Genomic DNA, 57,671 nt, shown 5'->3' on the forward strand with positions numbered 1-57,671 from the left:
GTCGGCGGCCGCGGGGGGCTACGGGGTTGGCCGCCGTGATAGTGACACGACCGTGGGCCCCCGAGACTCCGGGGGCCGCGAACACGCCGCGCCCGCGCGGCAGAGTAAGACAGCTAGGGTAATGGGCAAACCGTGTGACATGGGCGGACGGGCTTTCCCCGGCGTCGTACTGCCATGGCAAACCAGCATGACGGAGGGCCTTCGATGGGGTTGTTCACGAAGCGCAAGCGGCGCCCGAGCCGCAGGGCCGAGGCGAAAGCTCTCAAGCACAAGGCCGGTTTGGAAGCCAAGCTGGTCGCGAAGAACGACCGTAAGGCGCGTCGCGCGGAGGGCCGTACCCAGCGCAAGGTGGCCAAGGCGCAGATCTCGGCCTTGCAGGCGGAGGAGAAGGCCTCGCTCAAGCTAGCCGCCAAGGCCGAGCGTGAGCTGTTCAGCGCGAGTCAGATGAAGAAGTACCTCGGTGTCGCGCGGGTGCTCATCCCGGTGCTCGCGCCGCTGGCTTATCGCGCCGCGACGTTCCTGCGCGCGCAGCTGGATACCCGCAAGGCCCAGCAGCTCGGCATCGGCATCGAGCAGCTCGGCGATTTCGGCGGCCACGGCGCCAAGCTGCAGGCCAGGATCGCGAATACCGAAGCGGCCCTTGGCAAGGTCGGCGCGCAGGGCAAGGACAAGGGCGACACGCAGAAGTTCGTCGCCGCCACCCAGGCCCGCCTGGACAGCCTCGCCGCCGCGGTGCAGACCGCCGAGCAGATGCCCGCGCCGCGCCGCCGCGCCGTGCACACGTCGATCGCGGCGGAGCTGTCCGGGGTCGAGGCCGACGTGCTCGCCCAGCTCGGCGTGCGCTGACCTTCCCCGCGATGCCCCCCGCTCCGAGTACCGGCCACCTGCGTGGTGGTCTGGTCGGCGTGTTGGTGGGGGCGCTCGCCGTCGCCGCGCACGGTTCGGCGGGCGGCGGTTTTCCTGGTTCGGCGGAGCTGACGCTGGTGCTGCTGGTCGCCGCGCTGGCCGGCTGCGCGGCGAATGCGCTTGCCCGCGGCCGTGGTTCGGTGCCCGGCTTGCTCCTGGCTGGGCAGCTGGCGAGCCATGTCGCGCTGTCCGGTCTGCTCGGCCATGAACACCCCGCCGCCGCGGCGAGCCCGCTGCGCAGCGGTTGGATGATCGTCGCGCATGCCGTCGCCGCGCTGGCCTGCGCCGCGGTCATCTCGATCACCGAGCGGCTTTACGCCGTGGCCTCCGGCGCCGTCCGCGCGGTGCTCGCCAAGCCACCGCTACCCCGGATCGTTGGGCCGGCGCACTGGTCCAATCCTGGTCTGCCGCATTACCGCTTTCATCCGAACGGCGCGATCGGCCCGCGCGCGCCGCCGGTGCCTGCCTGACCCGCCGCACCATTCCCCTTCGGACAGAAAGCCTTTCCCCTCATGCACCGTTCGATTTCGCGCGTCACCGGCACGGCCGTTGCCGCCACCGCCCTCGCGTTCCTGGCCTGCGGCACCGCCGCCGCGCACGTCACCGTCGACGCGCCGGGCGCCCAGCAGGGTAAGTACGGGGTGATCACGCTGCGCGTCCCCACCGAATCCGACACGGCGAGCACCACCGCGCTCACCGTCACGCTGCCGAACCTGAAAAGCGCTCGTACCGAACCGATCCCGGGCTGGTCGGCCAAGGCCGAGAAGAACGAGAAGTCGGAGATCACCGCGATCACCTGGACCGCCGAGCCGGGCAACCCCGGCGTCGGCCCCGGCCAGTTCCAGCGCTTCGCGATCGCGGTCGGCCCGCTGCCTGCGCAGGAGACGGTCAGTTTCCCGGCCAAGCAGACCTACAGCGACGGCAAGGTGGTCAGCTGGGATCAGCCCGAGGGCAAGGACGGCGCGGAGCCCGAGCATCCGGCCCCCTCGCTCGAGCTGGCCAAGGGTAAAGCCGCCGATGAGCACGGCGTCGACACCGCGGCCGCGAGCGGCTCCACCGACGACAACGACAACACCGCCCGCTGGCTCGGCGGCATCGGTCTTGCCCTCGGCCTGCTCGGCGTCGCGCTCGGCCTCGGCAATGTGATCCGGGCCCGGCAGTCGTGACCCGGCGGCTACTCACCGCCCTGGTCGCGGGGCTGTTCCTCCTCGGCTTCGGCGTGGCCGCGACGGGCACCGCCGCCGCGCATTCCGCGCCGACGGCCAGCGTGCCGGACGACGGGGCGACGATCGACGCGGGCCCGGCACGGGCGAGCATCACCTTCAACGAGGCGCTGCAGCCGAGCTTCCCCGCGCTCACCGTGGTGGGCCCGGACGGCTATCTGTGGTCGAAGGGCGCGCCGACGGTCGACGGCAACACGGTGAGCGTCGAGGTGGGCGAGCTCGGTCCGGTCGGCGCGTACACCCTCGCCTACCGGGTGACCTCCGCCGACGGCCATCCGGTCAGCGGCAAACGGCATTTCACGCTCAGCAAGGCCGGCAACGGTATGCATGGCGACAAACCGAACGCGAACGGCGGTAGCGGCGATTCGGACAGCTCCGGCGGAATTCCGTTGTGGGTCTTCATCGTCGGCGCGGTGGTGCTCTTCGGCGGCGGGTTGGCGTTCGCGTTGTTCGGCGGCAGAAGCCGGAAACCGAAGCAGCAGTGACCGGTAGGACGATCGGCGGCCGGGGCGGCACCGCGCGCGCACCGTGGTCGGTGCTGCTGATCGTCCCCGCCGGGCTGCTCGGCGTCGTCCTCGCCTGGGCGCTGACGCTGCCCGCGGGTTTCGCCGCCGAGGCGACGGTCCGGGTGCTCGCGGACGGTGTCGGCGCGACGGTGCTCGGGCTGGCCGCGCTGCCCAGGGTGCACGAACGACTGGTGCCGCCGTGGCGGTTGCTCGCGGTGCTCGCCGGATTCTGGTGTGGCACCGAGTTCGCGGTGCTGGTGTTCGAGGCGGCCGAGGTGGTCGGTGTGCCGGTCGGCAGGCTGGCGGCCGGGCAGTTCGGCAGCTATCTGGTGGATGTCAGCGCTGGGCAGGTCGGCATCGCCATCCTGGTGGGTGTCGGTGTGGTCGCGGGCTATTCGGCGGTGGCCTTCCGGCGGGCGGATATCGCGTCCGCCGATCTGGTGCTGGTGTTCGCGGCCGTCGCGCTGGCGCTGCGGCCGATCACCGGGCACATGTCCCAGCAGACGTTCGGGTCGGTGCTCGCCGCGGTGCACGCGTTGGCGGCGGCGGCCTGGTTCGGGCTGCTCGTCGCGCTCGCGCTGGTGGTGCGCACCCGTGGCGAGTGGGCCGCGGTGCTGCCGAGGTATTCGGCGATGGCGTTGCCGCTGGTCGCGGCGGTGGCGGTGACCGGGCTGCTCAACGGGCTGGTGCGGGTCGGCGGGGTCACACCGTTCGTCAGCACCGGCTACGGCCGCATCCTGCTCGCGAAAACCGTTGTGCTGGTTGGCCTGCTGGCGCTGGGCTGGTGGTGGCGACGCAGCTGGGTGCGGCGGGCCGCGGCGCACCGGATGCCCGCCGAGGCCTCGCTGCGCCGGGCCACCATCGAGGTGGTGCTGATGGCGCTGGCGTTCGGGCTGGCCGCCACCCTCGCGGTGACGGCGTGACCAGGCGACCTAGATCGAAACCAGTTACTGTTTTGGCATGACCGAAGTGAAGATCGTCGAGGATTGTGCCGCGTCGGCGGAGTCCGCGTTCGCCTACGTGAACGACTATCAGAACCTGCCGCGCTTCCTGTACGGCATCCAGTCCTTCACCCCGGTCGGCGCGCAGACGGTCGGCGTCGGCGCCGCCTTCGACGGGCACATCAAGCTCGGGCCCGCCTCGCTGAAGTCCCGCATCGAGGTCATTCGGTGGGAAGAGAACGCCGTCATCGCGGTGAAGTCGATCAAGGGCTTCGAGGTGGAGTCGACCTTCCTGTTCCACCCCAAGGGTGACGGGCAGTGCACCGTCGATGCGATCGTCGACTTCCGGGTGGGCGGCGGCCTGGCCGGGCGCGCGCTGGGCAAGACTATCGAGCCGTTCGTGAAGATCGCGGTGCAGCACACCACGCACAACCTGATCACGCAGATCACCGCCTTCCACCGGAACCGCGCGACCGAATCGGACGGGTCCGTCCACTGATCGGTACATAAGGGATGCTTGACCGATGAGCGCTACACCGTCCTTGTTCCAGCGCCTCGGTTATCTGGCCGGTCGCACCCTGCCCGCGTCGATGACCGACTGGGTGCGCGAGGACCTGGTCGGCCCGGGTGCGACGCGACGTTATCTGCTGCGCGTTCTGGTGCCGTTGATTCCGGTGCTCATGCTGTTTTTGCTGCTGCCCGGCCCGCTGTGGATGGGCCTGGCGATGATGGCGCTGCTATATCTGCCGTTGATCTATTTCACGGTGGCGTTGATGTACGTGTATCGGCGGCATCGGCTGATCAAGCATGGCCTCGATCCCGCGCTGGCGGACGCGGATGCCCGTCGCCGGGCCGAGCCGGAACGGCTCGCCTACGAGCGCAGGCACGGCCGAGGTTAAAGGTCCAGCAACCTAGCGGTGACCAGTACCACAGGCATAGCCTTTAGGTATGAAAACCCCCACAATTCGGCAGCGGATCGCCTACGATCTGGGCCGCGAGCTCCCCGAGGAGCTGCACGAGTGGGTCATCCGCGACCTCGTCGGACACGGGGCCATGGAGCGATATCTCGTCCGATTCCTCGGACCAGTCATTCCGTTCTTCGCCCTGGTACTGCTGTTTCCCGGGCCGATGCCGCTGAAGATCGGCTTGATCGTGATGATGATCGTCCCGATGATCATCTTCACCGTGGCGCTCGCCTACGTGTGGCGCCGCTTCCGTCTGGTCCAGCACGGGTTGAACCCGGATCTGGTGGACCGCAACAAGTTCTCCGAACACGATCGGGAGATGTACGAACTGCACTACGGGCACCGTTAGGTAGCGTCCGAACGAGACCCGCATACCCAAAGCAACCCCCACGCGCGAGTTTTGCGAGCGCCGTTCGCGGCCCGTCTCGCGTCCGAGTGGACGAAGCGCATGCGCCGTAGGCGCGAGTCTCGTCCGCTCGGACGCGTGACTAAGGGGGCCGCGAACACGCCGGGCCGCAGGCACGGCAAAATCAGCACAGTGACCGAATCGCAGAATGATGTCGTGGCTACTGCCGACCTGGCCGACGAGATCGGCCCCGAGATCCGCAGCTGCGACACGCAGTTCATCCAGTTCGGTGGCCGTGCGGCCTTTTCCGGCCGGATCACCACCATCCGCTGCTTCCAGGACAATCTGCTGGTCAAGCAGACGCTCGGCGAACCGGGCAACGGCAAGGTGCTGGTCGTCGACGGCGACGCGAGCGTGCACACCGCACTGGTCGGCGACGTCATCGCCGGCCGCGGCGTGGACAACGGCTGGGCGGGCGTGATCATCAACGGCGCGGTGCGCGACTCGGCGATCCTGCGCACCCTCGACATCGGCATCAAGGCGCTGGGCACCAACCCGCGCAAGAGCACCCAGACCGGCTCCGGCGACCGGGACGTCCCGGTCGAATTCGGCGGCGTCACTTTCGTTCCCGGCGACACGCTCTACAGCGACCACGACGGCGTCGTGGTCCGCGCCGAGGACTGAATCAGACCGACACCCTCGCCTGATGGCCGGCCAGGGTGACGACGTCGCCGATCTGCAACTGCCGCCCACGGCGCAGTTCCACCTCGTCGTTCACCCGCACCAAACCGGAGGCGATCACCGTCTTCGCCTCCGAGCCGGATTCGATCAGATTGGCCAATTTCAGGAACTGACCGAGCCGAATGCCTTCGTCATCGATCGGTACGTCGACTGGTTCTGCCATGAGATACATCCTTACCTTGCACCCGAAATCGGTTGACGCCAGCCCCCGCGCACGGCGCCGCGGGGGGCGCGTTGCGCCCGGAGGAGGCAGCTTGCGTAACCACGGAGGGCGCCGCGAACACCGCCGATGAAACACTGACACGCGTGTGCGACGCGCCGAGAACCGACATGCCCGGGAGGTCTTCGAGCACCACGACGGCGGCACCGTACACACTGGTTCAGTGACCACCACGCAAGCCCGGCAACACCTGATCGAACCGCCCGCGGACAGACCAACCCCGCCGGTCCCCCATCGGGGGCATGGCCGACTGGCCGAGGTCCCGCATATCGCGGGTCTGGTGCTCGGGGTTTTCGCGGTGGTGTGTTTGCTCTGGAGCCTGTCGCCCGGCCTGCGCTTCCTGACCCAGGTACCGCGTCGCTACATCGACAACTACTACTTCGACGCACCCGACACCAACCTGATGTGGGCGCTGATCATCGGCCTGCTCGCGGGTGCGCTGGCCAGTCGCAAGCGCATCGCCTGGTGGCTGCTGCTCGGTTATGTGTCGCTGTACGCGCTGGCCGACGGCCTGGATTTCGCGGACACCGGCAATATCGACGCGCTGGTGGCGATGATCGTGCACCTCGGCGTGATGGGCGTGCTGGTCGCGGCCTGGCGCGAGTTCTATACGAAGGTGCGCCGCGGGGCGGGTTGGAAGGCGCTGGGCGTGCTCATCGGCGGCCTGACGGTCGGCTGCCTGCTCGGCTGGAGTCTGGTCGAGTTGTTCCCCGGATCGCTGCCGCGCGGCGCGCAGCGGCCCGGCTGGGCTATCTATCGGGTAACCGCAGCGGTGCTGGTGGACAACGAACACTTCGACGGCCACCCGCGGCCGTTCGTCAACTTCCTGCTCGGCTTGTTCGGCGCCATCGCGCTGCTCGCCGCGGTGATCATCCTGCTGCGCTCGCAGCGGGCGGCGAACGCGATGACCGGCACCGACGAATCCGCGATCCGCGGCCTGCTGGAGCGGTCGGATCTGGAGGACTCGCTCGGCTACTTCGCGACCCGGCGGGACAAGGCGGTGGTGTTCGCGCCGAGCGGCAAGGCGGCGGTCACCTATCGCGTGGAACTAGGCGTCTGCCTGGCCAGCGGCGACCCGATCGGCATTCGCGAGGCGTGGCCGCAGGCCATCGACGAGTGGTTGCGGCTGGCCGACCAATTCGGCTGGGCCCCGGCGGTGATGGGTGCCAGCGAAATCGGCGCGACGTCCTACCGCCGCGCCGGCCTGTCCGCGATCCGGCTCGGCGATGAGGCCATCCTGGACACCAGGACGTTCTCCCTGGCCGGCCCCGAGATGAAGCCGGTCCGCCAGGCCGCGAACCGGCTGCGCAAGCACGGCATCACCGTCCGGATCCGGCGGCATCGCGACATCCCGGCCGACGAGTTCAAGCAGGTGATCGCCCGCGCGGACGCCTGGCGCGACACCGAGACCGAACGCGGCTTCTCGATGGCGCTCGGCAGGCTCGGCGATCCGCTGGACGCGGACTGCCTGCTGGTCGAGGCGGTAAACGGACAGGACCGAGTGCTCGGCATGCTCTCGCTGGTGCCGTGGGGCCGCACCGGCGTCTCGCTGGAATTGATGCGCCGCGACCCGCACGGCCCGAATGGCGTGATGGAGCTGATGATTTCGCAGCTCGCGCTCAACTCCGAGCAGCAGGGCATCACCAAGGTCTCGCTGAACTTCGCGGTGTTCCGCTCGGTGTTCGAGGAGGGCGGCCGGATCGGCGCCGGTCCGGTGCTGCGGCTGTGGCGCGGTGTGCTGCTGTTCTTTTCGCGCTGGTGGCAGCTGGAGGCGCTGTACCGCTCCAATGTGAAGTACCAACCGTATTGGGTGCCAAGGTTTTTCCTGTTCGAGGAGCGCAGGCAGCTGCCACGGGTCGCGGTGGCGAGCGCGCTCGCCGAGGGCTTCCTGCCCCGGTTCGGCAAGGAGCCGGAAACCATCACGCACACCGGCATGCACAGCGCGGTGCCCGCGAACATGACCGGGCTGCACGCCGACGGCAGCCCGCCCGACCTCGGCCCGGTCGAGGGCAAGCAACAGCTGCCGCGACGTCCCGAGCAGGTTCGGGTGCGGATGGACAAGCTGGATCGGCTCACCGAGTCCGGCGTCGAGGCGTATCCGGTGGCTTACCCGCCGACGCACACCGTCGCGAAGGCCAGGCAGTCGCCGCGCGGCACCACGGTCCGGGTCTGCGGCAGGCTGCTGCGCATCCGCGACTACGGCGGCGTGATCTTCGCGGTGGTGCGCGACTGGACCGACGACATTCAGCTGGTCATCGACCGCGATCGGGTCGGCGCCGACCGCAGCGGCGAATTCACCGAATTCTTCGACCTCGGCGACCTGATCGAGGTCAGCGGTCAGATCGGCAGCAGCAGGCGCGGCGAACTCTCGCTGCTCGCGGCGGACTGGCGGATGCTCGGCAAGTGCCTGCATCCGTTGCCGGACAAGTGGAAAGGCCTGTCCGACCCCGAGGCGAAGGTGCGGCAGCGCTACGTCGATATGGCGATCAATCCCGAGACCAGGGAGGTGCTCGCCAAACGCAGCGCGGTGGTCCGCTCACTGCGCGACTCGTTGAACGCCTGGGGCTATCTGGAGGTGGAGACGCCGATCCTGCAGCAGGTGCACGGCGGCGCCAACGCCACCCCGTTCCTCACCCACATCAACGCCTACGACCTGGACCTGTACCTGCGGATCGCGCCCGAGCTGTACCTGAAGCGGCTCTGCGTCGGCGGCATGGAGAAGGTGTTCGAGATCGGCCGGACCTTCCGCAACGAGGGCGTCGACTTCAGCCACAACCCCGAGTTCACCATTCTCGAGGCGTACGAGGCGCACAGCGACTACGAGCGGATGATGCACGTCTGCCGTCAGCTCATCCAGGACGCCGCGCTCGCGGCCAACGGTGCGATGGTGGCGTTGCGGCCGCAGCCCGACGGCTCCTACGAGCAGGTGGACATCTCCGGCGAGTGGGCGGTGAAGACGGTGCACGGCGCGGTGTCCGAGGCGCTCGGCGTCGAGGTCACCCCGGAGACCGACCTGGACCAGCTGCGCGAGCTGTGCGACAAGGCCGAGGTGCCCTATCAGCACGGCTGGGACGCGGGCCAGGTGGTGCTGGAGATGTACGAGCACCTGGTCGAATCCCGCACGGAGGAACCGACTTTCTACATCAACTTCCCGACCTCGGTGTCCCCCCTCACCCGCGCGCACCGCACCATTGCCGGTGTCACCGAGCGCTGGGACTTGGTCGCGTGGGGTGTCGAACTCGGCACCGCCTACAGCGAACTCACCGATCCGGTCGAACAGCGGCGCAGGCTCACCGAACAATCGATGCTCGCGGCCAACGGCGACCCCGAGGCGATGGAGCTCGACGAGGACTTCCTGCAGGCGCTCGAGCACGCGATGCCGCCCACCGGCGGGCTCGGCATGGGCGTCGACCGGGTGGTCATGCTGATCACCGGGCGCAGCATCCGGGAGACATTGCCGTTCCCGTTGGTGAAACCTCGCTGAACGAGGCGTTGCCAACGAAGGGTTCACAGGGGACGAATCGGACAGCTACCCTGGGAAATTCGGGCCGGGGCGGCCGGGAGCATTCGGCCCCGGGAGGAGTCCGATACACGAGATGGGGTTCGGAAATGTACCTTGACCTGCTGACCAATATGAGCCTGGTGGACCACAGCGTCTGGGCGAGTCCAGACACCTGGAACTCGGCAATGGAACTAGCGGCCAAGAAGAAACGGCGCAGCAGCGGCGGCCTGATCATCGGCGGCCTCTGCTGCCTGTTGGTCGTTGCGGCCATCATCGGCGGCATCTACCTGCTGATGCGGCGCAGGAAGCAGTAACAGGACAGCGGAAAATGGTCCGGCTCGCGTGACGTGAGCCGGACCATTTGCGTTGAGCTAGAGCCGGTCTGCCTCGGTAAGATCGATATCCATCTCGAATGGCACGGTCAATTTCAAGCGATCATGATGAATTCCGGTGAGCGCGTAGGTCTTTGTCGCAGGATCGAGCTCGTAGACGTAGACGACCGGGCGGCCATCGACGTTCTCGACCCGCCAGAAGTGCGCGATGCCCGCCTGCGCGTAGAGCTGAGGCTTGCGCTCCCGGTCCCGGGTTCGTGACTCGGTGGACACCACTTCCACGGCCAGCACGACATCGTCGGCCTGATAGGACGTCAATTCCGGGCCGCCGTCGCGATCGGCGTGAATCACCAGCACGTCCGGCTCAGGTCGCTGATTGCTCGCCAACGTCACGGTCATTTCCCGCCGAACCCGGAGATTCTGCGGCGCGAAGCGCCGGAGCACGTTATCCAGCAGCGTGATGACCAGGACGTGAAACTTCGCCTGCGGGCTCACGAAAACGAGACTCCCGTCGATCAGCTCGGTGTGCGGAGGAAGGTCGGGCAGGCGGTCTAGATCGTCGGCGACGAAGCCCCCCGGCGGTGGGCGCAGCCACTGCGGAAACGGCTCGACAGTCATGGCTTCGAGTATGTCACTTACTCCCGCCCCCGCACATCGACTGCGACCGGGTCCGTCCAACGTGCCGCATGCAGGACCGATACGGCAGAGTGGGGCGGATGCAGTTGATCCTTGTTCGCCATGCCCAACCGGTCCGGATCGTGAACTCGGCCGGGCCCGCCGATCCCGAGCTCGCGCCTGTCGGCCTCGAACAGGCCGAGCGGGTGCCTGCCGCGTTGAGTCAGCATCGGATCAGCCGGGTGGTGAGTAGTTCGCAGCGCCGGGCCCGCGATACCGCGGCACCGACCGCCGCGAAGCTCGGTCTCGGCGTGGACATCATCGACGACCTGGCCGAATACGATCGCGACCTGCCCGCCTACATTCCGATCGAGGACGCCAAGGTCGAGTTCCGTGCGGTGTACGAGCAGATCAAGGCGGGACACTTCCCGGACCAGATCGACGGCGGGGCGTTCAAGTCCCGGGTGCTCGACACGGTCACCGAGATCGCCGCGGGCACCGATCCGGCCGACACGGTGGTCGCGTTCACGCACGGCGGCGTGGTGAACGTGCTGCTGCAGGAAATACTCGGGCTGGAACGGCCGCTGACCTTCCCGATCGACTACTGCTCGATCACCCGAATCCTGTTCTCCCGCACCGGGCGGCGGACCGCCGCGACGGTCAACGAGAACGGACACGTCTGGGACCTGTTGCCGCGCAATATCAAATCCTGACGAGCGGCAGCGAGCCGAAGACCCTGACGAGCGGCAGCGAGCCGAAGACACAGCGCCGCTTGGCGTACGACGGAGCCGAGCGCTAGCGAGGCGGAGTCGTGCGCCATTCACAGACGATTGGCAGGGACGTCGCACCACCGTCCCAGCGACGGAACCTTCTATGGGAGCTGGCCGGTTCAAGCGGCCCAGCTCGAGAGAAAGGAATTCCGTGTTGCTCTCAGGAACATCGATGCGACGTCGCATTGTCGGAATCGCCGCGGCAGGGGCGCTCGTCGCCGTTCCGCTAGGCGCGTTCGCGGCCACCGCCGCCGCCGAGGCCCCGGCGCCCGACCCCACGATCCAGGTCCAGGCGGCCAACGGTGACGTGGACCAGCAGGGCGCCGACATCAACCGGCCGCACCACAAGCACCGTCCCGGCGGACCGCACCGCGGCCACCACCCACATCCGGGTGGCGCGCCGGAGCAGTTCCAGCAGTTCCAGCAGATGCTCCCGCCGACCGGCTCCGGATAATCCCCGCTCGGACAAAGCGAAGGCCCACCTCCTGTTGTGGTCGGGGGGTGGGCCTTCGCTGGTGCCAGGGTCGGATCAGGCCATGCCGGCGATCCAGTTGTGCATCCAGGAGACGGCGGTCTGGCCGCCGCCGACCGAGTAGCTGCCGTACAGCGTGTGCGCCTGCGACTTGTAGAACCGTTCCAGGTCCTTGGCCCGCTGCTCGTTCGCCGAGTCGGTCAGCTGCGCCTGCAGTGTCGGCACGCCACCATGCGCGAACAGGTCGTTCATGATGTTGCCTGCTTCGATCTGGTAGCGCCACATGTTGGCCGGGTTCGCATCCGAGGCCTGCGCCATGAAGCCGGCGAACCGGGTGACGAAGTCGTCGGGCGCGGTCGCGCAGTACAGGTCATCCACCGCGCAGATGCTGCGGGTGCGGTCGGCGATCCAGCCGAAACCGCCGACCCGGGGGCCACCGGCTCCCGCGCCGGGAGCAGGCTCGCCGATCTGAACGTCGGTCGGCGAGCGACGCGGGTCGGAGATCAGGCCGACGCCGGCCATCCGCTCCGGCGCGACAACGCTGAGCCCGGTGCCGATCTCGGCCGCGAGATCACCGGCGGCGTCGGCGCCCTGGCTGTACCCGATGAGCGCGATCTTCGTCGCGCCGCACGAGTGCACCATGTCCGAGATCAGGCCGCGCGCATGGTCGACGGCTTCTTTCTTCGAGTTGCCGTAGACCTCGCCCTCCCAGGGGAAAGCGGTCGCGGCATAAGTCACATAGTCGACATCCGTCGACCGGGGCAGGTTATTCGTGACACCCGCCAGCATGCCGGGTTGCGGCTTCTTGTCTTTGCCGGTCTCCCAGGTACCAGGGATCGCCACTACGTAGAGGCTCGGGCAGCCAGTATCCGCGCTCGCGGAACCGGCACCGAACACCATGCCGGACAACACCGTCGCGGATGCACCAAGAGCCGCGACAACCTTTTTCAACTGCATACCGCTCCAGTCCAAACCGATACCCCTCGTGGGCATCCCCGACAAGTTGCGCACCAACTCTGAACCCGACGAGTGACCTTCCAGTGCACACTGGGTTAACACCGGTCACCCACCACCATGACGGCTGCGACCCCAAACCCGCATCCCAAGATCAGCAGCACGACGGGATCACAATAGAGGGCCGAGCCCCCGCGCGCCATCCGAAACCCCGGGTCATGTCCGTTTTCCGTCGAATGCCCAAACCCCAACCACCCCACCACAACCCACCGCCCTACCCCACCCGGCCGACCCCACGCCACCGCCCACCGCTCCGCAACCGCACAGCAAATTGCGCCTCGCATCGAAGACAACCCACACCAGCGCCCATAACAAGCTCCGGCGCCGCACCAGATCAGCGAGCGAAACCGGATCGCGGCAAACACTGCGACCCGCGCAATGGAGGCCCCACACACCGCCGCCTGGAATCCATTGACAGCCAAAATCAACCCCGGGAGTGTCGGCATACAAAAGCGCCTGTGGACGTCGATGTCCACAGGCGCTTTTTCCGCTCCGGTAAGAGAGGGGTTCGATCAGCGTTGGGCGACCATGGTGGGGGTGATGGGGGCCGGGAGGGCCGTTTCACCTTCCAGGAAGCGGTCGACCGAGGAGGCCGCGGCACGACCTTCGGCGATGGCCCAGACGATGAGGGATTGGCCGCGGCCCATATCGCCCGCGACGAAGACGCCGGGGATGTTGGTCGCCCAGTTCTTGTCGCGCTGGACGTTGCCGCGCTGGTCGTAGCCGACGCCGAGATCTTCGAGCAGGCCCGGCTTTTCGGGACCGGTGAAGCCCATGGCGAGCAACACCAGGTCGGCCTCGAGGGTGAAGTCGGTGCCGTCGACCTTCTCGAAGCGGCCGTTGGCCATCTTGACCTCGTGCGCCTGCAGGCCGGTGACCTTGCCGTCGGTGCCGACGAAACGCTCGGTGTTCACGGAGAACACCCGCTCGCCGCCTTCTTCGTGGGCCGAGGACACCCGGAACATGAGCGGGTAGGTCGGCCACGGCGTCGAGGTGGCCCGCTCCTCGGGCGGTCGCGGCATGATCTCGAACTGGTGGATGCTCGCCGCACCCTGCCGGTGTGAGGTGCCGAGGCAGTCGGCGCCGGTGTCGCCGCCGCCGATGATGATGACCTTCTTGCCCTTCGCGTGGATGGGCGGCAGGCCGTCGGCATCGGTGACGTCGTCGCCGAGCTGCACCTTGTTGGCCCACGGCAGGAACTCCATGGCCTGGTGGATGCCGTCGAGTTCGCGACCGGGGATCGGCAGGTCACGCGCGATGGTGGCGCCGCCGGTCAGCACGACCGCGTCGTACTGTTCGCGCAGCTGCTCGGCGGTGATGTCGACACCGACGTTCACCCGGGTCTTGAAGATGGTGCCCTCGGCCTCCATCTGCGCCATCCGGCGGTCGATGAAGCGCTTCTCCATCTTGAATTCCGGGATGCCGTAGCGCAGCAGCCCGCCGATGCGGTCGGCCCGCTCGAACACGGTCACGGTGTGACCGGCGCGGGTGAGCTGCTGTGCGGCGGCGAGTCCGGCCGGACCGGAGCCGACGACGGCGACCTTCTTGCCGGTCAACCGGGTCGGGTAGACCGGGGTGACCCAGCCCTCGTCGAAGGCGTTCTCGATGAGGTCGATCTCGACCTGCTTGATGGTCACCGGGTCCTGGTTGATGCCGAGGACACAGGACGCCTCACACGGCGCGGGACACAGCCGCCCGGTGAATTCCGGGAAGTTGTTGGTGGCGTGCAGGCGGTCGATGCCCTCGCGCCACTGACCCTTGTAGACCAGGTCGTTCCACTCGGGGATCAGGTTGCCCAGCGGGCAGCCGTTGTGGCAGAACGGAATACCGCAGTCCATGCAGCGGCTGGCCTGACGCTGCAGGGTCTCCTTCGGATATCCCTGCTCGTAGACCTCTTTCCAGTCCATCAACCGCAGCTCGACCGGGCGACGGGTGGGTAGTTCCCGCGAGGTGTGCTTCAAAAAACCTTGTGCGTCAGCCACGTTCGGCCTCCGTAATCTTGCCTGTGGACATCGGACTCAACTGGTGATGGATGCGGTGGGTACTAGCCACGGGCCGCCTCCATGATCGCTTCGTCGACGTCCTTGCCTGCCTTCTCCGCCTCGGAGATGGCAAGCAGCACCTTCTTGTATTCGCGCGGCATGAGCTTGACGAAGTGGTTCACCTGCTGCGACCAGTCGCCCAGAATGCGTTCGGCGACAGCGGAACCCGTCTGGTCGCGGTGCTGGGTGATGATGTCGCGCAGCCAGGTGAAGTCGTCACCGGAGAGCTGCTCGACGGCGTCGGCCTGCTCGGGGTTGAGCCTGGCCTCGAAGGTGCCGTTCGGGTTGTAGACGAACGCGACGCCGCCGGACATGCCGGCACCGAAGTTGCGTCCGGTCTCGCCGAGGATGACCACCCGGCCGCCGGTCATGTACTCCAGGCCGTGGTCGCCGACACCCTCGACCACCGCGAGGGCGCCCGAGTTACGCACGGCGAACCGCTCGCCGACCACGCCGCGGATGAACGCCTTGCCGTTGGTGGCGCCGAACAGGATCACGTTGCCCGCGATGATGTTCTCTTCCGCCACGAACTCGGCCGGTGCGTTCAGCGACGGGCGCACCACCAGGTGGCCGCCGGAAAGTCCCTTGCCGACATAGTCGTTCGCGTCACCCTGCACGCGCAGCGTGATGCCCGCGGGCACGAAGGCGCCGAAGCTGTTGCCCGCCGAGCCGGTGAAGGTGATGTCGATGGTGTCGTCGGGCAGGCCCGCGCCACCGTAGAGCTTGGTCACCTCGTGGCCGAGCATGGTGCCGACGGTGCGGTTCACGTTCGTGATCTTGGTTTCGAACTTCACCGCCTGGCCACGCTCGAGCGCGTCCCGGCTCTGCGAGATCAGCTGCTGATCCAGCGCCTTGTCCAGGCCGTGGTCCTGCGTCTTGGTGCAGCGCCGGTCCTGGTACATGAACGCGGTCTCGACGTTGTCGAGGATCGGCGACAGGTCCAGCTTGCTGGCCTTCCAATGCTGCTTGGCCTTGGCGGTGTCGAGCAGGTCGACCCGGCCGATGGCCTCGTCCAGCGTGCGGAAGCCCAACAGCGCCAGGTGTTCCCGGACCTCTTCGGCGATGAACAGCATGAAGTTCTCGACGAATTCCGGCTTGCCGGTGAAGCGTTCGCGCAGCACCGGGTTCTGCGTCGCGACACCCACGGGGCAGGTGTCGAGGTGGCAGACCCGCATCATGATGCAGCCCGACACCACCAAAGGCGCAGTGGCGAAACCGTATTCCTCGGCGCCGAGCAGCGCGGCGACCATCACGTCGCGGCCGGTCTTCATCTGACCGTCCACCTGCACGACGATCCGATCGCGAAGTCCATTGAGCAGCAACGTCTGCTGGGTCTCGGCCAGGCCGAGCTCCCACGGACCGCCCGCGTGCTTGAGCGAGGTGAGCGGCGAGGCACCGGTGCCGCCGTCGTGGCCGGAGATCAGCACCACGTCCGCGTGCGCCTTGGACACACCGGCCGCGACGGTGCCGACGCCAGGCTCCGCAACAAGTTTCACGTGAATCCGCGCCTGCGGGTTCGCGTTCTTCAGGTCGTGGATCAGCTGCGCCAGATCCTCGATCGAGTAGATGTCGTGGTGCGGCGGCGGCGAGATCAGGCCGACGCCCGGCGTCGAGTGCCGCACCTCGGCGACCCACGGGTACACCTTGTGCGCCGGAAGTTGGCCGCCCTCACCGGGTTTCGCGCCCTGCGCCATCTTGATCTGGATGTCGGTGCAGTTGGTCAGGTAGTGCGCGGTCACGCCGAAGCGGCCGGAGGCCACCTGCTTGATCGCGCTGCGCCGCCAGTCGCCGTTCTCCTCCGGCTCGAAGCGGGCTGGCGATTCGCCGCCCTCGCCCGAGTTCGACCGGCCGCCAAGGCGGTTCATCGCGATGGCGAGAGTTTCATGGGCTTCGGCGGAGATGGAGCCGTAGCTCATCGCGCCGGTGGAGAACCGCTTCACGATCTCCGCGGCGGGCTCGACCTCGTCGATCGAGATCGACGCGCGCTCCTTCTTGAACTTGAACAGGCCGCGCAGCGAGGCGAGCCGCTCGGTCTGGTCGTCGACCAGCTTGGTGTACTCCTTGAAGATCGAGTACTGCCCGGTGCGGGTCGCGTGCTGCAGCTTGAACACGGTGTCCGGGTTGAACAGGTGGTACTCACCCTCGCGCCGCCACTGGTATTCGCCGCCGACCTCGAGCTCGCGGTGCGCGCGCTCGTTGCGGTTCTCCAGGAACGCGATCCGATGCCGCTCGGCGACGTCGGCGGCGATGTCCTCGAGGCCGATGCCGTCCAGATGCGAACGCAGACCGGTGAAGTACTCGTCGGCCAGCTCCTGCGACAGGCCGATCACCTGGAACAGCTGCGCGCCGGTGTAGGAGGCCAGCGTGGAGATGCCCATCTTGGACATCACCTTCAGCACGCCCTTGCTGGCGGCCTTGTTGTAGTTGTAGACCGCCGTGCGGAAGTCCTCGGCGTGATCGCCGGTGCTGCCGGGCATTTCGAGCGCGCCGCGCTCGAGCATGTCCTCGATGGTCTCGAAGGCCATGTACGGGTTGATCGCGGCCGCGCCGAAGCCGACCAGCATGGCCATGTGGTGCACCTCGCGGGCGTCACCGGCCTCGATGACCAGGCCGACCATGGTGCGGGTGCGCTCGCGCACCAGGTGGTGATGCACCGACGAGGTCAGCAGCAGCGACGGGATCGGCGCCAGCTTCTCGTTGGACTCACGGTCGGACAGCACGATGATCCGCGCGCCACCGTCGATGGCGGCCGAGATCTGGGTGTTGATCGCCTTGAGCGCCTTGCGAAGTCCCTTGCCGCCCTTGGCGACCGGGTACAGCCCGCGCACGATCACCGAACGCAGCTCGGGCTGGGAGCCGTCATCGTTGATGTGCACCAGCTTGGCCAACTGATCGTTGTCCAGGATCGGCTGCTCGATGGCGATCTGCTTGCAGGACTCCGGGCCGGGGTGCATCAGGTCGGCCTCCGGGCCGAGCGCCCGGCGCAGGCTGGTCACCACCTCTTCGCGGATCGCGTCCAGCGGCGGGTTGGTGACCTGCGCGAACAGCTGGGAGAAGTAGTCGAACAGCAGCCGTGGCCGCGACGACAGCACCGCGATCGGGGTGTCGGTGCCCATCGAGCCGAGCGCCTCGCCGCCGGTCTTGGCCATCGGCGAGATCAGCAGGTTCAGTTCTTCGTTGGTGTATCCGAAGATCTGCTGACGGATCAGCACCCGGTCGTGCGACATGTGCACGTGCGGGCGGTCGGGCAGATCCTCGAGCTTGGTCACACCCGAATCCAGCCATTCCTGGTACGGGTGCTCGGCCGCAAGATCGGTCTTGAGCTCGTCGTCGCCGACGATGCGGCCCAGCGAGGTGTCGACCAGGAACATGCGGCCGGGTTGTAGTCGGACCTTGCGCACGACCTTGGACGGGTCGATGTCGAGCACGCCGACCTCGGACGCCATCACGACGAGGCCGTCGTCGGTGATCCAGATGCGGCTGGGCCGCAGGCCGTTGCGGTCGAGCACGGCGCCGACCACGGTGCCGTCGGAGAAGCACACCGACGCCGGGCCGTCCCACGGCTCCATCAGCATCGAGTGGTACTCGTAGAAGGCGCGGCGCCGCTGATCCATCGTCTCGTTGCGTTCCCACGCCTCGGGGATCATCATCAGCACCGCGTGCGGCAGGCTGCGGCCGCCGAGGTGCAGCAGTTCCAGCACCTCGTCGAAGCGCGCGGTATCGCTCGCACCGGGGGTACAGACCGGGAATATCTTCTCCAGCCGGTTGTTGCCCGCCGAGTCGGTGCCGAAGATGTCCGAACGCAGCAGCGCCTCGCGCGCCCGCATCCAGTTCTCGTTGCCGGTGACGGTGTTGATCTCGCCGTTGTGCGCGACCCGGCGGAACGGGTGCGCCAGCGGCCAGGACGGGAAGGTGTTGGTGGAGAAGCGCGAGTGCACGATGCCGAGGGCGGACTCCACCCGGCTGTCCTGCAGGTCCAGGTAGAAGGCGCGCAGCTGCGGCGTGGTGAACATGCCCTTGTAGACGAAGGTCTGGCCGGACAGGCTCGGGAAGTACACCGACTCCTTGCCGACCGTGCCCTCGCCGGGGCCCGCCTTGCCGAGCTCGTGCTCGACCCGCTTGCGGATGACGTACGCGCGACGCTCCAGATCCATTCCGGACAGTTGCTCGGCCGCACCCCTCGGAGAGCCGATGAAAACCTGCCGGAATGTCGGCATCGCGTCGCGGGCGAGCGCACCGAGCGACGACTCGTCGATCGGCACCTCCCGCCAGCCGAGCACGGCGAGGCCCTCTTCCTGCACGATCTTCTCCACGCCGTAGGCGGCACGGGCGGCCTCGCGACGGGCCTGCGGCAGGAAGGCGATACCGGAGGCGTAGGAGCCCTCCGGCGGCAACTCGAAGTCCACGATGGCGCGGAAGAACCGATCCGGAAGCTGGATCAGGATGCCCGCGCCGTCACCACTGTTGGGCTCGGCGCCGGCAGCGCCACGGTGCTCCAGGTTCAACAGAGCCGTAATAGCCTTGTCGACGATGTCGCGGCTGCGTCGGCCGTGCATGTCGACGACGAACGCGACACCGCAGGCGTCGTGTTCGTTCGCCGGGTCGTAGAGCCCGACGGGTCCAGGTGACCGGTGGCCAGGAAGTTGCATCATGCCTCTGCCTTCAAGAAGGGCGTTCGACGAAAAAGAAATAGGCAATTCCGTCTGAATGCCTCCGTACAAGACTGCGCCCGTACGTTCCGAAACCAGCCGCGCTGATGGTCTTCGGCGTGCAGTCACGTCTCCAGTTGTTCACCCGCTTCAGTGACGTAGTGGGTGCTCGTCGGTAACAGATCCCTAACGAGATCCTTACCTCCGTGCGGGTTCTCGCCAGCTACGCTGAGCACCGGCTAGGAGCTGCCCGAGCGGGCGAGGGTGCCGATCATTCTGTGTTCGGCGTAAGAGCAAACGATAAGTCAGGTCCGGGGCCCAACCAACTTAGGTTGCACTAATAACCTGGTCTAGCTGGGCTTCTTCATTCGGTCCTCCACGTGTGCGCGTCGTCCAGTGTAAAGCAGCAAGTACCCCATGATCGATCCCGCGGCACCCGAGGCCAGCCGCTCGGCGCTGGCGCGCGAGAGCGGCCCCAAACCTCGCAAAAAGGTCAGGAAACCGCTCTCACCTGCATCGAAGATGGTTTCCCTCGCTCAGCATCCGGCAAACCCTTCGGCGGCGGCTAACTCGGAAGCGGGCTGGATGAGATATTTCCGACAGGGTCCTGACGAGCCTGCGGCGGGATCCGACCGTCCGGACTCTTTTGCCTTCTGTGGCATTCAGCACACATGCAGCAAACATGGCCGAGTGGTATTCGACACATTTTGATAACCGAAACCTATACGCCGTCAGGCGGTAATGAACGTGACTTATTGCGGACCGGAACGCCTTTCACCGAACATTCGCCGACAGGGCCGGCGCAACGCCTGAAGTTCACCCTTAAAAAGGGGTTAAGGGCGTCCTTAGAACTGTTCTGCGAACGGCACGCAGCGTTCAGCGAGGAGCACACAGTGCGGCCGCGGCGCGCACCAGCGCGGCTTGATGCAGGGCGTCGGTATTACCGGCGCCGAATACGCCGAAGACGCTGACGGCCAATCTTTCCGCACAGTCCGGCGCGGTCAGTTCGGCGCGCCGGGCGGCGAGTTGGTCGACGATCTCGACGTTCACCCGGTCGATCACCGGGCGTACCGACGCCAGATCGGGTGCCGAGCCGGGCGCGGCGGCCGGATCGAAACGCCAGCGGGTGATCAGGCCGCGCTGCACGACCTTGTTGGACTCGATCTGACCGGCGAACACCTGCCGCACCCAGCCCTCCGGCAGGTCGAGACCCGCGCCGAGCGTCGCCATCGAGTCGTAGACCACGGCCTCCCTGGCCGGATCGTCGATGGTGGGTTCGGTGCCGGTTCGGGCGGCGCTCACCCACTTCGCGGCGGCCACCGCGTCGCCGGTGTCGAGCCGTTCCAGCACCAGCGCGACCAAGCGGTCCAGCGACTGGTCGCGGCCGCCGCCGGGATCCGCCGTTGCGCTAGCGGGCGACACGATCAGTGCCGCCGCGATGATCATCAGCGAAATGCGCCGCATGACCTGACCTCCCGAGATGGTTCGCGCGGAAACGGATCATCGAGTCAGAGTAGGCGAACTCACGCTCGCGCTCCCGAGTGTCCCGGGTCCGGAAAGGACCGACTCGACCGACTCGACGCCCGCCATACCAGCACCCCATCGCCGGCTTTGTGAAGCTGGCCACATACGTCCGCTGCCACTCGGTGTGTCGGGGGGCGCCCTGTCACGCTGTGACAACGAAACCACGTCGGTTTCAGCAGGTCCGTTCGACGACCTGCGAGCAGTCGCTAGCGGTACCCGCGAAATCGAATCCACTGGGACCAAGAGGATGTGAGTTCCCATGACCCTCACCGGCTTGTTCACCTGGCTCGGCGGGGGCCAAGACGGCGAAGTCGCCTACCGCCACGAACGCACCGGATACGCCATGACCGGCGCGGCGGTGCTGCTGTTCGCGATCGTGTCCGGCCTGATCACCGCACTCGCGCTGGCCTCGACCGGTAGCTGGGCCTGGTTGGCGACAATCCTGGTAGCGCTGCTCGTGACGGTGCTCGCCGGCGCGGTCGCGCGAGCGCTGGCGACCCCGCGCCCCGCGGGCGGGCCCGACCGGCTCGGCCTGCTCGCCCGTCTCGCCGTCGCCGTGCTGGCCGGTGGGCTGATCGCCGAACTGGCCGCCATCGTCGTCTTCGGTGGCAGCGTCGACCGGACTCTCGACGAAAGCGCCCGGCGCTCGGTCGCTTCCGCACCCCAGGTCGGCATCGCGCGCACGGAACTGGACAAGGCACGGGCCGATCGGACCGCACTGGATCAGTCGATCGCCAAGGCGCGCAACGATGTCGACCGTTCCCTGGTGATCGCCCGCTGCGAACTCAACCCGATTCCGGAATGCCCGCAGCTCCCGATCACCCGGGTGCCAGGGCGCGGACCGGAGGCACAGACCGCCAACGACATGCTCGACGACGCCCGCAAGCAGCTGGCCACGGCGCAGGGCCGGGCCGAGGCGCTGGACACCCGGATCGCCGACGACGAAAAGGCCGTGACCACAGCCGAATCGGCGGCCTTCACCAGCGCCGACCGCGGCCTCGGCGCGCGCTGGCAGGCGATGAACGACTACACCACGCAGCACCCGGGCGCCCTTCCGCTGCGCATCCTGACGATCATCGCGTTGATCGCGCTCGCGCTGCTGCCGCTGGTGCTGCGGTGGTGGCGTGGGCAGACCTCGTTCGACCGGCGCGCCGCCTTCCTGGATGTGCGGAATCAGGCCGAGCACGAGGCCGACGCCGCCATCGCGGTCCAGCGGGCCGAGGCGCGAGTCGCGGCCGAAGCACTGCTCGCCGAACAACAACTCACCGCCGTGCGCCTCGCCGCCGAGGCGGACACCGCCATCGACCGGGAGCGTCAGCGCACCCGGATCGTCGCGGCCATCGGCGGCTTACGGATCGGCGTCACCGAACCGCCGCGCCGCCCCGAACTACCAGCCGCAACGGCTGACGATCGAAAGGACAGCTCCGTGTCTGCCGAAGGATTCGTGACGCCGAACCTGCCAGCTCCCGTCGCCGCGCGGGCACTCGCGCCGAGCACGCGGGCGCCCAAGACCGGTGGCGGCCTGGAACTTCCGCTGATCGGCACGGTGCCGTTCACCGACACCGCGGCCAGGTTGATCCGCCCGCTGGTCCCGTCGTTCGTGGCCAACGCGATCGACAACGCAACGCACCCGCTGCGCACTGCCCGACAGGCGTTCGAGGAGGTCGAGGAGATCACCTTCACGCTGAAGCGCACCCGCAAGGTCACCATCGATACCCAGGACTCGCACGCGCCGACGGGTTACCAGCTCGCACCGGGATCGCCGGAGGCGCAGCACGCCCAGCGCGTCGCCGCCACCGTGGTCGACGCGGACTACGGACAGGACCCGCGCTACTCGGCGCTGCCGGAGGGCTCGGCGGCTCAGCCGTATGGCCTGTCCGGTTCGCGGCAGGACGAGCTCAGCGGCCGAGGGCAGTCCGAACTTCCCGGTCGTGGCCGGCGCGAACTGCCACGCGGTCGCTGATTGCCACTCCCGCGCCCTGCCGCACCGGTAGCGGGCTCCCACTGCGCACGCGCCATCGCGCGGGCACTGAGCGCACCGATAGTCGAGGCACTCGGACGATCTCGGGCCGCTGGTCCGGCTCTTCGCGGGTGGTCCGGCCTAGGCTTTCCTCCCATGGCCCACAGTGACGTTTCGACAGCCGCGTTCGGTTCGCGGCTGCTCGGACCGGTGGACGAGTCATCGGGGATGCGGCGGATCCGGGTACAGCTGCTGCTGACCGTGCCGCTGGTGGCGGCGAACCTGGCCGGGATGGCCGTCACTTTCGCGTTGATCGGCTTCGTGTTGCCGGGGCCGACGGTGTTCACCCGGGAACTGTTGCTGCTCGATGTCATCGCCACGCCGGGATACGCGGCGCTGGCGTTGCTGGTCGGGATGTGGTGGGGCACCGTGCGCGGGCTACGCACCTTGCGCTGGGCGATCGACCCGGACCAGGTGCCCACCGAGGCGGAACAGATCGCCGCCGCCAGGGTGCCGCGAAATCTGGTGCTGCAGCAGGCACTGCTGTGGTCGGGTGCCGCCGCCGTACTGACGCCGCTCTACGCCCTGGTCGAGCCCGCGCTCATTCCCAAGATCCTGATCGGCATCGCCTTCAGCGCGATCGTGGTGTGCGCCAACGGCTACCTGATCGCCGAGTTCGCGCTGCGGGTGGTGACCGCACGAGTCTTGGACGCGGCGCCGTCGCGGCGGCGGCGTGGCATGGGCGTCTTCTCCCGTTCGATGGTGGCCTGGATGTTGGGTGCCGGCGTGCCGGTGGCCCTTTCGATGATCGTGGCCGGGTGGGCGCTGGTCGACTCGTCGGTCAGCACGGCCCGGCTCGCGGTCTGCGTGTTGTCCCTCGGCGGTGCGGCGCTGGTGTTCGGTCTGCTGCTGATGATGCAGAGCGTGTCGGCGATCATCGCGCCGATTCGCGGGGTGCGGCGTGCACTGCGTCAGGTCGAGGACGGCGACCTGCAGGTGGCGATCACCGTGTACGACGGCACCGAGCTCGGCGAGCTGCAAAGCGGTTTCAACCACATGGTGGAGGGGTTGCGCGAGCGCGAACAGATCAGAGATCTGTTCGGCAGGCACGTCGGGCGCGATGTCGCCGACGCCGCGCTGGCGGGCAATCCCTCGCTCGGCGGCGTGGAGACCGAGGCGGCGGCGCTGTTCGTCGACATCGTCGGATCGACGACGATGGCCGCGACGGTGCCCGCCACCGAGATGGTCGCCATCCTCAACCGCTTCTTCGACATCGTGGTCGACGAGGTGGAGGAGCACGGCGGCCTGCTCAACAAGTTCGAGGGCGACGCCGCGCTGGCCGTATTCGGCACGCCCGCCGCCCTTTCCGACGCATCGGGTGCGGCGCTGGCCTGCGCACGGGCGATTCGACGCCGGCTCGATGCCACCGCCAACGACTTCGTCGCCGCGATCGGCGTCGCCGCGGGCCGCGTGGTCGCGGGCAACGTCGGCGCCAGGCAGCGCTACGAGTTCACCGTCATCGGCGACGCGGTCAACGAGGCCGCCCGCCTCTGCGAACTCGCCAAACAGGACAACCTCCTACTCGCCTCCGCCACCACCGTCACCGCCGCCGACCCCACCGAAGCCAAACACTGGCAACTCGCCGAATCCGTCACCCTCCGCGGCCGCCTCACCCCCACCCAACTTGCCCGCCCCCAGCACTGACCGGTATCACCCAGAATTCGGCCGGTGATTGTTGAGGCGAGTCAAATGGTCGCTGGTGAAGATCGTTGAGCGACCGTATGACTCGCCTCGACTTGGGGCGGGTTACGGGCGGGGGGTGCGGAGGCGGAAGGCTACTACCGCGGCGATCAGCAGGATCGAGGCTGTGCCGATTGCGGCGAAGTGGATGCCTGAGACGAACGACTCGTGCACCGAGGTGAGGAAGGTGCTGGAGACCGACTCTGGTAGTTGTCGCGCGAAACCTGTGGCCGCGCCGAGGGATTCCGACGCGACGCCCACCTGGTCGCTCGGCACGTTGGTCAGGTCGAGGCCGTTGCGGAAGATCGCCATGACCACGCTGCCGAGGATGGCGACGCCCAGGGCGATGCCGGTTTCGTAGGCGGTCTCCGAGACCGCCGCGGCCGCGCCCGCCCGCTCGACCGGAGCCGAGCTGACCACCAGGTCCGACGAGACCGTCAGCGCGACACCGACACCGGCGCCGATGAACAGGAAGCCGAGGATGAACGGCGTGGTGCTGCCCGCCGGGTTCGGGCCGAGCCAGAGGAACAGCGCGGAACCGAACGCGGCAACGGTCAGCGCGCCGCCGAGCACCGCACCGGGCCGGATCCGCTGCACCAGCCACGCCGCGGCGAGCGACGCGATCACGCTGGCGGCCAGGCCGGGCAGCAACAGCAAACCGGCCTCCATCGGCGAGTGGCCGAGCACCAGCTGCAGGTACTGCGAGCCGAAGAACAGCACACCGGCCAGCGCGAACACGGCGAGCAGGTTGGTGATCACCGCGGTGCGGAACCTGGGCAGTGCGAACAACTTCAGGTCCAGCATCGGGTTGTCCAGGGTGCGCTGTCTGCGCACGAACACCACACCCGCGATGACGCCGACCGCACCGATCACGGCCAACCGCGGGCTGAGCCCGTGTGCCGCCGACTCCTTGATCGCGTACACGATCGGCACCAGCGCCAGCATCGACAAGCCCGCGCTCGGCAGATCGAATCGACCGGGGTTCGGGTCCCGCGATTCCGGAACGAGGAACGGGCCCAAGGCGATCAGCACCAGCATGACCGGCAGGTTCACCAGGAACACCGAACCCCACCAGTAGTGCTCGAGCAGCCAGCCGCCGAGCAGCGGTCCGGCCGCCGCGCCGCCGCCCGCCATCGCGCTCCACACCGCGATGGCGACGGTGCGCTGGCGCGGATCGAGGAACATCGAACGGATCAGGCCGAGGGTCGCGGGCATGAGGGTCGCACCGGCGACACCCTGCAGCACGCGCGCGCCGATCAGCATCTCCGGGGACACGGCCCAGGCCGCGATCACCGACGCGACACCGAAACCGGCCGCGCCGATCAGCAGCAGCCTGCGGCGGCCGATCCGGTCGCCGAGGTTGCCCATCATCACCAGCAGGCCGGCCAGCACGAACGAGTACACGTCGATGATCCACAGCAGCTGTGGTGTGGTCGGCGCCAGATCGGCGCTGATCGCGGGCACGGCCAGGTCGAGCACCGTGGCGTCCACCGCGAGCAGCAGCAGGGCGAGGGCGAGCACGGCGAGGCCCGCCCAGTCGCGTGCGGTGGCGCGGGGTGGGGTGTCGGCGATCGGCCCGGTCATCCGGGGGTTCTTCGCGGTCTGGGTGGTCATTGTCTTGCTCGACTTCCGTCATATTTCTTACCGTCCGGACGGTACAGTATCAGACCTTACCGTCCAGCCGGTATAGTTCGCCCGGTGACGGCTAACACCCGCGACCGGATCCTGGACGCACTCGAATCCCTGCTGCTGGAAAAAGGCATGTCGCACGTGACCCTGGAGAGCGTCGCGACGAAGGCCGGCGTCTCCAAGGGCGGGCTGCTCTATCACTTCAAGAGCAAGGACGCGCTGCTCGCCGGGCTGGTCCGGCGGCTCACCGAACGCGCGGGCCAGCAGCTGACGGACTACACCGACCGCGGCCAATCGGTCGCCAGCTGGTACCTGCAGACCCCGAACCCGGACAACGCCGCCGACGCGGTGGAACTCGAGATCTACCGCTCCATGCTGGCGACCATGCGCACCATCGACGCCGCGGCCGACGCAGAGGCCGACGAGGTGCAGCAGGCCCTGATGGAGATGATGAACTCCTGGTCGGACGGCCTGGACAACGAGATCGACGACCCGGTCCAGGCCGACATCGTCCGGCTGGTCGGCGACGGCGTGTACCTTCGTGCCCTGCTCGGCCTGCCGCAAATCGAACCGGCCCGGTACCGGCAGGTCGTGGCACGGCTGCTGGACAAGAGCGTCGAACCAGCGACGAACTCGACCGCGTAAGGCCTGCCAACGAAGATCGGGCCCCTGCGTAAACGACGAACGGCCTGCGAGGGCCGCAATTCGGGGACAGCCCGTTAGACTCGGCCCGTGCTACCAGCCGCCGACCCGGCCGGTGCCGTCGGGGCGGGAGACGATCCGGTACCAGGGTCCCCTGGAACGACGGTGCCGATCCGTCCGATGACCTTCCGCGAACTGCTGGACGTGCCGTTCGCGCTGATCCAGGCGAATCTGCTCGCACTGGCCTGGTTGACCGCGCTGTGCCTGGTCGCCGCCGAGCTCGTGGTGGTCGCGATCACCGCGGGCAGCGCGCGGCTGACCGGCGATGCCGACAATGCCATCGCGTGGGCGGCGATCCTGTCGACGATGGCCTGCGCGTGGCTGCTGCGGCTCGTGCTGCGCGGCGCGACCGTCGCGATCGGACTGGCCGGCGTGTCCGGTGCGCCGATCGGCTGGCGCACAGCGCTGCGCAGGGTCGCCAAGGCGTCCGGGCCGTTGCTGGTGTTCCAGGTGCTCTATACCCTCGTCGCGGTCGGCGTGCTCGCGCTGTCCAGCCTGCTGATCATCACCTTTCCGTTCGGGGTGGCCTGGCTGGGGTGGTTGCGCGCCAAGCGTTTCGTGGCGGTCCCGGTCATGTTCGTCGAAGGGGCACCGCATCGGGGGGCCGTCGCTCGCGCGAAAATCCTGGTCGCCGGTGCCGAGTGGCAGACGGTCGGCCTGTGGTTCGCGCAACGCTGCCTGCTCGCGCTGTTGTCCGTGCCGCTGCTGGGGATTCCGTGGTATCTGTCGGACTTCTCCGGCACCCATCGCTGGCCGGTGATCGTGCTCCTCACCAGCGGCGTGCTGCTGATTATCGCGTTCGGTGAGGTCGTCGAGGCGGCCACCAGGGTGGTGTCCTACCTCGATCGTCGTTGCCGCCGTGAGGGTTTGGACATTCACATACCGGGTCAGGTGCGATGAGCGAGCACGACGAAGTGTCGCAGGACAGCCAGCCGCCGGGCCCACCGCGGCTCGGCGCCGCGGCCGACCACCGCGCGGCCGCCGAAAACGCCGCACAGCACCGCGATTTCGACCGCGCGCTGCGCGAACGCTTCCGCGCCGTACTGCGCGGACTCGAGCAGCGCGGCGTGCTCGAGGTGCGTAGGTCCCGCACCGCCCGGGAGACCGCCGACGATGTGACGACCGCGCTGCCGCTCGACGTCGTCGCCGAATTCGACCCGGCCGCACACAGTTTCGACGAGGTCGTCTACGGCGGGCGACGCGCGACCGAGGACGAGTACCGCAGGCTCGAATACGCCGACCGGTTCTCCGCGGCGGCCCCGCCGCCCGTGCCGGAGCCCATGGAGATCACCGCCGCCGAGCGGGCGCCGCGCACCCGGCGGACGCTGCCGCCACTGCCGGAGCTGTTGCGCAACCCCAAATTCTGGGCGGTACTCGCCGGTGCGGCCGCACTACTGCTGCTGCTCTACGCCGCGCTGCAGTCGTGCGGCGCGCCGAACGCGCCGCAGCAACCTCCGGACATCCCGCGCACCAGGCCGCCGCACGACTCCGGCGGATCCGGCTTCGGCACCGGCGACGACGCGATCTGGGATCGGCTGCCCGCGCCGGTCTTCTTCGGCGGGTTGCAATTCCTGATCGCCGCCGCCCTGGTGGTGTGGTGGCGGGCGCGCCGCCGTGGCGCGCTGGTGCGCGAGCCGCGGCCGGTCGAGGTCGCGGCGAACGAGCTGCTCGCCGGGCAGGCCGCGCTGTATCGGCGGTCGAGGGACCACGAGCACGTCGCGGCCAAGCTGCGCGCGGCGACGCTGCGCCGCATCCGCCCGACGCTCGGGATGACCGCGGACACCCCGCCGGACCGGCTCGTCGCCGCCCTGGCCGCCCGCATCGGCGAAGATCCGCAAGAGCTCGGGCTCGCCCTGTTCGGCCGGGTGCCCGACGCGGACACCCTGGAACTCGTTGCCACCCAACTCGAGTGGATCGAAGCGGAGGTCGGATGAACCGCCGACACCATGCCGCAGCACTCATCCCATCGACGGGGCGCGGGAACCCCCGCATGACACTGGAGGTCGGATGACCATCCCCACTACGGACACCAACCACACCCCCACCGCCGAGGAGGCAGGTGCGGCGTTCGCGGCGTTGCGCACCGAGATCGGCAAGGCGGTGGTCGGCAACGACAACGCGATCATGTTCCTGGTACTAGCGCTGCTGTGCCGTGGACACGTGCTGCTCGAAGGCGTACCTGGCGTGGCGAAGACGCTGCTGGTGCGGGCGTTGGCGACGGCACTGGAGCTGGACCACGCCAGGGTGCAGTTCACCCCGGACCTGATGCCGGGCGACGTCACCGGCTCGCAGATCTACGATCCGCACTCGGCCGAGTTCACCTTCCGGCACGGCCCGGTCTTCACCAACCTGCTGCTGGCCGACGAAATCAACCGCACGCCACCGAAAACCCAGTCGGCGTTGCTGGAATCCATGGAGGAGCGCCAGGTTTCGGTCGACGGACGGCCGCGCCCGCTGCCCGATCCGTTCGTCGTGATCGCCACCCAGAACCCGATCGAGCAGGAGGGCACCTATCCGCTGCCCGAGGCGCAGCTGGACCGGTTCCTGTTCAAGGTCGACATCCAATTGCCCGGCCGCGACGACGAATTCCGCATTCTGCAGCGCCATGCCGCCGGTTTCGATCCACGCGATCTGGCCGCCGCCGGACTGCGCCCGGTAGCCGGACCCGCGCATATCCTCGCCGGCCGGGCCGCGATCGCCGAGGTGACGATCAGTCCAGAGGTGCTGGCCTACATGGTCGACGTGTGCCGGGCCACCCGCATGTCCCCCGCCGTGCAGCACGGCGCGTCCACCCGTGGCGCCACCGCGCTGATGGCGGCCTCGCGCGCGTTCGCGTGGCTGAACGGACGCGGGTTCGTGACTCCCGACGACGTCAAATCCCTTGCCGTCGCGGTGCTTCGGCATCGGCTGCAGCTGCGACCGGAGGCGGAGCTGGACGGCGTGACCACCGAGAGTGTCATGTCGTCGCTGCTGCTTTCGGTCCCGGTTCCGGTGTAGTCCGTGGTCGTCACCGGTCGGCTGGCCGCCGCGGCGGGCCTGCTCGCGCTGCTCGTCACCTTCGTCGTTCCGTCGTTGATCGGCGTGCTGGTCGCGACCGGCTTGCTGGCCGCCGCACTGCTTTTCGACCTCGGCTCGGTCGGCCGGGCCCGCGATCTCGCCCTGTCCAGGGAGCCGCTCACCGTGGTCCGGCTCGGCCGGGCCACCGAGGTGGAACTCGTCGCGGTGAACAACGGCACCCGCCCGCTGCGCGGCACCGTGTGGGACGACTGGCCCGCCAGCGCCCGCACCGAAAACCGCACGCACACGCTGGATCTCGCGCCGGCGACGCTGGTCCGCTTCCGCACCACGCTCGCCCCGACCTATCGCGGCGACCGGGCGGCGGGTCAGGTGACCGTGCGACTGATCGGCCCACTCGGCTTGGCGGGCAGGCAGACTCGCCGTAGCGTCCCGGCCCGGGTCCGCGCGCTGCCGCCGTTCCGTAGCGAGCGCCTGCTGCGCTCGAAAGTCAAACGGCTGCAACAACTCGAGGGCCGCAATGTGGCCAACCTGCGCGGGCAGGGCGACGAATTCGACTCGTTCCGGGAATATGTCGCCGGCGACGACGTGCGCGGCATCGACTGGCGCGCCACCGCCCGCGCCACCGACGTGCTGGTGCGCACCTGGCGCCCGGAACGGCACCGGCACATGCTGATGCTGCTCGACACCGGCCGGATCAGCGCGGGCCGGGTCGGCGACGGCACCCGCCTGGACGCCGGCATCGAGGCCGCGCTGCTGCTCGGTGGGCTGGCCGCCGCCGCGGGCGACTCGGTCGATCTGCTCGCCTACGACCGGGAGCCGCGCGCCGAGGTGCGGGGTATCAGCGGAAAAGGCTTGCAGCTGAAGCTGATGCACGCGATGGCGGGCATCACCCCGGCCCTCGTCGACACCGACAGCGCGGGCCTGGTGCGCGCCGCCATCCAGCGCACCCGCCGCCGCAGCCTGGTCGTCTGGTTCACCAGCCTCGACGGTGCCGCCGTCGAGGAAAACCTGCTCCCGGTGCTGCCCACCCTCGCCCAGCGCCACCGCGTCCTCATCGTCTCGGTTACCGACCCCGACGTCGCCGCGGCCGCGACCCGGCGCGCCACCCGCGCCGACCTCTACCCCGCGGCCGCCGCCGAATCCATCCTCGCCGAACGCGCCCTGGTGCAGGAGTCCTTGCGCCGCAGGGGCTTCGCGGTAGTCGCCGCCTCCCCCGACCACCTCGCCGAGGCACTCGCGGACGAATACCTGGAGCTCAAGAAGTCCGGCACGATGTAGCCCGCCCGGCGGCCCGCGGCGCATGATGGGAGCCATGTCTGATCTCGCCGCGTTCGTCCGCGGACTGCCCAAGGCCGAGCTGCACCTGCATCTGGAGGGAACGCTGGAGCCGGAGTTGAAGTTCCGGTTGGCGCAGCGCAATGGGATCGAGCTGGCGGAACAGACGGTGGACGAGGTCAAGCAGACCTATCAGTTCCACGATCTGACCTCGTTTCTGCGGGTCTACTACCCCGCCATGCGGGTGCTGCTGGAACCGGCCGACTTTCATGATCTGGCGTTCGACTACCTGACCAGGGCGCATGCCCAGGGGGTTCGGCACGTCGAAATGTTCTTCGACCCGCAGGCGCACACCGGGCGCGGGGTCCCGTTCGCCACCGTGATCGACGGATACCGGTCGGCGATCGTGCGGGCGCGACGCGAGTTCGGCATCTCGGCCGAGCTGATCCTCTGCTTCCTGCGCGACTATGCCGCGGAGTTCGCGATGGCAACCTTGCTGGCGGCGCTGCCGTACCGGGACTGGATCATCGGCGTCGGGCTCGACTCGGATGAGCGCGGCAATCCGCCGAGCAAGTTCGCGGCGGTCTTCGCGCGGGCCCGGCGCGAGGGCTTCCTGCTGACGATGCACTGCGATATCGATCAGCAAGACTCGATCGAGCACATCCGGCAGGCCCTGGAGGACATCGCCGTCGACCGGCTCGACCACGGCACCAACATCGTCGAGGACGACCGGCTCGTCGAACTGGCCAAGGGCAAGGGGATCGCGTTGACCTGCTGTCCGGTCTCGAATTCGTTCGTCACCTCCCGGATGAAGTCCGACGAGATCGTGGGGTTGCTGAACCGCGGCCTCACGGTGACGATCAACAGCGACGATCCCGCGTACTTCGGCGCGTACGCGGCGGACAACTATGTCGCACTCGCCGAGCACGCGGGCCTCGACATCGATCAGCTGGTGGCGCTGGCCAAGAACTCGTTCCGCGGCTCCTGGATCACCCCCGCGCGACTGGACCAGTTCCTGCGCGAGATCGACGACTACGTCGCGGCCAACCGGTAACTACGGACCGACCCGAAGCGGCACCGGCCCCGGCCGGAAGACCGGGAACATCGGCGGCGGCAGCACCCGGCGTTGCCGCTCGGCGATCACCGCACCCAAAATCTGCAACGGCGGATATCCGGTCGGCACCGGCACCTGCAGCCGCTCGCATACCGCACTGACCAGCGCGGTGCCGAGCTCATGTTGCACGACGGGCGTGAGGGTGCGCAAGCGGCTCAGGTACTGCCGCACCGCGAGCGCCAGATCATCCGGCAGCATGGCCAGCGGCAGCGGACCCGCCCAGCCCGCGAGCCACGGCGGTGCCACCGCGAGCAGCGGTGCGGGCAGCGGCCGCTGGGCGTGCACGACAACGGTGCCCGCGAGCACGTCACCGACTCGCCGCGCGTTCGGCGAACACAGCGACGTGACCACCGCGACCGCACCGAACGCGCCGAGCATCCAGAAGTCGACGATCGCACCGGCCAGCCCGCGGGTGAGCGCGTGCCGGAAATCGATCGGGCCGCCATCCGCGCGCACCACCCGCAGCCCGAGCATCAACTTGCCCAACGTCCGCCCGCGCGACGCGGTCTCGCAGACCACCGGGTAGCCGACCAGCACACCTACGACGGTGACCAGCACGGCAACATCCAGCCACGCCGTGTCCGCCCCGCTGGGCAGCAGCACGCTGACGGTCAGCACGAACAGCGTGACGGCCAGCAGCAGCTGCACCACCACGTCGACGAAGAACGCGGTGGCCCTGGTGGGCAGGCGGGCGATCGGCAGCTCTAGCGCGACCGCTTCCCCGGTGGTGAATTCAGCCATGTCGATAGCATTCTTGCGACCGGCGGTAGTGGGAGGCAAGCCAGTGGATGTTGACGCGTACAGCTATGCACACCGGAGGGCTTGGGAACGGCTCGACTATCTGACCAAGCGGAGCAGGCTCACCGGTGCCGAGGCGGACGAGCTCGTCACGCTGTACCGGCGCACGTCCCAGCAGTTGGCCCGGCTGCAATCGCACAGCCCCGATCCGGAGCTGATCGCCGGGTTGAGCGCGCTGCTGGCCAGGGCGCGCGGTCGGGCGATCGGCAGTAGCGGCGACACCTGGCAGGAGATCGGCCGGTTCTTCACACACCGCTTCCCGGCCGCCCTGTATCGGAGTTGGCCGTGGTGGGTCAGCGTGGCGGCGGTGTTCCTGTTGATATCCGCAGGGTTGGCCGTCTGGGTGGCCCGATTCGATTCGGCGCGTGCGGTTCTCGGCATTCCGTCCGACACCGGCGAGCTGACCGGGCGCGGCGGTGCCTTCGAGTCCTACTACTCCGAGCATCCGCAGGGTGCGTTCGCCGCGCAGGTGTGGACGAACAATGCCTGGGTGACCGCGATCGCGCTGTTCACCGGGGTGCTGATCCTGCCAGCGGTGTATCTGCTGTTCATGAACGCGCTCAACCTCGGCGTCTCCGCCGGGCTGATGGCCGAGGCGGGGCGGCTGGATTCGTTCTTCGGATTCATCCTGCCGCACGGCACGCTCGAGCTGACCGCGATCTTCGTGGCGGGCGGGGCGGGCCTGAAACTCGGCTGGACACTGATAGATCCGGGTCGGCTGAGCCGGTTGGAGGCGGTGGCGCGGCAGGGCAGGGCGACCGCGACGGTGGCGCTCGGGTTGGTCGGCGTGCTGCTGGTGTGTGGCTGCATCGAGGGTTTTGTGACGCCGAGCGCCCTGCCCGCGCCGGTGCGCATCGCGATCGGGTTCCTCGCCGAGGCGTTGTTCCTGGTCTACGTGTTCGGGGTGGGTCGAAGGGTGGTGCTCGCGAAGGACGATGCGGCACTGGATGCGACGGGCGAGGGTCGACAGACAACCTCGAGCACACACTGAGCGAAGCGGGTTCGGACACTCGACAGCAACGCCGCGTCACGGTTCGGTTTCGGTGTCCCCCAATTGAGTTCCGCTGGCCGCAGCGAGTCATGCTCAGCTGCGGCCAGCGTTACCGTTGACTCTACACAATCGTTATCCTCATGCAACCCTTGTCGCTCGTGTCAAGCGTATAAAGCAGCACGCCAGCAAACCCTGGTGAGCGCATAGTTTTTCACAGCTCCAGCTAACTTGCAGCTGTCGTTTTTGGACTGTTTGAAACGGTCGGCGCGTTCACGATCGCGCGAATCCGCAGGTCCTTCCATATCCGCTTCGTGGCGATACAAACTTCGTTCGCATGATTAGCTGCGGCCTCGACATAGATCCCTCAATGGCACCCGCGTAGGGCGGACGACCTGCGTGTTCCTCTCGAAGAATTGAGATAGCTGGACACCGGGTGAACAGAAAGCGACTACAGGTTTGTTTAAGGTCTTATTAACACGACACATACCTGGTTGGACTGCCCGTGGACATGCATGCGTCTGGACAAGATCGGGAATAACCAGACACAGAAAGGCGGCTGCGCGTCCGCTTCGGCCGGGCCGGTTCAGCACCACGGCCGCAACTTCTAGACGCAGTGTGATCTTCGCCTCACTAGTCCCCTGAACCATGGCGAATGGGGCGAAATCGACACTGCGGCAAGCGTTCCCCAAACGGGACACACCGGTACAACACGCCGAAAGGCCCACGCCCAGTTGGCTGCCGTGCCAGTCGCGGCGCGGTGCGACCGCTACGCGCCGCCGGGCTATGCACAACGTGCAGCAGCCGTAACCCGCGATCACGCACCCTTCGCACTCCGTGCACAGGCTGGGAATTGTGCACCGTCCACCGCTGTGGACAGGTTCGGCATGTGCCGCCGTCGTCCGGAACACCACCGGCCGATCCGATCGATGTCCACACCCCGGCACCGCCGCGTCATCCACACAGGCGACGCTGTCTCAACACCTTTCGCGCACAGCTTTCCGCACCCTTCCCGACGTCATACACAGCCACCACCCAGGCGCTTCGGAGTCGATTGCGCCGCAACGCTCGAGGTCAGGCAGGGAACGCGAAGGTGAACGGCGTTCGGCCATCCCGAAACAACACACGGCTCCATCCACAGCCGCGAGGCTGCTCCGCCAAACCTCGTGCGGCGCAATATCGCGCCCAGAACGGGCTACCGCGCGGGTGGGCATCCCTCGATGCTCCTCGAGCAGCTCACAGATTTATCCACAGGTGGAATCACCGACATTCGGCATGTGCATAAACCGTGAAGTCCGCTGAGTGACAGCGGTATCCACACCCGGCCGGGCGCGCTCAGCCGACCCGCAGAATGCCGGTGACCGTGCCCTGCAACACCTGTCGGCCATGGGCGATCAACGGCGACGTCTGCAGCGGATCGTCGACGATGGTGCCGGGCAACGGACGACTCGCGATCACCGCTCCGGTCTCCGGGTCGAGCACGGCGAACGCGTAACCATCCAGCGGTGTGGTGACGTCCGGCCCGAGACGGGTCACTGTGTATATAGCGCCATCGGCTGTGGACAAGTGTGGGACGGCCGCGCTGCGCACCGAGTTCTCCCACACCGTGTGACAACCGTTGTCGTCCACATCAACCCGGGTCATGCCGCCGGCGAATGGCGCGGTCGGCGGAACGGCAGGCCCCGCGCCTGCGGGCACCGCCGGATACGGGTAGCCATAGGTACTGGCGACGAACAACGAGCGGCCGATGCCGACCGGTGAATTCTCGCTGCCCGCACCGCCCTTCGTCAGCACCGGTTGCGAGCACACCAATTGTCCGGTTCCCGAACGGAATACCAGCGCGTTGACCTGCCCGTCGGCATTGTCGACGATGGTCAGGTAGTCGGCGCCGGTGTGCGGCCCGAAGTAGGTGGGCGTGGATCCGGTACCCCAGCTCAACTGTCCCGGCTTGCGGGCCGCGCCGCGCGCGTACGGCGCGCGCCAGACCACCTCGGGCCGGCCGGACGCGTCGGCGCGCAGCTCGTACAGCGCGTGGGTGGTCGCCACCGCGATCCGTCCGCTCGGTGCCGCCGAAATGCTATTGGCCACTTGCTCATCGGCGGGCAACGTCACTGTGACCGCCGCGCCGGACGGTGCGACCAGCCCGACGACGCCGTTCCCGGTGGCGAACCAGATATTGCCCGACCAATCCGGCACCAACCCGGTCACGTTGTCCCCCACCGGAATCACCGCCGACAGGTCGGCCACCGGCTCGCTGGCCAACTGCCACTTACCCGCCGCGTCGCGGGCATGACCGATACGGAGCAAGCGATTGTCGCCGTCCACGACCACCAGCCGGTCGTTGTTGTCCAGATACGCGTAGACGCCGCCGAGCAGACTGCCCTTGGTCAGCTGGAGCGCGGCCAGCGAGTGCCCGAGCGGTCCGGGTGCCGCCGGATCGATCAGCTGCACGGTCGGAGTCTGGCCGACGATCGCCGTGCACAACGCGACCACCAGCTTGTCCGAACCCTCGAGCAGCGTCGGGCACGCCGCGGCGAGCGGATAGGCCGAGACCGACGCCGCGCCCACCCCGGGCCCGGCCAGCGCAGTGGCATCCGACGAACCCGCGTCCCCATGCATCGTCGAGGTGCCGAGCGGCCCGAGATACGGATTGGGCGGTGCCAGCGGACCCCACTGACCGGTCGCCGCGGCGGGGCCCGCGATCAACAGCGCCATCGAGCAGGCGGCGAGCAGGATCAGTGGTGCGCGCATCACGGTCTTTCGGGTCGACAACACAGCATCCGATCGAACCGAAACGAACGCATTCGGAACAGTATTCGAAACGTCGATGATTCAAATGGTGGCCGGACATCGGTCGGCGGCGGCAACGGCTGCGGTGTGCCTACGATGGCGCCATGAACGGTGTGCGCGCCCGCTTGATGTCCACCCTGGCCGGTCAGCTCGGCAATCCACACGGTGTGCTCGGCAAGGGCGTGGCGTTCATGCTCAACCGCGGCAACAAGCGCGCCATCGAGGCCGCGGTGACGGCGGCCGCGATCACCGAGGGCGAGACCGCCGCCGACCTCGGATTCGGCGGTGGCGCAGGGCTTTCCCTGCTGCTCGCGCGCGTCGGGACCGACGGCATCGTGCACGGCGTCGAACTCTCCCCCGACATGCTCGCGCGCGCCCGCTCGGGCTATCCGCGCGACCTCGCCTCGGGCCGGCTGCGACTCGCCGAGGGCTCGCTCACCGCGTTGCCGCTCGACGACGACAGCCTGGACGCCGCGATCACGGTCAACACCATCTATTTCGTGCCGGATCTGGACGCGGTCTGCGCGGAACTGGCCCGCGTCGTCCGACCCGGCGGCCGGGTGGTGATCGGCATCGGCGACCCGGACACCATGGCGAAGATGCCGTTCACGCCCTACGGCTTCATCCTGCGCCCGGTCGCCGACGTCATTGCCGCGCTGGGGAAGTCGGGTTGCCCGGTGGACCACCAGGAGCTGCCGAATCCGCCGATCCCGCATCATCTGCTGATCGCCACGAAGCGTTCTTGAACCCGCGCGGCTACATCAACGCGCCGCCGTCGATCCTGATCTCTGTGCCGGTCATGTACCGGCCATCGTCGGAAGCCACCATCGCGACCACGCCGGCGATGTCCTCCGGACTACCGAGCGCACCGCCGTTGAGCCAACCGGTCATCCGGGCGAACAGTTTCGGATCAAAGCCTTCCGGCTGATCCCGGATCGATTTCGTGGTGATACCGCTGGTGATGCCCGCGGGCACGACGTTCACCGCGCGCAACCCCTGCTTGGCGTACTCCAGCGCGATCGCGTGCGTGAAGGCGTTCACGCCGCCTTTCGACGCCGCATAGGCCGCGAGGTAGGGCGCGGCGCTGAACGCCGCGGTCGAGGAGATGTTGACGACCACGCCGTGCCCGGATTCCACCAGCGCGGGCAGCGCGGATTGCGTCATCAGGAAGGTGCCGGTGAGGTTCACCGCGAGCACCTGGTTCCACGCGTCCAGCGGCATCTCGTGGGTGCGGGCCGGGCGCAGGATGCCCGCGCCGTTCACCAGCACGTCGAGCCCGCCGAGGAAGTCCAGCGCCGTCGCGGTCGCCGAGCGCACCGAGTCCGGATCGGCCACATTCACCGCGACCGTCCGCAATCGCTCGGCGGCGTCGCCCGCCTTCTCCGCCGTCGCCGCCAGCCCCGGCTCATCGATATCGGCGGCGACCAGCTGGGCCCCCTCGTCCAGCAGCCGCAGGGCGATGCCCTGTCCGATGCCGGAGCCTGCTCCCGTCACCACCACGCGGCGGCCGTCATATCTGCGCATGCCAAGAATTAGAACAGGTTCTCATTGTGAGTCAAGCCACTTCCGCCACCTCAATTCCGGAACGTCGAACTGAAACACGTTCTAGTGTGAGCAGATGTCGAACGACGCGTTCCAACCGGCCAGGCTCGGGCCGGTGCAGCTGCGCAACCGCATCATCAAGGCCGCGACATTCGAGGGGCGCACGCCAGACGCCCTGGTTACCGACGAACTCATCGACTTCCATCGCCGGGTCGCGGCGGGCGGCGCCGGGCTGACCACCGTCGCCTACTGCGCGGTCGCGCCCGAAGGACGGACCGACCGGCATCAGATCTGGATGCGCCCCGAGGCGGTGCCGGGGTTGCGTCGGCTCACCGACGCGGTGCACAGCGAAGGCGGTGCGGTGTCGGCGCAGTTGGGCCACGCTGGCCCAGTTGCGAACGCGGCCTCCAATCGCGCACCGGCGCTCGCGCCGAGTAAGCAGTTCAGTCCGATCAGCCTGCGGCTCACCCAGGCGGCGACGGCCGCCGACGTCCGGCGGATCATCACCGCGCACGCGCGGGCCGCCCGGCTGGCGGTGGCAGCCGGGTTCGACGCCGTCGAACTGCATTTCGGGCACAACTATCTGATCAGCTCGTTCCTCAGCCCCGCGCTGAACAAGCGCTCGGACGAGTACGGCGAAACCCTGGTCAACCGCGCGAAGCTGGCCAGGCAGACCGCCGACGCGGTGCGCCAGGAGGTCGGCGGCGAGATCGCGGTGCTGGCGAAGTTCAACATGGACGACGGGGTGCGCGGCGGGTTCGGCGGCGACGAAAGCCTGTCCGTCGCACGGTGGCTCGCGCAGGACGGCAACCTCGACGCGCTCGAACTCACCGTCGGCAGTTCGCTACGCAACCCGATGTACCTGTTCCGCGGCGACGTGCCGCTGCGCGAGTTCGCCGACCAGTTCCCGCCGCCGCAGCGCTGGGGAATTCGACTGGCGGGCCGTCGATTCCTGCGCACCTATCCGTATCACGAGACCTACCTGCTCGACGACGCGCTGCGCTTCCGCGCCGAACTCGGCCTGCCGCTGGTGCTGCTCGGCGGCATCGCCTCGCGCGCCTCGATCGACACCGCGATGTCGCACGGCTTCGAGTTCGTCGCGATGGCTCGCGCGCTGCTGCACGATCCAGAATTGGTCAATCGCCTGCGGGCCGAGACCGCGACCGAGTCGCTGTGTACACACTGCAATCGGTGTATGCCGACTATCTATCGGGGCACGCATTGTGTGTTGACTTCTCCGGTACCCGATTCGGCGGCAACGTTTTAGACAGCGAGAAGGCCCGGTCCGCAATGGACCGGGCCTTCTTTCGGTGTGGTATCCCCCATTGCTCGGCAATGCGGACTACGGTGCCCGGCCGGGCTTCGTCAGCCTGGCACCGACCACGCCGCCCGTCGAACTATTAGGCAGGCTTGGCTGCGGCCGCGGTCAGCTCCGGACCGACGATCGACACCCACTCGTTCATCTCGGGGGAATCGTCCTTTGCGATTGCCACAACATCTTGCCTATTGCAGCCTGCGCCGATCGGAACACCATCGAACCGCTCCTGCAGCCACTGATACGTTCCCGGCACGGACAGGAAGGCTTGTGAATAGGACTCACCGATTTGGATACGCCGGTAGGTGATTTGCCCATCGTTCTGGCAGTAGTTGTCCACCAGCCGGTCGGTCGCATAGGCGGGCATAATCCAGTCACCCATCGACTGGAAGATATACACCGGCCGGTCGGGCGTCGCGTTCCCCATCCGAACCTGGTCCAAGACGTGCTGGTTCGCTGGCTCGCGCGTGAAATCCGGACTATCGAAGAGTCCCTTTATGTTCAGCGCGGGGAAGCTGAATACCGACCAGCCCTGACACACGTTGCTGTGCACGGACCGCAGCCCCTGGCCGAGCGGATTCATGTGCTGATCGAGGTACGTCTGCAGTTCCGGGTATTCACGGCTCACACCGACCATGCCCGCGAACACCGTCCCGGCAACGAAGCTGCTGTTCTGGTAGTCGATCAGGTCCCGGACATCCGCGACGTTAGAGCCGGAGACCGTACCGACCAGGTTGACGTCCGGAGCGTAGGTGGCGCGCTGTTCGGCCGCGTGCATCGTCGGGACGGAGCCACCCGAGTCACCCCACAGGCCGACCTTCGTGTCTCGTCCCTGCTTCAGCTCCATCGGCTTGAAGTTCTCCGTGGCGCGGATGCCGTCAAGGGTGATCCGACCCGCCAGCGGGCCTGCGGCGAAGGCCGAGAGCAAGCCTTCGTGATCGGGGATGGATACCGCCCAGCCCTTCGTGACCGCGTAAAGGGCCATGGGGAGCATGAAGTTCGGGCCCATCGTGCCCGCGTAGTTCGGCGGCAGCGCCAGCAGCTGGCTGGTGTACGACGGCGCGCAATGTGCCGCGACCGCGTCCTCCGGGATCTGCACCGACACCAGGTTCGTCGGGGCCTTACCGCGCGGCTTCATGACCGTGGTCACCGCGGCGATCGGCTCGTCCCGGCTGTTGTTCGACCGGTACGACAGCTGCCACGCGTCGACGTCGGGCTGAATGATCGACTGGAACGCGGGATGCACTTCGCGGGCGGCAATGATCTCGCCCGGCTGCTTGGCCGCGACCACATCGCGCGGCGGATTGAGAAACACCTGATCTTCGGCAGGCATCGCCGGCGGAGTCAGGGCGGGCTGAATCGGGACGTAGTCATCCGAGGCGCACGGGCAAGCCGCGGCAAAGCCGACAGCCGCCACTTGAATCATGGCCGCGGCACCCGCGGCCAACATCGTTGCCCGCCCATATCGGCGGTGCCGAGTTTTGAACATGTTCATACCTGATCCTTCAGCTGAGGGAAAGGTGCATGACAAGCTGTTGACCGGGAGTAGCAGCACCAAATCCCTGACGAATGCAGGTATTAGCGAAGTGACCACTCCGGTGTGAGCCGCCGCAATCGTAGATGAACATTTGAATAATCCGACGCGAAACGCGAGGAAGAACCAATTTAAATCCCCCCCTACCACCACCAACACCGCCCTGACCCAACCCCAATTAACTTCCGCCCGAGACCTTTCCATCCCACCCCCGGCCCGAAATGTCCGATGTGATAACACCGCCACCAGCGTGAATCGACGCCGTTTCAATAATTGAGAACAGCAATGTACACGAACCACAAATCCTCGAAAATAACCCCTATTGGGCGGATTCAGCGTTGTACACACCTTGTGGATATCGATAGTTGTACACAGCTTGGGGATATACCCGACCACCCCATGACGGCCCCACCGCCGAGAACTCAACTCCGCCAACCCGAGCCATCAGCAGCACCACGAGTCCACCCCGCCTGTAACTGAAACCCGATTGCAGTCGCACGCGACGCCTATCACGCGCACCACCCCACCCACCGGGGTTCCAGACGCCTCGGGGGCGAAGCCCTCCGAGCGGGCAGCGCTCCCACGAGAATGACGAAACGAGAAAAGCCCATGCTCTACATGAGCATGGGCTTTCCACGAGTGGAGTGGGCGAAGGTGCCGGGTACAGGCTTTCCGATCAGCCGATACCCGGGAGACCTGCGCTGCCGGTCGACGGCTTGCCGCAGGTGGGGTTCAGGTCGACATTGACCATCTCGGTGAAGGTGGCGTCAGCGGTCGGTGACTCCTGCGCGAGGATCTTGTGCTGTCCCTTCGTGCCCGGCTTCCAGGTGGTAGTCGCCTTCCCGGAGGCGTCGACCGACGGCGTATCCGGCTGGAAGCTGTCCCGGGTACCGAAACCATTGGCATCGACGTCGAAGAAAGACACCGCGGTACCCGGCTGCGCGGTCGCGGTGATGATGTAGGAGCAGCCCGCTGCGTTCGGCACGATCTCGAGGCCGGTAACCGCGGCACCGGCCTGAGGCGCGCCGAGTACCACCGCGCAGGTTACTGCGCCGAGCGCCGCGAGCGCGAGACCTGTCCGGTTCGAGACAGTCACAGTAAAGACCTTCTTCCGCAAGGGATTTCACGAATATTGACCGTGCAAGCATGCCACACCAGAACCTCGGCTCAAGCCGATGAAAATCGGTGCTTGACACGATCGGGGCGCTGATGAGCTAACTGGATACTCGCGTCGGTTACCGGAACTACGCCAACGTCCCCGTCCGCGGCCCGCAAGACATCGCCGTTCGCCGGCCGGTCCTCGGATGAGTGCCCACAGGGGTGACACCACGCCACAGGCATCGGGGGTTCGGGGGGCGAAGCCCCTCCGAGCGGGCGTGGGGCTGCGCCCCACAAAGACAAACGACCGAAACGAGAAAAGCCCGCGCTCTTTGCGAGCACAGGCTTCCCCGAGTGAAGGTGGGCGAAGGGGGACTTGAACCCCCACGTCCCGAAGGACACTGGCACCTGAAGCCAGCGCGTCTGCCATTCCGCCACTCGCCCGAGCGACTGGGAGACAGTATCACGCACCTCCGGTCAGCACGAAATCGCCCGTGGGGGGCCGTGACGCGGGGGCTGGACAAGCGCGGGAACCCGCTGATCTTTCCAAGAGTTACAGGTGTGGACGATCGTGGATATCATGCAATGAACGTGCTCGATACGCGACACGCCATACATGTGTGTCGTTGTTACGAATCGGCAGAAGAGACGCTCACCGAAGGGAGGCCGAGATGGGCATCGTTTCACGGTTCGAGCGTCGTCTGCAGGGCGCCGTCGGTGATGTGTTCGCCAGGGTGTTCGGCGGCAGCGTCGTTCCCCAGGAGGTGGAGGCGGCGCTGCAACGCGAGGCCGCCGATCATGTTCAGGAGCTAGATGGCGGACACCTGTTGGCACCCAACAGTTATGTGATCACTATCAATTCTTCCGATCACCAGCAGTTGGACGCCGATCACGACCTCACCACCCGCGCGTTCGCCAAACACCTGCAGGATTACATCCGCGAGCAAGGCTGGCAGACCTACGGCGAAGTACACGTGGCGTTCGAGGCATCCCCTACGCTGCACACCGGACAGTTCAGGGCTAGCGGCCGGGTCGACCCGGACGTCGGTCGCGGAGCTTCACCAGCTCCAAGCCCTGGACTCACGCCACAACGACCTGCAAACCCGCAACCAGGAGCTGGCCCCATGACGCAGAACTCAGGCTATGACCCGAGCCGTGAGCCCGCGGAGTCCGATCCACGCAACCGCGGGTACGCCCCACCGCCTGCCGGTCGTGGCGGCGCGCAGAACGGCGCGTACCGCGAGGACTACGCGCGCGGCGCGGCGCCCGACGGTCAGGGTTACGGCGATTACCAGAACGGCTACGACTACCAGCAGGGTGGCCAGGCGTACGGCCAACCGGGTTATCAGGAGCCGGGCTACGCCCAGCAGCAGGGCTATGCCGATCGTGGCTATGGCCAGGCGGGCTATCAGGAGCCTGCCGCTTACGGCCAGCCGGGCTACCAGGAGCCGGCGTACGGTCAGCCGGGCTATCAGGAACCCGCCGCCTATGGCCAGCCGGGCTACCAGGAGCCGGGCTACGGCCAGCAGCAGGGCTATGGCCAGCAAGGTTATGGCGATCAGGCGTACGCGGACCCGGCTTACGGCCAGCAAGGCCAGGGCTACGCCCAGCCCGGCTACGGCCAGCAGGGGTACGCCGAGCCCGGTTACGGCGACCAGACTTACGCGGAGCCCGGCGCCTACGGCCAGGATGACCAGGGCGGTTACGGCCAGGCCTACTCGCAGCAGCCCGGTTACGGCGCGCAGCAAGGCTATGCCGCCGCGCCCGCGTATCCGGCTGCCCCGCAGGCCGGCTCGGGCTACTCGGCGACTCTTCAGCTCGACGACGGCAGCGGCCGCACGTACCAGTTGCGGGAGGGCAGCAACATCATCGGCCGCGGCCAGGACGCGCATTTCCGGCTGCCCGATACCGGTGTCTCGCGCAGGCACATCGAGGTCCGCTGGGATGGGCAGACCGCGATGCTCTCGGATCTGGGATCCACCAACGGCACGCTGGTCAACGGTTCGCCCGTGCAGGACTGGCAGCTCGCCGACGGGGATGTGATCCGCGCCGGGCACTCCGAGATCCTGATCCGTATCGTCTGATCCCGTAAGCTGCGCGATGCAGGTCACGACTTGGCCATCAAGGATTCGTCGGTCGTATCGTGATCGAAGTCGACCTACGGCCCTATGATGCTGCCAACACACGGACGGCGCCGGAACCGGGGTCGGCAAGACCAGCATGCTGGTGGGGGTGGTCGAACCGCACCTACGGCACCGACATACACGGTCGAACAGGAGGTGGAACGCCGTGCAGGGACTGATACTGCAACTGACCCGTGCGGGGTTCCTGCTGCTGTTGTGGTTGTTCGTGTGGGCGGTGCTGCGCACCTTGCGCAGCGACATCTACGCGGCATCCGGCATACGGATACAGCCCAGGGCCGCACGCGGTTCCGCGGTGCTGCCCTCCTTCAGCCGGGGCCAGAAGGGCGCCAAATTTCTTGTGGTGACTCAAGGTTCACTCGCCGGCACCCGCATCTCGCTAGGCACCCAACCGGTGCTGATCGGGCGTGCGGACGACTCCACGCTGGTGCTCACCGATGATTACGCCTCGACCAGACATGCGCGACTGTCCCCGCGTGGCGATGATTGGTACGTCGAAGACCTCGGCTCGACGAACGGCACCTACCTCGATCGCGCGAAAGTCACCACCGCCGTGCGGGTTCCGCTCGGCACCCCTGTCCGTGTCGGCAAAACAGTGATCGAGCTGCGATCGTGACTCTCGTTCTCCGCTACGCAGCGCGTAGCGACCGCGGACTCGTCCGAGGCAACAATGAAGACTCTGTCTATGCGGGTGCGCGCTTACTAGCGCTCGCCGACGGCATGGGTGGCCATGCCGCGGGCGAGGTGGCGTCGCAGTTGATGATCGCCGCCCTCGCCCACCTGGACGACGACGAGCCTGGCGACGATCTGCTCGGCAAGCTCGATGCGGCGACCCGTGAGGGCAACGCCGCCATCGCCGATCAGGTCGAGGAGGAGCCCGAACTCGACGGGATGGGCACCACGCTCACCGCGGTCCTGTTCGCGGGCAAGAAGCTCGGCCTGGTGCATATCGGCGACTCCCGCGCGTACATGCTGCGTGGCGGCGAGCTGGCGCAGATCACCAGGGACGACACCTTCGTCCAGTCACTGGTCGATGAGGGCCGGATCACGCCGGAGCAGGCGCACACGCACCCGCAGCGCTCGTTGATCATGCGCGCGCTCACCGGCAACGAGATCGAGCCGACGCTGATCATGCGTGAGGCGCGCGCCGGTGACCGCTATCTGCTCTGCTCGGACGGCCTCTCCGATGTGGTGAGCGATGAGACCATCGCGAACACCATGCGCGAGGGCAGCACCGACGAATGCGCCGACCGGCTCATCGAACTCGCGTTGCGCAGCGGCGGCCCGGACAACGTCACGGTCGTCGTCGCGGATGTGATCGATCTCGATTACGGCCAGAGCCATCCGATCGTGGCCGGTGCCGCGTCCGGGGTGGACGAGGACACGCCGCCGCCGAACACCGCGGCCGGACGCGCGGCAGCCATGCGGCCGCCGCGGGCCGCGCCGCGCCGCGCCGCGAGCACACCCGAGCCGGAGCCGAAGGGCAAGGCACGCAAGCTGCGCTGGATCGTGCTGGCGTTCGCGCTGGTGCTGGCCGTCGGTGTCGGACTGCTGGTCGGCTACAAGATGATTCGCAGCAACTACTACGTCGGGGCCGACAACGGCTCGGTGGTGATCCTGCGCGGGCTGCCCGGTTCGGTGCTCGGTTACTCGATCCACGACGTGAATCTGGTCGGCTGCGTCACCAAGACCGGGGAGCTCTCGCTGGTCGATCCCGGCGCCGATATGCCGTCGGCCTGCAAGCAGGTGAAGGTCACCGATCTCAAGCAGACCGGACGCGAGCAGGTCGGCAAGGGACTGCCGCCGGGTTCGCTGGATCGGGCCAAGGAGCAGATGCGCTCCATCGCGCAGGGTGAACTGCTGCCGCCGTGTCCGGCGAAGACCTCGGTGCCGCAGCCCGGCGTGTTGCCGACCCCGGCCCCGGATTCGGCACCGCCCGCCTCGCCTGCCCCGCCGAGCACCGCGGCCGCCCCCACCACCGAGCCCGCGCCGCCCGCGCCGGGCACCGGTGACGCACGGGGCACCGAGATCAAGACACCGGCGAAGTCGGAGGCCCCGGTTCCGTCGTCGTCCGCGTCGCCGAACCCCCAGATCGCGGGGGAGAACTGCCGGGTGACGGACTGATGTCCGCGCCGGCACCGCCGTCCGCTGGGGCTTTTCCCAGTCCTCCCGGCGGCTTCGCTCCCGCGCCACCACCGAGTACCCGACGCAATATCGAACTGTTGTTGCTCGCGGGTGCGACGGTGCTCACGACGGTCTCGCTCTTCCTGGTCGAGGCCAGTCAGGAACAGTCGCTCACCTGGGACATCGCCAAGTACGGGCTGGCCTTCCTCGGTTTGTTCGGGGTGGCCCATCTCGCGGTGCGCCGGTTCGCGCCGTTCGCCGATCCGCTGCTGCTGCCGATTGTCGCGGTGCTCAACGGACTCGGGCTGGTGCTGATCCACCGGCTCGACCTGGCCGATCAGCAGGAGGCGATCTACAACGCCCTGCCGGTGCCCTCCCCCGACGCCAACCAGCAGATCCTCTGGACCGCGCTCGGCATGGTGGTGTTCATCGTGCTGCTGATCGTGTTGCGTGACTATCGGACGCTGGCCCGCTACGGCTACACCCTCGGCCTGATCGGGCTGCTCGCGCTGGCGCTGCCCGCGGCGCTGCCGAGCAGATTCTCCGAGATCAACGGCTCGAAGAACTGGATCAAGATCACCGGATTCAGCATTCAGCCCGCCGAGTTCGCGAAGATCCTGCTGATCATCTTCTTCGCGTCGGTACTGGTGGCCAAGCGCGATCTGTTCACCGCCGCCGGGCGGCACCTGCTCGGCATGGAGTTCCCGCGCGGGCGCGACCTCGGCCCGATCGTGGTGGTCTGGATCGTCTGCGTCGGCGTGCTCGTCTTCGAAAAAGACCTCGGCACGTCGCTGTTGATCTTCAGCACCGTGCTGGTGATGCTCTACATCGCCACCGAGCGGGTCGGCTGGCTGATCATCGGCGGCGCGCTGCTCACCCTCGGCTTCTTCTTCGCCTACCAGACTTTCAGCCACGTCAAGGTGCGTACCCAGACGTGGCTGCACCCGTTCGCCGACTACAACAACACCGGCTACCAGATCTCCCAGTCGCTGTTCGGGCTCGCCACCGGTGGACTGGCCGGTACCGGCCTCGGCGGCGGCCGGCCCAACAAGGTGCCCTTCGCCAAGACCGACTTCATCATCACCACCATCGGTGAGGAGCTCGGCCTGATCGGGCTCACCGCGGTGCTCGTGCTGTTCCTGGTGCTCATCGTGCGCGGCCTGCGCACCGCGCTCGCCGTGCGCGACAGCTTCGGCAAGCTGCTGGCGGCGGGCCTGGCGTTCACCGTCGCGATCCAGCTGTTCGTGGTGGTCGGCGGTGTCACCAAGCTGATTCCGCTGACCGGTCTCACCACGCCGTTCATGTCCTACGGTGGTTCGTCGCTGCTCGCCAACTACGCGTTGGTCGCGCTGCTGATCAAGGTTTCCGACGCGGCGCGCGCGCCTGCCCCGGCCCGCAAGAGTGTGCCTGCGGCACCGATCGCGGAGATGACCACCGAACTGTTGCGCAAGCCCGATGCGGGCCGACCGGAAGCGGGGCCCGCGACGTGAACACTCCGCTACGCCGGGTCGCCATGGCCGTGATGCTGATGATCGTGGCGCTGTTGCTCAACGCCACCTATGTTCAGGTGATCAAGGCCGACGACTACCGCGCCGATCCACGCAACTCCCGGGTGCTGCTCGACGAGTACTCCCGCCAGCGCGGGCAGATCTCCGCGGGCGGCACCGTGCTGGCCAACTCGGTCGCTACCGAAGACCGCTACAAGTACCTGCGCACCTACCCGAGTTCCCCCGAGGCCTACGCGCCCGCCACCGGTTTCTACTCGATGCAGTACCGCACCACCGGTTTGGAGCGGGCCGAGGATTCGGTGCTCAACGGCTCCGACAGCCACCTGTTCGGACAGCGCCTGGTCGACATGGTGTCCGGCCGCGATCCGCGCGGCGGCAACGTGCTCACCACCCTCGACCCGGCCATGCAGCAGGTCGCCTACGACCAGCTGACCAGCAAGGGCTTCACCGGCTCGGTGGTGGCGATCGAGCCGAGCACCGGCCGGATCCTCACCATGGTGTCCACGCCGAGCTACGACCCGAACCAGCTGTCCAGTCACGACGGCGCGCACGGCACCCAGACCTGGGAGGCGTTGAACGCGGACCCGCATCAGCCGATGCTGAATCGGGCCGTCTCGCAGACCTATCCGCCCGGTTCCACCTTCAAGGTGGTGGTCACCGCGGCGGCGCTGGCGAACAACCTCACCACACCGGAGGATCAATTCACCGCGGCGCCGAACATCACCCTGCCTGGCACCAGCACCACGCTGGAGAACTACGGCGGCTCCACCTGTGGCTCGGGCCAGACCGCCTCGCTGTACGACGCGTTCCGGCTCTCCTGCAACACCGCGTTCGCCGAGCTCGGTGTCAAGGTCGGTGCGGCGAAACTCAAGGACCAGGCCGCCGCCTTCGGTATCGGCGAGAACCGATCCATCCCGATTCCGGTCGCGGAGAGCACGGTCGGCACCATCTCGGACAACGCGGCACTGGCCCAGAGCAGCATCGGGCAGCGTGACGTGGCACTGACTCCGCTGGACAACGCGGTGATCGCGGCGACCGTCGCCAACGGCGGCGTCCGGATGGAGCCGCACCTGATCGACCAACTACAGGGGCCCGACCTCAGTGAATTGTCCAAGACCAAGCCGGTCTCGCTCGGCCAAGCGTTCAACGCCCAGGTAGCGTCACAGCTGACGAATCTGATGATCGCCTCGGAGAACAACACCACCGGTGGCCAGAGCTCCGCCCGCTATCAGATCGCGTCCAAGACCGGCACCGCCGAACATGGCAGCGACCCACGCAATACCCCTCCGCACGCCTGGTACATCGCCTTCGCGCCCGCGCAGAATCCGAAGATCGCCATCGCGGTGATCGTGGAGAACGGCGGAGATCGTGCGCTTGGCGCTACGGGCGGCAAGGTGGCCGCGCCGATCGCACGTGCGGTCTTGGACGCCGGTCTGCGAGGGGGCTGAACGATATGGATGTGCGAGTGAAGGTACGGGGATGCTGAACAACGGTGCGATGATCGCCGACCGCTACCGCCTGCAACGCCTGATCGCGACCGGCGGCATGGGCCAGGTCTGGGAGGCGCTGGACACCCGGCTCGATCGCCGGGTGGCCGTCAAGGTGCTCAAGTCGGAGTTCTCCGCCGACCCGACGTTCCGGCAGCGGTTCCGCACCGAGGCCAGGACCACCGCCCAGCTGAATCACCCTGGCATCGCCGGGATCTACGACTACGGCGAGACCACCGACCCGCAGGGCAGCGAAACCGCCTACCTGGTCATGGAACTGGTCCAGGGCGAGCCGCTGAACACGGTGCTGAACCGGCTCGGCAGGCTCTCCGTCGGACAGGGTCTCGACATGCTCGAGCAGACCGGCCGGGCGCTGGACGTCGCGCACCGAGCCGGCGTGGTGCACCGGGACGTGAAGCCGGGCAACATCCTGGTGACGCCGACCGGTCAGGTGAAGATCACCGACTTCGGCATCGCCAAGGCCGTGGACGCCTCGCCGGTGACCAAAACCGGCATGGTGATGGGCACTGCGCAGTACATCGCGCCGGAGCAGGCGGTCGGCGAGGACGCCACCGCCGCCAGCGACGTGTACTCGCTCGGCGTGGTCGGCTACGAGGCGCTGGCAGGGACGAGGCCGTTCAGCGGCGACGGCGCGATCACCGTCGCGATGAAGCATGTCCGGGAGACGCCGCCGCCGATGCCGGGTGATGTGCCCCCGAACGTGCGCGAACTGATCGATATCACCATGGGCAAGGACCCGAACGGCCGCTACTCGCGCGGTGGCGAATTCGCCGACGCGGTGGCCGCGGTGCGCGCCGGTCGCAGGCCACCGACGCCGACCGGGGCCAATCCATCGCTGTCGATGACCGGTGCCACCCGGGTGCTGCCCCCCGGGCCGACCGTCGCGATTCCTTCCACGCCAACAGATTTCGATGGCGCGACGGTGCACTACTCCGCGCCGGCCGGTGCGGCCCTCGGCAACGCGGGCTACGGCGCGCCCGCGACGATGCTCAACTCGGGCACCGGCGGCAACCAGGTGTCGCCGGCTAATGGTCAGCGTTTCACCACCACGCAGAAGTGGATGGCCGCGCTCGGCGCCGGTGCGGTGCTGCTGCTCGCCGCCATGCTCTATCTGATGTTCGGCGGCGACACCAACCCCGATACCAAAGTCCCCCCGGTCACCTCGTCGACGCCCGCGCCAAAACCGCCGCCGCCGGTGACCAACACGACCACGCCCAAGCCTGTTCCGCCGCCGGTGACCACCTCCGAGGCGCCGACCACCACCCCGGAACCGACCACGACGACGCCGGAGCCGACGACGACCACGCCGCCGCCGAGCACGACGACGCCGCAGAAGACCACGAAGCCGTCGACGACTCCGGCCACCACCCTGCCCCGGATTCCCACCATCGACATACCATTTCCGGGGAACCAACCGGGTGCCCGGAGCCCCGCGGCAACCCCGAGCGCGCCCAATACTTCTTCGCAAGGACAACAATGACGACCCCGAAGAATCTCTCCTCCCGCTATGAGCTGGGCGAGATCATCGGGTTCGGCGGCATGTCCGAGGTGCACAAGGCGCGGGACCTGCGGCTCAGCCGGGACGTGGCGATCAAGGTGCTGCGCGCCGACCTGGCCCGCGATCCCACCTTCTACCTGAGATTCAAGCGCGAGGCACAGAATGCCGCCGCGCTGAATCATCCGGCCATCGTCGCGGTGTACGACACCGGCGAGGCCAAGGTCGACGACGGCCCGCTGCCCTACATCGTGATGGAATACGTCGAGGGCGACACGCTGCGCGACATCGTGCGCGGCCAGGGTCCGCTGCCGCCGCGCCGGGCCATGGAAGTCGTCGCGGATGTCTGTGCCGCACTGGATTTCAGCCACAAGGCCGGGATCGTGCACCGCGACATGAAGCCGGCCAACATCATGATCAACCGGGCCGGCGCGGTGAAGGTGATGGACTTCGGCATCGCCCGCGCGATCGCCGACAGCGCCAACCCGATGACGCAGACCGCCGCGGTAATCGGTACCGCGCAATACCTTTCGCCCGAGCAGGCGCGCGGCGAGACCGTCGACGCCAGGTCCGACGTGTACTCCGTCGGTTGCGTGCTGTTCGAAATCCTCACCGGTGAGCCACCTTTCACTGGTGACTCGCCGGTCGCGGTGGCCTACCAGCACGTCAGGGAGGATCCGCGGCTGCCGTCGCATGTGCATCCCGGCGTGCCGCGCGAGCTCGACTCGGTGATCCTCAAGGCGATGAGCAAGAACCCGGCCAACCGCTATCAGAGCGCGGCCGAGATGCGCGCCGACCTGATCCGGGTGCTCGGCGGGCAGAAGCCGATCGCGCCGATGGTGATGACCGACGAGGACCGCACCACCGTCTTCGGCTCCGACGAGCCCGCGCCGCGCAGCTATCGCACCGTCGAGCGCAACGACGACACCGCCGAGCAAGGCCCGCCGGACGCGGGCGGTCCGCGCCGCACCCTCTACATCGGCGTTGCCGCGGCGGCCGGTGTCGCCGTGCTGCTCGCCCTGTTCTGGGTGCTGATCGGACCCGGCAGCAAGCCGGATCAGGTTGCCGTACCGGACCTTTCGGGCAAGACCTCGCAGCAGGCGACGGACGCGTTGCAACAGGCGGGCTTCAAGGTGGCCATCCAGCAGAAGCCGGACAGCAAGGTCGCGACCGGCAATGTCATCTCCACCGCGCCGCTCGGCGGTTCCCGACAGGACAAGGGCAGCACCATCACCCTGCAGGTGTCCACCGGTCCCGCGCAGGTTCAGGTGCCCAAGCTCGACGGGATGAGCCAGGCCGAAGCCGAAGTCGCGTTGCGCAACGGCAACCTGAAGATCGATCCGAACGTGCAGCGCAAGCCGTCCAGCACGCAGGACAACGACAAGGTCATCGCGCAGGACCCGTCGGCGGGTTCGCGGGTCGATGTCGACAAGGCCATCGTGATCACCATCGGCACCGGCCCGGAGCCGGTTCGGGTGCCGAACGTGATCGGGCAGGACATCGACGTCGCCAAGCCGAACCTGGTGGACAGCGCCGGATTCAAGATCCAGATCCAAGAGGTGCCGTCCTCCCGGCCCAAGGGCGAGGTGATCTCGACCACCCCTGCGGGCGGCACGACCGCGGAGAAGGGCTCGACGGTCACCGTCCAGGTCTCCAGCGACCAGATCAAGATGCCGTCGTTGGTCGGGCTCACGGTCGCGCAGGCGGTGGACAAGTTGCGCTCGGAGGGTTGGACCGGCACCCAGAGCCAGATCAGTCAGTCACCGCAGGGCACGTTCGACACCAGCAGCGTGGGCCGGATCCTGAGTCAGCAGCCGTCGGCGAGCGGTTCGATCCCGAAGAACGGAACCGTGGCCGTCGGTGTCGGAGTCCTCGGGCCGCCCTGAGCGACAATCAGCTCGGTGAGTTCGTGACCGCGCGCTACGGTCGGCCCTAGGACAGCTCGAGGTGGCGGTTCATCGACATCGCGTCCGCCGCCAACTCGGCCAGTTCGACCACCTCGACGCCCTGCTGCCGTAGCTTCTCGACACCGACGCAGTTGGTCACGAACGTCGCGGGTTCGCGCCAGGCGAGGACCACCCGGGGAATCCCCGCCCGCAGGATTCGGTCCGTGCACGGCAGCCGCGGCGCGGTGGCGCGCTGTGAGCACGGTTCGAGCGTGGTGTACATCGTCGCCCGCGCCAACCGGGGATCCTGCGCGTCGAGCTTGTTCAACGCGGACTCCTCGGCATGCACCTTCGCATCGGTCTCGCGCGAATACCCGGTGGCGATCTCCACGCCGTCGGCCACGAGCACCGCGCCGACGGAGAACGCCGTCGCGCTCGGCGGGCACCGCCGGGCGAGTTCGATGGCACGGCGCATGAACCGAATGTCCTGCGCTGCCTTACCTTCTGGTTTCGGCAGGTAGCGCAGGACGGCGATGTCACCGACCTGGGCGACGTCGGCCAGGTGCATGCGACGGTGCGGGGCGCCGGGAAAGCTTGCGGCGTCGAGGAATCGGGGCGCCGCGGGGTCGCCGACCAGCAGGGGCGCGACGGCCAGGTGTAGTTCGTCCGCGAGATCAGCGGCGAGGAAGGCGGTGTGGATGCGGGTGCCGCCCTCGACCATGAGGCGGGCGATGCCGCGGCGAGCCAGGTCGTCCAGCAGCACGCCGAAGTCGAGTTCGGTTCCGAGAGAAACGACTTCGGCGAGGCCGGCCAGGCTGTCGAGCCCTATCGCGCCGGCCTCGGTCGTGTAGACGAGCTTGTCGCCGCCGTGGTGCCAGAACCGCAGATCCGGAGTCAGTTCACCGCTCGCCGTCACGGTGATTTTCAGCGGAAACTCCGGTTTGCCCGCGGCCATCCGCCCGGCCCGGCGATCGGCACTGTCGACCAGCAGCCGGGGATTGTCACGACGCAGCGTCTCCGCACCGATCAAGATCGCGTCGGAATCCGCCCGCACCTGATCGACCCGATCGAAATCCGCCGCATCCGAGAGCCGCAGCCGCTCGGAACTCGCGTCATCGATGTACCCGTCGACACTCATCGCGACCGACAGCAGCACATGCGGACGAGTCACAGTCGCGTCTTCACTGCGCCCTGGCGAGTCGATGCCGGCCCCTCGCTCACGCACAGTTGCGCCTTGGCCGTGGACTAGGCATTGGTGGCTCACTGCCCGCACTCACACAGGCTGCCGTCTCAGTGGCACGCAACTTCGCGCCAGCGCGGACACCCTTACCGACAACACGCTGGTCGCGCCTCCGCACAGTTGCGTCGCGCAGCCGCGCACGCTCGCCGCTCACGGCGCTGGCGGCCGTACCCGCTGGCGTGCCTGTGGTTGGCCCGCTCACTGCAGCACCAGCGCGGCGACCTCCGCCTCCAGCATCTCGACCATGCCCTCGGCCGGGCGCTCGCCACAGATGCCGAGCCAGTTGGCCAGCATCCGGTGGCCGCCCTGGGTCAACACGGATTCGGGGTGGAACTGCACGCCGTGGATCGGCAGGGTGCGGTGCCGCATGGCCATCACGATGCCGGTCTCGGTGCGGCCGAGCACCTCGATCTCCTCGGGCAGGGTGTCCTCGAGAACGGTGAGCGAGTGATAGCGCGTCGCGGTGAACGGGTCGGGCAGGCCCGCCAGCACGCCCGCGCCGATATGGAACACCGAGCTGGTCTTGCCGTGCAGCAGTTCGGGGGCGCGAGTCACGGTCGCGCCGAAGGCCGCGCCGATGGCCTGGTGGCCGAGACATACGCCGAGCAGCGGGACGTGGTGGCTCGCGCAGGCGCGCACCAGGTCGATGCTGCGGCCCGCCCGATCGGGGGTGCCGGGACCCGGGCTGATCAGGATGCCGTCGAATTCGGTGACGACGGCGTCCACATCGGCCAGGTTCGCGTCGTCGTTGCGCCAGACCACGGCCTCGACGCCAAGCTGACCGAGGTACTGGACCAGGTTGAACACGAAGCTGTCGTAATTGTCGACGACCAGAACACGCATGGTCCGAGATTACGTCCCCGCACGGCGCCGCGTCGCATCCAATACCAGTTGGGATAGCCTAGAGGCACACCGGAGGGCGCCCGAGCCCTCGTCCACCGTGGCGAGCGAGCTCCGCACGACCCACACGCGCCTGCCCCGCCGGTACCGACCTGCACGCCGAAATACGAGGACGTCATGCCCAAGTCGAAGGTCCGGAAGAAGAACGACTACACGGTCAACCCTGCCAGCCGGACGCCGGTGAAGGTGAAGGTCGGGCCGTCGCCGGTCTGGTACGTCACCATCATGCTCGGGTTCATGCTCGCCGGGCTGGCGTGGCTGCTCGTCTACTACCTTGCCGCCGACCACATCGGCTGGATGAGCGACCTGAACGCCTGGAACTTCCTCATCGGATTCGGTCTCATGGTCGTCGGTCTGATCATGACCATGCGGTGGCGTTGACACCACATCTGGGTTGTTCTCGGTAACGCGGACACCACATCTGGGTTACAGACGTGTCATTCATGCACACCTGTGGATGAACCTGTGGACAACTCGATGAGCAATGGGGAAAGTGACGCGTGACACCTGATTCTGCCGATCCCCAGCCGTTCGATCCCGCACCGCGCGAGGCCACCCCGCGCCTCGCCTGGACCACACCGATGCCCGCGCTCGTCGCGGTCGCCTGCGGCGGGATCGTCTTGGCCGTTGCCGCCATACTGGCCGGGGAACCCGCCAGCCGACTGCTCGTCGGGTTGGCGGCCGTCGGCCTATTGGTGCTGGCCGGGCTGGGTTTCCGGCAGCGACCCCGGCTCGCCGTTGTCCCCGGCGCCGACCCACGCATGGTCGTGCGCAATCTGCTCGGCGCCGACGAATACGCTCGCGATCAGATCATTCGGGCCAGGGTGGTCGACTACCGCAGGCTCGGTCGCAAGATGCCGATGCTGGAAATCGACGTCGACCAGGACGGCACCGAACGGCTGCTGATCTTCGGCCGCTGGGACCTCGGCACCAGGCCCGACGATGTCTACGCCACGCTGGTGCAGACCCTCCGGCTGTCCGGCGAGACCACTCGCTGACCTTCACGGGCCGAGTTATGCACAGGCCGCATCGGCTGACGTAGTCCACGCGGTCGCCGTGCACGCATAGATGAATACCGCACCACGATGGTTCACGGCGAGGCATGGGTAAGCATTCCGTGGCACGGCTTCTCGTGTTTCACGTGAAGCCCGCGCCACGAATCAGGCCAGCGATATCGCGGTAGCGCCGATCACGCCGACCGCGATCAACGCGACCAGCGCCACGGCGACCCAGCCGATCAGGCGAGCCGTCTCTTGCGATTTCGCGCGCAGCCAGGTGGGCAGGAACAGGATGCCCAGCGTCGCGAGCGTGCCGGCGGCCAGTCCGCCGAGGTGCCCGAACAGCGAGATGCCCGGCAGCGAGAAGCTGATGAAGACGTTGATGCCGATCAGGATCAGCATCTGATTCGGGTTCTGCCGCAGCCGGATCAGGATGACGGTGATCGCACCGAACAGGCCGTACACCGCGCCCGAGGCACCCGCGGTCGCGGTGTCCTGCGAGAACACCATGACGGCGGCGGAACCGCCGAGCAGCGACGCGAGATAGACCGCGAGGTACCGCAGCCTGCCGAGCACCAGCTCGGTGTCCCGGCCGATCACATACAGCGCGAACATGTTGAGCAGCAGGTGGATCGGGCCGTAGTGCAGGAAGCCGGAACCGATCACCCGGAACCACTGACCATCGCCGACCCACGGCGGAAACAGCACCCAGTCCCGGAACAGCGCCGAGGTCCGGTTCTCCAGCAGGCTCTTGGACTGGGCCGCGGTGATCGCGAAGACCGCGACATTCACCGCGATCAGCGCGTAGGTCACATACGGCAGGGACGCCCTGGCCGCCGGCGCGCCCGCGACGGTACGCACCGGTGCCACGTCGCGCTGCTCCTGCCGAAGACAGTCGACACAGTGCTGGCCGACCGCCGCGGGACGCAGACATTCCGGGCAGGCGGGCCGTCCGCAGCGCGTGCACGCCAGGCCGGTCGGACGTTGGGGATGGCGAACGCACGTCGGCGCAGGCGGCTGGTCGGTCATAAGCTCATTCGATCGTGATCTTGGTGATTTCGACGGATTCCAGTGGGCGGTCGTTGCGATCGGTGGCGGTGGTGGCGATCGCGTCGACGACCTTGCGCGACTCCGGATCGACGACCTCGCCGAAGATGCTGTGCTTGCGGTTGAGGTGCGGCTGCGCGCCGACGGTGATGAAGAACTGCGAACCGTTGGTGGCCGGCCCCGCATTGGCCATGGCCAGCAGGTAGCCGCGGTCGAACCGCAGTTCCGGGTGGAATTCGTCGCCGAACTCGTAGCCGGGTCCGCCGCGCCCGGTGCCGGTGGGATCCCCGCCCTGAATCATGAACCCGGCCATCACGCGGTGGAACACGGCGCCGTCGTAGAACGGGCCGGTGCTGCCGCCGCTCGCGTTCGCGGTGGTGTACGGCGCCGAGCCGTCGGCCAGGTCGATGAAATTGCGGACCGTCTTGGGCGCGTGGTTACCGAAGAGCGAGATCTTGATGTCGCCGCGATTCGTGTGGAGCGTCGCCACAGCGGTCTGATTCGGTGAGGTCACGCCGCAATGCTACGGTCCCGCCGCCTCGGAACTTCAGCG

Annotated in this window: 49 protein-coding genes and 1 tRNA gene; 33 read left to right on the plus strand and 17 right to left on the minus strand. The window is 67.7% G+C overall.

What is annotated here, in order from left to right; translation table 11 throughout:
• The first annotated feature begins 204 nt into the window (after positions 1–204).
• The 9 genes from ACIBCN_RS28900 (at position 205) to rraA (ending at position 5,571) form a co-directional block, all read left to right on the plus strand.
• Positions 205–846 carry a DUF6474 family protein gene (locus ACIBCN_RS28900; protein WP_396994844.1) on the plus strand — a complete coding sequence of 214 codons (642 nt, stop codon included), beginning with the start codon at positions 205–207 and terminating at the stop codon, positions 844–846.
• A gap of 11 nt (positions 847–857) precedes the next feature.
• On the plus strand, positions 858–1,376 hold the full coding sequence (locus ACIBCN_RS28905) for a hypothetical protein (RefSeq protein WP_396994845.1): 519 nt from the start codon (positions 858–860) through the stop codon (positions 1,374–1,376).
• A 42-nt stretch (positions 1,377–1,418) separates the two neighbouring features.
• Positions 1,419–2,072, plus strand: a complete 654-nt coding sequence (locus ACIBCN_RS28910; RefSeq protein WP_396994846.1) for a YcnI family protein — start codon at positions 1,419–1,421, stop codon at positions 2,070–2,072.
• Positions 2,069–2,614 carry a copper resistance protein CopC gene (locus ACIBCN_RS28915; protein WP_396994847.1) on the plus strand — a complete coding sequence of 182 codons (546 nt, stop codon included), beginning with the start codon at positions 2,069–2,071 and terminating at the stop codon, positions 2,612–2,614. The genes ACIBCN_RS28910 and ACIBCN_RS28915 overlap by 4 nt, the downstream gene beginning before the upstream one ends.
• Positions 2,611–3,558, plus strand: a complete 948-nt coding sequence (locus ACIBCN_RS28920) for a CopD family protein (RefSeq protein WP_396994848.1) — start codon at positions 2,611–2,613, stop codon at positions 3,556–3,558. Before ACIBCN_RS28915 ends, ACIBCN_RS28920 begins: the two co-directional genes overlap by 4 nt.
• 37 nt (positions 3,559–3,595) lie before the next feature.
• Positions 3,596–4,075, plus strand: coding sequence for an SRPBCC family protein (locus ACIBCN_RS28925; protein WP_396994849.1), 480 nt, complete (start codon positions 3,596–3,598; stop codon positions 4,073–4,075).
• Between the two features lie 25 nt (positions 4,076–4,100).
• A complete protein-coding gene (locus ACIBCN_RS28930; protein ID WP_396994850.1) occupies positions 4,101–4,475 on the plus strand; it encodes a DUF5313 family protein in 375 nt (124 codons plus the stop codon).
• 49 nt (positions 4,476–4,524) lie between these two features.
• A complete protein-coding gene (locus ACIBCN_RS28935) occupies positions 4,525–4,890 on the plus strand; it encodes a DUF5313 family protein (protein WP_396994851.1) in 366 nt (121 codons plus the stop codon).
• Between the two features lie 213 nt (positions 4,891–5,103).
• Positions 5,104–5,571 (plus strand): ribonuclease E activity regulator RraA, encoded by a 468-nt coding sequence (gene rraA, locus ACIBCN_RS28940; protein WP_396994852.1) that lies wholly within the window; start codon positions 5,104–5,106, stop codon positions 5,569–5,571.
• Position 5,572: 1 nt separating this feature from the next.
• Here the strand turns inward: rraA and ACIBCN_RS28945 are convergent, their stop codons facing one another.
• Positions 5,573–5,791 (minus strand): RNA-binding S4 domain-containing protein, encoded by a 219-nt coding sequence (locus ACIBCN_RS28945; protein WP_040729260.1) that lies wholly within the window; start codon positions 5,789–5,791, stop codon positions 5,573–5,575.
• A gap of 220 nt (positions 5,792–6,011) precedes the next feature.
• Here ACIBCN_RS28945 and lysX point away from each other — a divergent pair, with 220 nt between their 5' ends.
• Positions 6,012–9,332: a bifunctional lysylphosphatidylglycerol synthetase/lysine--tRNA ligase LysX gene (lysX, locus tag ACIBCN_RS28950; protein WP_396994853.1), complete on the plus strand. Its 3,321-nt coding sequence runs from the start codon at positions 6,012–6,014 to the stop codon at positions 9,330–9,332.
• A 125-nt stretch (positions 9,333–9,457) separates the two neighbouring features.
• Positions 9,458–9,664: a hypothetical protein gene (locus ACIBCN_RS28955; RefSeq protein ID WP_396976226.1), complete on the plus strand. Its 207-nt coding sequence runs from the start codon at positions 9,458–9,460 to the stop codon at positions 9,662–9,664.
• Positions 9,665–9,721: 57 nt separating this feature from the next.
• On the opposite strand, the gene ACIBCN_RS28960 is transcribed toward ACIBCN_RS28955, so the two are convergent.
• Positions 9,722–10,300 carry a Uma2 family endonuclease gene (locus tag ACIBCN_RS28960; protein WP_396994854.1) on the minus strand — a complete coding sequence of 193 codons (579 nt, stop codon included), beginning with the start codon at positions 10,298–10,300 and terminating at the stop codon, positions 9,722–9,724.
• A 98-nt stretch (positions 10,301–10,398) separates the two neighbouring features.
• On the opposite strand from ACIBCN_RS28960, the gene ACIBCN_RS28965 reads away from it, so the two are divergent.
• Together ACIBCN_RS28965 and ACIBCN_RS28970 are read left to right on the plus strand one after the other, a co-directional pair.
• Positions 10,399–11,010 (plus strand): histidine phosphatase family protein, encoded by a 612-nt coding sequence (locus ACIBCN_RS28965; protein ID WP_396994855.1) that lies wholly within the window; start codon positions 10,399–10,401, stop codon positions 11,008–11,010.
• Between the two features lie 229 nt (positions 11,011–11,239).
• The gene (locus tag ACIBCN_RS28970) at positions 11,240–11,521 is read left to right on the plus strand and encodes a hypothetical protein (protein WP_396994856.1); all 282 of its coding nucleotides are present in this window, start codon (positions 11,240–11,242) and stop codon (positions 11,519–11,521) included.
• Positions 11,522–11,596: 75 nt separating this feature from the next.
• Here ACIBCN_RS28970 and ACIBCN_RS28975 read toward each other — a convergent pair whose 3' ends face one another.
• The 4 genes from ACIBCN_RS28975 to ACIBCN_RS28990 all read right to left on the minus strand — a co-directional run bounded on the left by ACIBCN_RS28975 (position 11,597) and on the right by ACIBCN_RS28990 (position 20,708).
• Complete coding sequence (locus ACIBCN_RS28975) at positions 11,597–12,496, minus strand: cutinase family protein (protein ID WP_396995164.1); 900 nt, start codon at positions 12,494–12,496, stop codon at positions 11,597–11,599.
• A gap of 569 nt (positions 12,497–13,065) precedes the next feature.
• On the minus strand, positions 13,066–14,535 hold the full coding sequence (locus ACIBCN_RS28980; RefSeq protein WP_396994857.1) for a glutamate synthase subunit beta: 1,470 nt from the start codon (positions 14,533–14,535) through the stop codon (positions 13,066–13,068).
• A 62-nt stretch (positions 14,536–14,597) separates the two neighbouring features.
• Positions 14,598–19,247 carry a glutamate synthase large subunit gene (gene gltB / locus ACIBCN_RS28985; protein ID WP_396994858.1) on the minus strand — a complete coding sequence of 1,550 codons (4,650 nt, stop codon included), beginning with the start codon at positions 19,245–19,247 and terminating at the stop codon, positions 14,598–14,600.
• An 873-nt stretch (positions 19,248–20,120) separates the two neighbouring features.
• Entirely contained in the window at positions 20,121–20,708 is a 588-nt protein-coding gene (locus ACIBCN_RS28990; RefSeq protein WP_396994859.1) for a chorismate mutase, read from the minus strand.
• Positions 20,709–21,027: 319 nt separating this feature from the next.
• On the opposite strand from ACIBCN_RS28990, the gene ACIBCN_RS28995 reads away from it, so the two are divergent.
• Complete coding sequence (locus ACIBCN_RS28995) at positions 21,028–22,731, plus strand: DUF4407 domain-containing protein (protein ID WP_396994860.1); 1,704 nt, start codon at positions 21,028–21,030, stop codon at positions 22,729–22,731.
• A 153-nt stretch (positions 22,732–22,884) separates the two neighbouring features.
• Entirely contained in the window at positions 22,885–24,432 is a 1,548-nt protein-coding gene (locus ACIBCN_RS29000) for an adenylate/guanylate cyclase domain-containing protein (RefSeq protein ID WP_396994861.1), read from the plus strand.
• A 102-nt stretch (positions 24,433–24,534) separates the two neighbouring features.
• On the opposite strand, the gene ACIBCN_RS29005 is transcribed toward ACIBCN_RS29000, so the two are convergent.
• Complete coding sequence (locus ACIBCN_RS29005) at positions 24,535–26,052, minus strand: MFS transporter (protein ID WP_396995165.1); 1,518 nt, start codon at positions 26,050–26,052, stop codon at positions 24,535–24,537.
• 114 nt (positions 26,053–26,166) lie between these two features.
• Between ACIBCN_RS29005 and ACIBCN_RS29010 the strand changes: the two genes are divergently transcribed.
• From ACIBCN_RS29010 to add, 6 genes are all read left to right on the plus strand, one after another.
• Positions 26,167–26,742, plus strand: a complete 576-nt coding sequence (locus ACIBCN_RS29010; RefSeq protein ID WP_396994862.1) for a TetR/AcrR family transcriptional regulator — start codon at positions 26,167–26,169, stop codon at positions 26,740–26,742.
• 87 nt (positions 26,743–26,829) lie between these two features.
• On the plus strand, positions 26,830–27,699 hold the full coding sequence (locus ACIBCN_RS29015; RefSeq protein WP_396994863.1) for a hypothetical protein: 870 nt from the start codon (positions 26,830–26,832) through the stop codon (positions 27,697–27,699).
• Positions 27,696–28,733, plus strand: coding sequence for a DUF4129 domain-containing protein (locus ACIBCN_RS29020; protein WP_396994864.1), 1,038 nt, complete (start codon positions 27,696–27,698; stop codon positions 28,731–28,733). The genes ACIBCN_RS29015 and ACIBCN_RS29020 overlap by 4 nt, the downstream gene beginning before the upstream one ends.
• A 73-nt stretch (positions 28,734–28,806) precedes the next feature.
• Positions 28,807–29,796 (plus strand): AAA family ATPase, encoded by a 990-nt coding sequence (locus ACIBCN_RS29025; RefSeq protein ID WP_396994866.1) that lies wholly within the window; start codon positions 28,807–28,809, stop codon positions 29,794–29,796.
• A gap of 3 nt (positions 29,797–29,799) precedes the next feature.
• Complete coding sequence (locus ACIBCN_RS29030) at positions 29,800–31,095, plus strand: DUF58 domain-containing protein (protein WP_396994867.1); 1,296 nt, start codon at positions 29,800–29,802, stop codon at positions 31,093–31,095.
• 34 nt (positions 31,096–31,129) lie between these two features.
• A complete protein-coding gene (add, locus tag ACIBCN_RS29035; protein WP_396994868.1) occupies positions 31,130–32,146 on the plus strand; it encodes an adenosine deaminase in 1,017 nt (338 codons plus the stop codon).
• On the opposite strand, the gene ACIBCN_RS29040 is transcribed toward add, so the two are convergent.
• A complete protein-coding gene (locus tag ACIBCN_RS29040) occupies positions 32,147–32,947 on the minus strand; it encodes an RDD family protein (protein WP_396994869.1) in 801 nt (266 codons plus the stop codon).
• A 43-nt stretch (positions 32,948–32,990) separates the two neighbouring features.
• On the opposite strand from ACIBCN_RS29040, the gene ACIBCN_RS29045 reads away from it, so the two are divergent.
• Positions 32,991–33,995: a stage II sporulation protein M gene (locus tag ACIBCN_RS29045; RefSeq protein ID WP_396994870.1), complete on the plus strand. Its 1,005-nt coding sequence runs from the start codon at positions 32,991–32,993 to the stop codon at positions 33,993–33,995.
• Between the two features lie 1,332 nt (positions 33,996–35,327).
• Here ACIBCN_RS29045 and ACIBCN_RS29050 read toward each other — a convergent pair.
• A complete protein-coding gene (locus ACIBCN_RS29050; RefSeq protein WP_396995166.1) occupies positions 35,328–36,743 on the minus strand; it encodes a hypothetical protein in 1,416 nt (471 codons plus the stop codon).
• Positions 36,744–36,886: 143 nt separating this feature from the next.
• On the opposite strand from ACIBCN_RS29050, the gene ACIBCN_RS29055 reads away from it, so the two are divergent.
• Positions 36,887–37,528, plus strand: coding sequence for a class I SAM-dependent methyltransferase (locus tag ACIBCN_RS29055; RefSeq protein WP_396994871.1), 642 nt, complete (start codon positions 36,887–36,889; stop codon positions 37,526–37,528).
• Positions 37,529–37,538: 10 nt separating this feature from the next.
• Here the strand turns inward: ACIBCN_RS29055 and ACIBCN_RS29060 are convergent, their stop codons facing one another.
• Positions 37,539–38,306 carry an SDR family NAD(P)-dependent oxidoreductase gene (locus ACIBCN_RS29060; protein ID WP_396994872.1) on the minus strand — a complete coding sequence of 256 codons (768 nt, stop codon included), beginning with the start codon at positions 38,304–38,306 and terminating at the stop codon, positions 37,539–37,541.
• Between the two features lie 94 nt (positions 38,307–38,400).
• On the opposite strand from ACIBCN_RS29060, the gene ACIBCN_RS29065 reads away from it, so the two are divergent.
• Positions 38,401–39,591, plus strand: coding sequence for an NADH:flavin oxidoreductase (locus tag ACIBCN_RS29065; protein ID WP_396994873.1), 1,191 nt, complete (start codon positions 38,401–38,403; stop codon positions 39,589–39,591).
• Positions 39,592–39,724: 133 nt separating this feature from the next.
• Here ACIBCN_RS29065 and ACIBCN_RS29070 read toward each other — a convergent pair whose 3' ends face one another.
• The 3 genes from ACIBCN_RS29070 to ACIBCN_RS29080 all read right to left on the minus strand — a co-directional run bounded on the left by ACIBCN_RS29070 (position 39,725) and on the right by ACIBCN_RS29080 (position 42,715).
• Positions 39,725–41,332 (minus strand): lipase family protein, encoded by a 1,608-nt coding sequence (locus ACIBCN_RS29070; RefSeq protein ID WP_396994874.1) that lies wholly within the window; start codon positions 41,330–41,332, stop codon positions 39,725–39,727.
• Positions 41,333–41,849: 517 nt separating this feature from the next.
• Positions 41,850–42,269, minus strand: a complete 420-nt coding sequence (locus tag ACIBCN_RS29075) for a hypothetical protein (protein ID WP_396994876.1) — start codon at positions 42,267–42,269, stop codon at positions 41,850–41,852.
• 363 nt (positions 42,270–42,632) lie between these two features.
• Positions 42,633–42,715, minus strand: a tRNA-Leu gene (locus ACIBCN_RS29080).
• 227 nt (positions 42,716–42,942) lie between these two features.
• Here ACIBCN_RS29080 and ACIBCN_RS29085 point away from each other — a divergent pair.
• From ACIBCN_RS29085 to pknB, 7 genes are all read left to right on the plus strand, one after another.
• Entirely contained in the window at positions 42,943–44,355 is a 1,413-nt protein-coding gene (locus ACIBCN_RS29085; protein WP_396994877.1) for an FhaA domain-containing protein, read from the plus strand.
• Positions 44,356–44,560: 205 nt separating this feature from the next.
• Positions 44,561–45,028 (plus strand): FHA domain-containing protein, encoded by a 468-nt coding sequence (locus tag ACIBCN_RS29090; protein WP_014980860.1) that lies wholly within the window; start codon positions 44,561–44,563, stop codon positions 45,026–45,028.
• Positions 45,025–46,536: a PP2C family protein-serine/threonine phosphatase gene (locus tag ACIBCN_RS29095; protein ID WP_396994878.1), complete on the plus strand. Its 1,512-nt coding sequence runs from the start codon at positions 45,025–45,027 to the stop codon at positions 46,534–46,536. Before ACIBCN_RS29090 ends, ACIBCN_RS29095 begins: the two co-directional genes overlap by 4 nt.
• Entirely contained in the window at positions 46,536–48,026 is a 1,491-nt protein-coding gene (locus ACIBCN_RS29100) for an FtsW/RodA/SpoVE family cell cycle protein (protein ID WP_396994879.1), read from the plus strand. Before ACIBCN_RS29095 ends, ACIBCN_RS29100 begins: the two co-directional genes overlap by 1 nt.
• Positions 48,023–49,492, plus strand: coding sequence for a peptidoglycan D,D-transpeptidase FtsI family protein (locus ACIBCN_RS29105; protein WP_396994880.1), 1,470 nt, complete (start codon positions 48,023–48,025; stop codon positions 49,490–49,492). The genes ACIBCN_RS29100 and ACIBCN_RS29105 overlap by 4 nt, the downstream gene beginning before the upstream one ends.
• Positions 49,493–49,523: 31 nt before the next feature.
• Positions 49,524–51,032 (plus strand): serine/threonine-protein kinase, encoded by a 1,509-nt coding sequence (locus ACIBCN_RS29110; RefSeq protein ID WP_396994881.1) that lies wholly within the window; start codon positions 49,524–49,526, stop codon positions 51,030–51,032.
• Positions 51,029–52,933 (plus strand): Stk1 family PASTA domain-containing Ser/Thr kinase, encoded by a 1,905-nt coding sequence (gene pknB / locus ACIBCN_RS29115; RefSeq protein ID WP_396994882.1) that lies wholly within the window; start codon positions 51,029–51,031, stop codon positions 52,931–52,933. The genes ACIBCN_RS29110 and pknB overlap by 4 nt, the downstream gene beginning before the upstream one ends.
• 46 nt (positions 52,934–52,979) lie before the next feature.
• On the opposite strand, the gene ACIBCN_RS29120 is transcribed toward pknB, so the two are convergent.
• Together ACIBCN_RS29120 and ACIBCN_RS29125 are read right to left on the minus strand one after the other, a co-directional pair.
• A complete protein-coding gene (locus ACIBCN_RS29120) occupies positions 52,980–54,104 on the minus strand; it encodes a dihydrofolate reductase family protein (RefSeq protein WP_396994883.1) in 1,125 nt (374 codons plus the stop codon).
• 267 nt (positions 54,105–54,371) lie between these two features.
• Positions 54,372–55,016 (minus strand): aminodeoxychorismate/anthranilate synthase component II, encoded by a 645-nt coding sequence (locus tag ACIBCN_RS29125; protein ID WP_396994884.1) that lies wholly within the window; start codon positions 55,014–55,016, stop codon positions 54,372–54,374.
• Between the two features lie 174 nt (positions 55,017–55,190).
• On the opposite strand from ACIBCN_RS29125, the gene crgA reads away from it, so the two are divergent.
• Together crgA and ACIBCN_RS29135 are read left to right on the plus strand one after the other, a co-directional pair.
• Positions 55,191–55,454, plus strand: coding sequence for a cell division protein CrgA (crgA, locus tag ACIBCN_RS29130; protein ID WP_396994885.1), 264 nt, complete (start codon positions 55,191–55,193; stop codon positions 55,452–55,454).
• A 200-nt stretch (positions 55,455–55,654) separates the two neighbouring features.
• Positions 55,655–56,071: a PH domain-containing protein gene (locus ACIBCN_RS29135; protein WP_396995167.1), complete on the plus strand. Its 417-nt coding sequence runs from the start codon at positions 55,655–55,657 to the stop codon at positions 56,069–56,071.
• A gap of 162 nt (positions 56,072–56,233) precedes the next feature.
• On the opposite strand, the gene ACIBCN_RS29140 is transcribed toward ACIBCN_RS29135, so the two are convergent.
• Both ACIBCN_RS29140 and ACIBCN_RS29145 read right to left on the minus strand, forming a co-directional pair.
• Positions 56,234–57,100 (minus strand): rhomboid family intramembrane serine protease, encoded by an 867-nt coding sequence (locus tag ACIBCN_RS29140; RefSeq protein WP_396994887.1) that lies wholly within the window; start codon positions 57,098–57,100, stop codon positions 56,234–56,236.
• Between the two features lie 4 nt (positions 57,101–57,104).
• Positions 57,105–57,632: a peptidylprolyl isomerase gene (locus tag ACIBCN_RS29145; protein ID WP_396994888.1), complete on the minus strand. Its 528-nt coding sequence runs from the start codon at positions 57,630–57,632 to the stop codon at positions 57,105–57,107.
• Between the last annotated feature and the right edge of the window lie 39 nt (positions 57,633–57,671).

Origin of the sequence: Nocardia sp. NPDC051052 (assembly GCF_044456045.1) — a bacterium.
GTDB lineage: Bacteria > Actinomycetota > Actinomycetes > Mycobacteriales > Mycobacteriaceae > Nocardia.

Bases quoted from the DNA above. Each gene is read 5' to 3' on its own strand.
- ACIBCN_RS28900 (WP_396994844.1), top strand. From the start codon at position 205: ATGGGGTTGTTCACGAAGCGCAAGCGGCGCCCGAGCCGCAGGGCCGAG.
- ACIBCN_RS28905 (WP_396994845.1), top strand. From the start codon at position 858: ATGCCCCCCGCTCCGAGTACCGGCCACCTGCGTGGTGGTCTGGTCGGC.
- ACIBCN_RS28910 (WP_396994846.1), top strand. From the start codon at position 1,419: ATGCACCGTTCGATTTCGCGCGTCACCGGCACGGCCGTTGCCGCCACC.
- ACIBCN_RS28925 (WP_396994849.1), top strand. From the start codon at position 3,596: ATGACCGAAGTGAAGATCGTCGAGGATTGTGCCGCGTCGGCGGAGTCC.
- ACIBCN_RS28930 (WP_396994850.1), top strand. From the start codon at position 4,101: ATGAGCGCTACACCGTCCTTGTTCCAGCGCCTCGGTTATCTGGCCGGT.
- ACIBCN_RS28935 (WP_396994851.1), top strand. From the start codon at position 4,525: ATGAAAACCCCCACAATTCGGCAGCGGATCGCCTACGATCTGGGCCGC.
- ACIBCN_RS28945 (WP_040729260.1), bottom strand. From the start codon at position 5,791: ATGGCAGAACCAGTCGACGTACCGATCGATGACGAAGGCATTCGGCTC.
- ACIBCN_RS28955 (WP_396976226.1), top strand. From the start codon at position 9,458: ATGTACCTTGACCTGCTGACCAATATGAGCCTGGTGGACCACAGCGTC.
- ACIBCN_RS28960 (WP_396994854.1), bottom strand. From the start codon at position 10,300: ATGACTGTCGAGCCGTTTCCGCAGTGGCTGCGCCCACCGCCGGGGGGC.
- ACIBCN_RS28965 (WP_396994855.1), top strand. From the start codon at position 10,399: ATGCAGTTGATCCTTGTTCGCCATGCCCAACCGGTCCGGATCGTGAAC.
- ACIBCN_RS28970 (WP_396994856.1), top strand. From the start codon at position 11,240: ATGCGACGTCGCATTGTCGGAATCGCCGCGGCAGGGGCGCTCGTCGCC.
- ACIBCN_RS28975 (WP_396995164.1), bottom strand. From the start codon at position 12,496: ATGCAGTTGAAAAAGGTTGTCGCGGCTCTTGGTGCATCCGCGACGGTG.
- gltB (WP_396994858.1), bottom strand. From the start codon at position 19,247: ATGATGCAACTTCCTGGCCACCGGTCACCTGGACCCGTCGGGCTCTAC.
- ACIBCN_RS28990 (WP_396994859.1), bottom strand. From the start codon at position 20,708: ATGCGGCGCATTTCGCTGATGATCATCGCGGCGGCACTGATCGTGTCG.
- ACIBCN_RS28995 (WP_396994860.1), top strand. From the start codon at position 21,028: ATGACCCTCACCGGCTTGTTCACCTGGCTCGGCGGGGGCCAAGACGGC.
- ACIBCN_RS29000 (WP_396994861.1), top strand. From the start codon at position 22,885: ATGGCCCACAGTGACGTTTCGACAGCCGCGTTCGGTTCGCGGCTGCTC.
- ACIBCN_RS29005 (WP_396995165.1), bottom strand. From the start codon at position 26,052: ATGACCGGGCCGATCGCCGACACCCCACCCCGCGCCACCGCACGCGAC.
- ACIBCN_RS29020 (WP_396994864.1), top strand. From the start codon at position 27,696: ATGAGCGAGCACGACGAAGTGTCGCAGGACAGCCAGCCGCCGGGCCCA.
- ACIBCN_RS29025 (WP_396994866.1), top strand. From the start codon at position 28,807: ATGACCATCCCCACTACGGACACCAACCACACCCCCACCGCCGAGGAG.
- add (WP_396994868.1), top strand. From the start codon at position 31,130: ATGTCTGATCTCGCCGCGTTCGTCCGCGGACTGCCCAAGGCCGAGCTG.
- ACIBCN_RS29040 (WP_396994869.1), bottom strand. From the start codon at position 32,947: ATGGCTGAATTCACCACCGGGGAAGCGGTCGCGCTAGAGCTGCCGATC.
- ACIBCN_RS29050 (WP_396995166.1), bottom strand. From the start codon at position 36,743: ATGCGCGCACCACTGATCCTGCTCGCCGCCTGCTCGATGGCGCTGTTG.
- ACIBCN_RS29055 (WP_396994871.1), top strand. From the start codon at position 36,887: ATGAACGGTGTGCGCGCCCGCTTGATGTCCACCCTGGCCGGTCAGCTC.
- ACIBCN_RS29060 (WP_396994872.1), bottom strand. From the start codon at position 38,306: ATGCGCAGATATGACGGCCGCCGCGTGGTGGTGACGGGAGCAGGCTCC.
- ACIBCN_RS29065 (WP_396994873.1), top strand. From the start codon at position 38,401: ATGTCGAACGACGCGTTCCAACCGGCCAGGCTCGGGCCGGTGCAGCTG.
- ACIBCN_RS29085 (WP_396994877.1), top strand. From the start codon at position 42,943: ATGGGCATCGTTTCACGGTTCGAGCGTCGTCTGCAGGGCGCCGTCGGT.
- ACIBCN_RS29100 (WP_396994879.1), top strand. From the start codon at position 46,536: ATGTCCGCGCCGGCACCGCCGTCCGCTGGGGCTTTTCCCAGTCCTCCC.
- ACIBCN_RS29110 (WP_396994881.1), top strand. From the start codon at position 49,524: ATGCTGAACAACGGTGCGATGATCGCCGACCGCTACCGCCTGCAACGC.
- pknB (WP_396994882.1), top strand. From the start codon at position 51,029: ATGACGACCCCGAAGAATCTCTCCTCCCGCTATGAGCTGGGCGAGATC.
- ACIBCN_RS29125 (WP_396994884.1), bottom strand. From the start codon at position 55,016: ATGCGTGTTCTGGTCGTCGACAATTACGACAGCTTCGTGTTCAACCTG.
- crgA (WP_396994885.1), top strand. From the start codon at position 55,191: ATGCCCAAGTCGAAGGTCCGGAAGAAGAACGACTACACGGTCAACCCT.
- ACIBCN_RS29135 (WP_396995167.1), top strand. From the start codon at position 55,655: ATGCCCGCGCTCGTCGCGGTCGCCTGCGGCGGGATCGTCTTGGCCGTT.
- ACIBCN_RS29140 (WP_396994887.1), bottom strand. From the start codon at position 57,100: ATGACCGACCAGCCGCCTGCGCCGACGTGCGTTCGCCATCCCCAACGT.